This is a genomic window from Pseudomonas sp. MDV22-iso1 (genome assembly GCF_058145095.1).
In genome coordinates, this window is record NZ_JBYVMF010000004.1 from 278,172 (window position 1) to 335,842 (window position 57,671).

Consider the following 57,671-nt stretch of genomic DNA (forward strand, 5'->3'; position numbering starts at 1 on the left):
GGCACATAGGTATTAGGCATAGATGGAATCCGAGTTAGGTTTTGCGGTGCAGATGTAGGCCTGGTGGAGCGAAAAATGTCCCCTAACCGTATATGCCCCGTTGGATCCGAAAAATTCACCGGATCCCCCACGCAATACATATACGCATTCAACCCACCGCCCCCAAACGGGCTCCAACTATCGGGGCTATGAAAGCGCATCAATGTCGGGTTGTAAGCGCGATAGCCATTCCCCAGCAGATACCACCCAACCTGCCTTTCTCGTAGCGCGCCATTGAATCCGAGCCCTGTCGCCACACCCTCCTGAGCGGACAGCTGACCGTAAGCCGAGTAAGCAACAGGATTGAGCTTGCCCCCGTCGATTTCCGCGAGGACGGAGTTTTTATTGTCTGTCGCCAGCAGAAGGGTGCGTGACGTTCGAGAGGATTTGGGGGCATCTGCATGAGAGCGAGTCATAACGGGCTTCCTTGTCGAGGTCGTGGGGCTTTAAAAATACTCTGTTCGTCAGCCATCGGGTACTAGCAGATCTGATAGGTACAAACGTTCCTGTCTGAGGCTGTATTTATGTATTTTAACTATGTTGTTTCTCGACTGTTTTGCGTTTGATTAGACAATTAACGGACAGTTATTTGATCTTTTGTTTTTTGAGTGTGTGAATAATCTAGTGGGTTCAAAAAACTGATTTTAAGGTTGTTGAACCATGTCTGATTCGCAAGGAAGCCACCTGCTTGAACTTACCTCTACGGCCGTCAGTGGTATTCATTATGATCGAGTAGTAAATACCATTCCCGACGCCGTGCGTAACGCCTCATTGGCACAGTTGAAATCGCTCATTAATAGCGAAACAAAGATGCCGGGATGGTACCTGGGCGCCAGCAGCGCCGATCGCCATCACCTCAAACAATTACTCAATGATCATTGGCGGCTGCAGAGCGCCGTAGATCAGCTTTTCGAGGGGTTGCAGCAGGGTATCGATACCTTTGCCGAACCATTGCTCAAGGTCGCGTTGAAAGCACATTTCGATATTGACGAAGACCCGAAAAGCCTCACTTTGCAACTGACGGTGCCGAGCAAGATTATTTTCGGAATCGACACCGGAGCCAGTGTTATCAGGAGCTCTTCGTTGCTCGCGGCAGCGTTGCACAACTTCGAGGAGGCGGAAACCCAGGAAGGAACCTTTCGCGCAGGATCCGGTGTGTTCCGCAAAGATGCTCAAGACACCCCCGTGCGGGACACACGTATAACGGTGCAAAAATTTGCTTCGTTATGTCGCACACTGGACATCGGTGCGCAATACCAGACCCACCTTAAAGAGCAACTACTGCCAGAGGACCTCAATGCCAGGCGCACACTGGCGCAGCGCTCGATCGCCAGTGAGAAAGCAGCATTCAGGTATTCAGCGTTGGTATCGCGCCTGAAACGGGACATCAGTACGGACGCCTATGACAGCCTTCAACATATTGTCGAGGGCAAGCGAAGTGTCAAGTTGTATGGCCGCCCACTGCTCAATCATCGTTTGTCGCTGATGGGTTTCAGACTGACGGGAATTACACTGTTCAGTGCCTTGAGCGAACCCTCGGAAATAAAGAAAGCGATCGAGGAGCTCACGCCGCAAAGTTTATCTTTCTGGCTTGACTGGTCTCGCCGAATACCGGTGTTGTCGGGAAACCTGTATGAACGATACAAGTTGCTGCAGAACTTCTTTGCCAACGGACCACAAGGCGTCCTCGATGAAACTCTGCGCAACGAAGATATTTACAATCAGAGTCGCTTGAACGGTCCGGTGATCGCTTATATCCCCGACGATCCAGAGCATCCGCTGAAGGAATACGCTTCGTTGACGGATTTCATGGCAACGTTGATCGGCCGCTTGTGCACCCCGGAGTATCAGGAGTTTTTCAGCCGGTTCGTGGAGCAGAAGGACAAAGGGCGATTTTTTACTCGCGTTAACGAACGTCTCAAGACCTTTACCTTGCAACAACCTGAACCATTGGACATGGGGCCATGGTGGCGGGAAACCGCAATTGAGAACCCTAATGCAGAGCCGATCACCAACCTGATTGCAGGTGATCTGTGGGGCACACTTTTCCAGCAGCGACGGGACAAGGCAATCGCGGATGCCCGAAAAATTGCAGTGCCGACCGGCGATGAAGACGCGGCAGCCCGTTGGAAACGTCTGACCAGCATTCTGGAGATCGGCTGGAATGTGTTCAATTTCGGCGCGTTGCTGGTCCCGGGACTGGGTGAAGCGGTGCTGGGAGTGATGGTGGCGCAGATGCTCGCGGACCTGGCTGAAGGCATTGAGGACTGGAGTAACGGCGATAAGGAGGAGGCATCGGGATACATCAATGGCGCCCTCATCAACTTTGCACAGCTGGCGCTGATGGGGGCGGGGCACTTACTGCCGACAAACGTCATTGCGATCAAACCGTCTTCTTTCGTCGATCAACTCAAACCGGTGCAAATCAACGGCGCAGAAAAGCTCTGGAATCCCGATTTGACCGCCTACGAACGTCCATCGGTATTGCCTGAGTCAGCTCAGGCAAACGGGTTGGGTATCTACCAACATGAGGGTCAGCATTTTCTGCCGCTTGATGACAAGCATTTCGCGCTCGCCCAGGACGCTGAAACCGGGCAGCACCGTTTGCAGCATCCAACTCGACCGCAAGCCTATCAACCTGTGGTTGAGCATAACGGTGCGGGAGCCTGGAAGACCGAAGTCGACCAACCGTTGACCTGGAGCAAGGAGCGTTTGTTGCGGCGACTGGGCACTTCAGTGAACGACTGGTCAACTGAAAAACTTGAACAAATCTGCACTGTGGCGGGTATTTCGGAAGGCGAGCTGCGTCGGCTGCATGTCGAACTCGACCCGCCGCCAATCATGCTCAGCGATTCGATCAAACGTTTCAGGCTGTATGCCGAAGCGGGCGAAACAGGTCGGCAAATAATTGCCAATCAGGTTCCCGAGCGTTTGGCGGACAATGTCACGCGCCTCATGACCGACTTGCCCCGCTGGCCGGAAGGCAGGGCCGTAGAAATTTTTGAGAGCCCTGATTTGAACGGCCCTTCAACGATCATCGGCAACATTGATGCAACCAGTGCCCGACGGATCAAGTTGAGCCGAGCCGAACTCCGTGCAGGAAAATTGCCACAGCGCACTGTGGAAACCCTTGATGAGCGGGAAGTCCATGAACTGCTTGGGCAATCAATTTCCAGTAAAAGGGAGTTGCGCGTTCAGGCTCTGAAGGAACAGTTGGCGAGCGAGGCGACCAAAAAACACAAGCAGCTGTTTGAAGCCCTGTACAAACAACACGAGGAAGCCGGCGCGGCCCAGGTCCATCTGATAACCGATGCCTATCCGCAATTGCCGAATGCTGTGGCCGAACGCCTGTTGCAGGATGCCACTGCAGCGGACCTCAAGCACCTGTCAGATAAGCAGACCCTTCCCTTGCGCTTGCGCGAACAGGCACGCCAGGCTCAGCAACGGGTGCGCGTCAGTCGAGCCTATGAGGGGCTTTACCTTGAGGCGCTGGAGAACAACGATACGCGACGGTTGGAGCTGGCGTCGTTGGCTACATTGCCGGGTTGGTCGAACGATGTGCGTATCGAAATCCGCGAGTTTTCGTTTAACGGTAAGCTTTACGCCAGCATAGGCCCTGAAGAGGCCCCCATTCGCAAAGTGTTGATTCTTGAAGATGAGGGGGGCTATCAGGCGCGTGACGAGAGCAATCAGCATTTGCACGGGAATGATAATTTCTTTGCTTCGTTGTTGCGCGCATTGCCAGACAAAGAGCGACGGGCGCTGGGGTATGACATTTTCGAGGGGGAGCGACTCAAGCTTGACCTGCAACGCTCACCGCTTGATCGCGAGCAATTCGAATCGGTTTTAAGCGAGCACCCGGAGCGTAAACCGGCTTATGACCCTGAAACAATGCGTCTTCGTGGCGGCATGCCGGGGTATCGCGGGATCGCCGATGACCCGTTGTTGCGGCGTCGGGTCAGTACTCTTTATCCGGAGTATTCCGACGAACAGATTGCAGCCGTACTGGGACCCGTGTCCGGTGCAGCGCAAGCGCGAGTCATCGCCTTGGAGAACGAATTCAACGAGCTCAACGGTACGCTACAACGCTGGATGAACTCTCCGACCGTGTCCTTTCGCTTCAGTCCCGCCGGAGTGGCGGAATGGGAATCGCGAAACAGGCTCTATCGGGCGATCAGGCAATGTTGGCAAAGGACAGGGCCGGCGGGGGTCGATGCCCCTGGCATCGTTCGCGCGCAGCACCTTAATCTGGACGGTATGGCGATGAGCCGGCATCTTTCGAGCTTTCCCAGACTGAACGCCAATTTTGACCACGTTACGAGCCTGAGTATGCGCGAAGCCAGCATGCTCAGTAGCCAAGGAGAGTTTCTCGAGCATTTTCCCGGGCTTCGCACGCTGGATCTGGGCAGCAATACGTTAAACCGGTTGCCGCCGGTAATCGGTGACCTGCGACATTTGACCAGTTTGTGCATGGATAACAATCAAATCGTATTGACCCGTCAAGCGGTGGCGCGACTGCGAGGCTTGACCCGGTTAGAGCTTCTTTCATTGCCTGGAAATCCATTAGGACTGGTGCCTGACATCAGCCAGATGCCAAGACTGGCGGTTCTCAATCTTGAGAGCACCGGCATCAAAGAATGGCCCATCGGACTGTTCGGCAAATCCCGACCGCGTCATATTCATCTGAATCTGAAATTCAACCGATTGACAGAGATCCCCGATATTGCACCGGGTTCGTTCCGCGCGGAGCTGCTCGCCCGCACCTTCGTCAGTCGCGAACCCGAGTGGATGCCGGCTGATGTCCTGGAAAAGCTCAAACGGTATACCGAATCTGTGGGCATGGACCCGGAGCGCCCTTACCCACCCCGAGGTTTGCTGGACAGCCTTAAATGGGCGCAGGGCATGCCTGATGCGGTGTTCAGGGAAAGGTTGATTCTTTGGGACGAGCTTGAGGATGAGTCAGGGTCCGAACAATTTTTCGATGTCATACGCCGGCTGACAGAATCGGCTGATTTCAGCTCTCCTGAAACGACCTATCGCAGCGCACTGACGGCCAAGGTCTGGCGACTGCTGGAGGCCATGTACGAGGATGCTGAATTGCGTGAGACGGCGTTCTCCGAATCGATTGTCGTGACTGAGTGTTCCGATGGGGCAAGTCAATTGTTCAACGCCCTGGGCGTCAAGGTGCTGGTCAAGGAGGCTTACGCTCTGCAGAGCCCCGCCCTTGTCGAGGCCGAACTGGTGGAATTGGCCAGAGGCAAGTCCCGACTGGATGAGATCGGCGCGATTGCACGTCGGCGCATTGCCGATCGCTTGGCGAACGGAGAGACATTCAGGCGAGCAGGTCCCGACGGCACTGTTATCGGGACGATCGATGAAGTGGAAGTTCAGCTGGCCTACATGACTGATTTGGCCGAAAGCCTGGATCTGCCGTGGCAATCGCGTGGCATGCTGTTCAGGACAATGGCTGGCGTTGAGCCGGAAATGATCACCGCTGCTCGTCTCCATGTGTTGGGCCTGGAGCAGGGGGAGCTGCTTGCGGAGAGCATACTTGAGCAGCCTTTCTGGAGGTCGTACCTGGAAACAACGTATCGCAGTGATTTCGACGCGTTGAAGCTGGCCATGCAGGATGCGGATGAAATGGACCAATTTATCGCAATCAAGAACCTGGAAAAGTCCTTGACCGAGCAAGCCATCGAGCGTGCAAAGCTGCGAAGGACGGAGATACCGTTTACGGTCCAGTCTGCCAGTTGATTGATGTTTGACGGGCCCCGAATGCGATGCCGCATTCGGGGCTTTTTACGTTCAGCGTCCGTTAGAACAGGAAGTAACGTTGTGCCATGGGCAAGGTTTCAGCCGGCTCGCACCACAACAAAACCCCGTCGGCTTTCACCTGATAGGTCTGCGGGTCGACATCGATCTGTGGCAGGTAATCATTGTGGATCAGGTCGGTTTTCTGCACGTCGCGACAGCCTTTGACCACGGCGATTTTCTTCTTCAACCCCAAGGCTTCCGGTAAGCCGGCCTCCTGCGCTGCCTGGCTGATAAAGGTCAGGCTGGTGGCATGCAGCGAGCCGCCGTAACTGGCGAACATCGGACGGTAGTGCACCGGTTGCGGTGTCGGTATCGACGCGTTGGCATCGCCCATCAGGCTGGCTGCAATCGCGCCACCCTTGAGAATCAGCGAGGGTTTTACGCCAAAAAATGCCGGACGCCACAGCACCAGATCCGCCCATTTCCCCACTTCGACCGAGCCCACTTCGTGGCTGATACCGTGAGTGATCGCGGGGTTGATGGTGTACTTGGCGATGTAGCGTTTGGCGCGGAAGTTGTCGTTGCCTTCACCGTCACCCGGCAGTGGGCCGCGCTGTTTTTTCATCTTGTCGGCAGTCTGCCAGGTGCGCGTGATGACTTCACCGACGCGCCCCATGGCCTGGCTGTCGGAGCTGATCATCGAGAACGCGCCGAGGTCGTGGAGGATGTCTTCGGCGGCAATGGTTTCCCGACGGATGCGGCTTTCGGCGAATGCCACATCTTCGGCAATACTCGGGTCCAGGTGGTGGCAGACCATCAGCATGTCGAGGTGTTCGTCGATGGTGTTGCGGGTGAACGGCCGGGTCGGGTTGGTCGAACTCGGCAGCACGTTGGGGAAGCCGCAGGCTTTGATGATGTCCGGCGCGTGGCCGCCACCGGCGCCTTCGGTGTGGTAGGTGTGAATGGTGCGCCCCTTGAACGCGGCGAGGGTGGTTTCGACGAAGCCCGATTCATTAAGCGTGTCGGTGTGAATCGCCACCTGAACATCGTATTGGTCGGCAACGGTCAGGCAATTGTCGATGCTCGCCGGCGTGGTGCCCCAGTCTTCGTGCAATTTCAGGCCGATGGCACCGGCCTTGACCTGCTCGATCAGCGGCTCCGGCAGGCTCGCGTTGCCTTTGCCGGTGAGGCCGATGTTCATCGGGAAGGCATCGGCGGCCTGAAGCATGCGTGCCAGGTGCCAAGGGCCGGAGGTGCAGGTGGTGGCGTTGGTGCCGGTCGCGGGACCGGTTCCACCGCCGATCATGGTGGTGACACCGCTCATCAATGCCTCTTCGATCTGCTGTGGGCAGATGAAGTGGATGTGGGTGTCGATGCCGCCAGCGGTGAGGATCATGCCTTCACCGGCAATCACTTCGGTGCTGGCGCCGATCGCAATACTGACGTTCGGCTGCACGTCCGGGTTGCCAGCCTTGCCGATCCCGGCAATGCGCCCGTCTTTGAGGCCGACGTCGGCTTTGACCACGCCCCAATGGTCGATGATCAGTGCGTTGGTGATCACAGTGTCGACCACTTCGGCGGCGAGCAATTGGCTCTGGCCCTGGCCGTCGCGGATAACTTTGCCGCCACCGAACTTCACTTCTTCACCGTAGGTGGTGAAGTCTTTTTCCACTTCGATCCACAGTTCGGTATCGGCCAGACGGACCTTGTCGCCGACGGTGGGGCCGAACATGTCGGCGTAGGCTTGACGGGAAATCTTCATCGTAATTCCTTGCACAAATGTATTGTGGCGAGGGGATTTATCCCCGTTCGGCCGCGCAGCGGTCGTAAAACCTGGCACTCCGATCTCTCTGCAATAACGCATTCGCCAGATTGCGGGTTCTTCGCACCCGAACGGGGATAAATCCCCTCGCCACAGTCAGTCGAGGTCACCCATGATCCGCCCGGCAAACCCGAACACCCGGCGATGCCCCGCCAGGTCCACCAGCTCGACTTCGCGGCTTTGCCCCGGCTCGAAGCGCACGGCGGTACCGGCGGGGATATTCAGGCGCATGCCGCGGCTGGCGGAACGGTCAAATGTCAGGGCATCGTTGGTTTCGAAAAAGTGATAGTGCGAGCCGACCTGGATCGGTCGGTCGCCGCTGTTGGCCACTTTCAGGCTGACTGTGCGACGGCCGACATTGAGTTCGATGTCGCCGGGCTGGATCTGGTATTCACCGGGAATCATCAATGGGCTCCTTGCAGGATCTTGTAGTAGAGGGCGGTCGGTTTGTACTGGCCGCTCGGGTCGCAGGCGAAGTCGGGGATCTGGCCGGCGCGGGTGTAACCCAGGGCCTTGTAGAAGTCCTCTGCGGGTGAGCCGGCCTCTGTGTCGAGGTACAGCATGCCGCGCTTGTGCTGAAGGGCGGCGGTTTCCAGAGCGCTCATCAATTGCTGGCCCAGGCCGCGCCGACGCGCGTGTTCACGCACCAGCAGTTTTTGCACTTGCGCGCGGTTCAGCCCATTGGCTTTCTGGCACAAGCTCAGTTGCACGCTTGCTTGAACCTGTTCGTCCTTGACCACCACCCAGAGCAGCACGTTGCCTTTGTTAAGGTCCTCCTGGACGTCATCGAAATAGGCGCGTGCCTGGGTAGTGTCCAGGTCAGCCATGAAACCGACACTCGCGCCATAACCCACCGCGTCGAGCAGCAGGTCAATCAGCCCCTGACGGTAGTGCGCAAAACTGTCGACATTGACGCGACGCAGTTGGGCGGCATTCATCGGGTGTCACTCCTTGTGGGCGAGCGGTGGTGGCGCGCCAGGATTGAGGGTCAGTTGCATGAAGGTCAGGTCCAGCCAGCGACCGAACTTGGTGCCGACCTGGGGCATCTGTCCGGTCGTCACAAACCCGGCTCGTTCATGCAAACGAATGGAGGCGGCGTTACCACTCTCGATGGCGGCAACCATGATGTGCTTGTCACAGCTTTTGGCGCGTTCGATCAGCACCGTCATCAGTTGCGGTCCGAGGCCATTGCCACGCTGATCGCTGCGCACGTAGACCGAGTGTTCGACCGTGTGGCGAAAGCCATCGAACGGCCGCCAGTCGCCGAACGAAGCGTAGCCCAGTACGGTGTTATCAGCGTCGACGATTACGAGGATGGGATACCCCAGGGACTGTCGCGCGCTGAACCAGGCCTGGCGGTTGCCCAGGTCGACGGCCTGCTCGTTCCAGATGGCCGTGGTATTGAGTACGGCATCGTTGTAGATATCGCGAATCGCCGGCAGGTCGGCGTGCAAGGCATCGCGGATGCGGTAAGTCATGGCGCTTCCTCAGGCGATGGGTTGATGGACGGTCACCAGTTTGGTGCCGTCGGGAAACGTCGCTTCGACCTGGATCTCCGGGATCATTTCCGGGATGCCTTCCATCACGTGTTCACGGGTGAGCAGGGTGGTGCCGAAGTGCATCAGTTCGGCCACGGTTCGACCGTCACGGGCGCCTTCAAGCAACGCTGCGGAGATGTAGGCCATGGCCTCGGGGTAATTAAGTTTCACGCCGCGAGCCAAACGCCGCTCGGCCACGAGGCCGGCGGTGAAGATCAGCAGCTTGTCTTTTTCACGTGGGGTCAGGTCCATCGCTTGGAATCCATCTGGGCAGATAAAAAGGTATTCGGATCTGTAAACACAAAACCCTGTAGGAGTGAGCCTGCTCGCGATAGCGTCGGCACATTCAACACATAAGTTGCCTGACACACCGCTATCGCCAGCAGGCTCACTCCTACAGGGGAGCGTATTTCAGGTGCTCCATATTCTGGGTTGGACGGCTTCCCGGCCGAGCAACGCAGGGCGCAGCAACCGCCATAAATCGATCAACCAACCGCGTGCCAACAACGCTTCACTGGCCAGGCATCGTGCAACCAGCAGCCCCGGCAATTGCGTCAGATCGCCGCGCACGTCATGAGGCAGCGAGCGGCATTGCTCCAGCAAGTCACTATCGATTTCGCCCGTCACCAGCAACGTCGCAAACACCGGTTGGCCATCCAGACCTATTGGCGAATCAAGCAAACCATCAGCCCCGACAATGCGCTGACGTTCGTGCCAGAGCAACTGGCCATCGCGGCGGATGTCGAGCCGGGACTGAAAATGCCCGAGGTCGAAGCGTTCGCCGCTAGCCGGGCGACCCAGTGCCACCACGTCCCAGTAGAACAGCCGGGCATCACCTTCAAGGTCGATGGCGGTGCTGAGTTCGGCCTGTGCTGCACTGAAAATGATCGTCTCCTGGGGCAACCATTCCAGGGTTGCACCGGCGGCCACGTTCAGTTGCAGCTGCTGATAGGCAGGCCCGGCTGCGCGGTACCATTTGGCCGCGCCGGGGCTGGTGATCTGCGCCCAGGCATCGCGGCCGACACTGGCCGAGATGTCCAGGCGATCGCCCCCGGCAATTCCGCCCGGTGGGTGCACGATGATGTGCTGGCACACTTCGGGACCTTCGGCGTACAGGTGTTTCTGCACCCGTAACGGGCCTTGGTGTCGGCGCTGAACCGGGCGCGTACTGTCGCCGAAACGGGCGTAGCCCAGTTCCAGTTCGGCGTGCCAGCTGGGGGTAAAGGCGCCGGAAGCAGGAAGAGTCATGGTCAGTGCTTAGTGAGAAGTCATGAAGGCATTTGCAAAGGCTGTGCCGTCCGTTTCCCAAGCAGAAGGCGGTTGTTGTTTGTTGAGGGGCACCAACATGGCGCACATCGAGGGTCGGGGTGCGGCAAATTGGTGCTGCATGTGAGGTGAACAGCTCAGATTGTGACCAGACCTCGTACGCCCTCGGCTTCCATGTTTTCGCCGCGACCCTGCTGCACGATTTCGCCCCGGGACATCACCAGGTAGTGATCGGCCAGTTCGGCGGCGAAATCGTAGAATTGCTCCACCAGCAAAATCGCCATGTCACCACGGGCCGCGAGCTTCTTGATGACCGCGCCGATTTCCTTGATTACCGACGGCTGGATGCCTTCGGTGGGTTCATCAAGAATCAGCAGGCGCGGACGGCTGGCCAGCGCCCGGCCGATGGCAAGCTGTTGCTGCTGACCACCGGACAAGTCACCGCCGCGCCGCTGTTTCATTTGCAGCAACACCGGGAACAGTTCGTAAATGAAGGCCGGTACTTCCTTGGCCTCGGCCCCCGGGAAACGCGACAGGCCCATCAGCAGGTTTTCTTCCACGGTCAGGCGCCCGAAGATCTCGCGACCTTGCGGCACATACGCGATGCCTGCATGCACCCGTTGATGCGGCTTGAACGTAGTGATCGGCTTGCCTTCCCAATTCACCGCGCCTTCTTTGGCGGGCAGCAAACCCATCAGGCATTTGAGCAGGGTGGTCTTGCCGACGCCGTTGCGCCCGAGCAGGCAGGTAACCTCGCCCACCTTCACGTCAAACGTCAGGCCGCGCAGGATGTGGCTACCGCCGTAGTACTGGTGCAGCTTGTCGACTTGCAGCATTTCAAATTCCTTCTGTTGCACACGGCTTGCTTTCCCCACCTAAACGTTCTGTAGGAGCTGTCGAGTGAAACGAGGCTGCGATCTTTTGATCCTGGTATGGGGTGCCTGATGAAGATCAAAAGATCGCAGCCTCGTTTCACTCGACAGCTCCTACAGGGGTAAGGCGTTTTTTTGCTAGCGACCGAGATATACCTCGATCACCCGCTCGTTATCCTGCACTTGTGCAAGCGACCCTTCGGCCAGCACGCTGCCCTGGTGCAACACCGTCACGTGGTCGGCAATCGAGCCGACAAAACCCATGTCGTGCTCCACGACCATCAGTGAATGCTTGCCGGCCAGGCGTTTGAACAGTTCGGCGGTGAACTCGGTTTCGGCGTCGGTCATGCCCGCCACCGGCTCATCGAGCAGCAACAGTTGCGGGTCCTGCATCAGCAACATGCCGATCTCCAGGAACTGCTTCTGACCGTGGGACAGAAGACCTGCGGGGCGATTGACCGAGCTGGTCAGGCGAATGGTTTCCAGCACCTCGCTGATGCGATCCTTCTGTTCGCCACTCAACTTCGCCCGCAGGCTGGCCCATACCGATTTGTCGGTTTTCTGCGCCAGCTCCAGGTTTTCAAACACGCTCAGGGCTTCGAACACCGTCGGTTTCTGGAACTTGCGACCAATGCCCGCCTGAGCGATTTGCACTTCGCTCATCTGTGTCAGGTCGAGGGTCTCACCGAACCAGGCCTTGCCATGACTGGGACGCGTCTTGCCGGTAATCACGTCCATCAGGGTGGTCTTGCCCGCGCCGTTGGGGCCGATGATGCAGCGCAGTTCACCGACACCGATGTACAGGTTCAGATTGTTCAACGCCTTGAAACCATCAAAGCTGACGCTGATGTCCTCCAGGGTCAGGATGGTGCCGTGGCGAGTGTCCAGGCCAGGGCCGGCGCGTTGGCCGAGGCCGATGGCATCGCGACTGCTGCCGGCATCCTTGTTGGGCTCCACGGGAAAGAAGGCCGGTTCGAGCATGAATTCAGCCGTCGCAGTCACTCTCATTGTTCACCCCTTTTCTTCAGCAGACCGATCACGCCTTTGGGCAGGTACAGGGTCACGACGATGAACAGCGCGCCGAGGAAGAACAGCCAGTATTCCGGGAACGCGACGGTGAACCAGCTCTTCATGCCGTTGACCACACCGGCACCCAACAGGGGCCCGATCAACGTGCCGCGACCGCCCAGGGCTACCCAGACGGCGGCCTCGATGGAGTTGGTTGGCGACATTTCACTCGGGTTGATGATGCCGACTTGCGGTACGTACAAGGCGCCGGCCAAGCCGCACAACACCGCGCTCAATACCCAGACAAACAGCTTGAAACCACGCGGGTCGTAGCCACAGAACATCAGGCGATTTTCGGCGTCGCGCAACGCAGTCAACACCCGGCCGAACTTGCTTTGCGCCAGCCTCCACCCGATGAACAGGCTCGCCACCAGCAACACCACGGTGGCAAAAAACAGCACGGCGCGAGTGCCTGGCTCGGTGATGCCAAAACCCAGAATGGTGCGGAAATTGGTGAAGCCGTTGTTGCCGCCAAACCCGGTTTCATTTCGGAAAAACAGCAGCATGCCGGCGAAGGTCAGGGCCTGGGTCATGATCGAAAAATACACGCCCTTGATCCGCGAGCGGAACGCGAAGAAACCGAACACCAGCGCCAACAGTCCCGGTGCCAGCACTACCAGGCACATCGACCAGAGGAAACTGCTGGTGCCTGTCCAGTACCACGGCAATTCGGTCCAGGACAGGAACGTCATGAACGCGGGCAGGCCATCCCCCGAGGCCTGGCGCATCAGGTACATGCCCATGGCGTAGCCGCCGAGGGCGAAGAACAGACCGTGACCCAGGGACAGCAGGCCGGCGTAACCCCAAACCAGGTCCAGCGCCAAAGCGACGATGGCATAGCAAAGAATCTTGCCCACCAATGTCAGCGTGTAGGCGGAAACGTGCAGTGTGCTGTCAGCGGGCAACAGCGAAAGCAGTGGCAACGCCAGCAGCAGAACGAGAATCACCGCGCCAACGGCGATCGTTATTTTGGGGCCGGCTTTTTTTGTCGCAGTAACGAGCAGAGGCTGGTTCATCAGTCGATCACCCGTCCTTTCAGTGCAAAGAGGCCTTGCGGACGTTTCTGGATGAACAGAATGATCAGCGCGAGGATCAGGATCTTGCCGAGCACCGCACCGATCTGCGGCTCGAGAATCTTGTTGGCGATACCCAGCCCGAAAGCGGCCAGCACACTGCCGGCCAACTGACCGACACCCCCGAGCACCACCACCAGGAACGAGTCGATGATGTAGCTCTGGCCGAGGTCGGGGCCGACGTTGCCGATCTGGCTCAGGGCTACGCCACCGAGTCCGGCAATGCCTGAGCCGAGGCCGAATGCGAGCATGTCGACGCGTCCGGTGGGCACGCCGCAGCATGCGGCCATGTTGCGGTTCTGAGTGACGGCACGTACGTTCAGTCCCAAGCGTGTTTTGTTCAGCAGCAGCCAGGTCAACACCACCACGAACAGCGCAAACGCGATGATCACGATGCGGTTGTACGGCAGCACCAGGTTGGGCAGTACTTGAATGCCGCCGGAGAGCCACTCAGGGTTGGCAACTTCTACGTTCTGCGCGCCGAACAGTAATCGCACGAGTTGAATCAACATCAGGCTGATGCCCCAGGTGGCGAGCAGGGTTTCCAGCGGGCGGCCATACAAGTGACGGATGACTGTGCGTTCGAGCGCCATGCCGATGGCCGCCGTGACGAAGAACGCCACCGGCAACGCGATCAAGGGATAAAACTCGATGGCCTGTGGTGCGAAGCGCTGGAACATCAACTGCACGACGTAGGTCGAGTAAGCCCCCAGCATCAGCATCTCGCCGTGGGCCATATTGATCACCCCGAGCAGGCCGAAGGTGATCGCCAGACCGAGTGCCGCCAGCAGCAGAATTGAACCGAGGGACATGCCGCTGAAGGCTTGCCCCAGGATCTCGCCGATCAGCAGTTTGCGTTTCACCTGGGCCAGGCTGGTTTCTGCTGCCGTGCGTACCGTGGAATCGGTTTCGACGCCTGGTTCCAGCAGGCTTTCGAGGCGGGTGCGAGCCAGCGGATCGCCGGTTTCGCCGAGCAGGCGCACGGCGGCGAGACGCACCGCCGGGTCACTGTCCACCAGTTGCAGGTTGGCCAGTGCGAGACTCAAGGCCGCGTGAACACCCTCGTCCTGTTCGGCTACGAGTTGCTGATCGAGAAATTTCAGCTGCGCCGGTTTGGCACTTTTCTGCAGTTGCTGCGCGGCGGCGAGGCGAATTTTTGCGTCGGCCGCGAGCAGTTGGTGACTGGCCAGCGCGGTGTCGATCAGACCCCGCAGGCGGTTGTTCAGGCGCAGGGTTTTGACTTGTCCGTCGACGGTCAGCGCGCCTTGTTGCAGGGCGTTGATCAGTTCGATACGGGCAGGGTCGGGCTGCGCAGCCCAGGATTCGAGCAGCTTTGCCTGTTGCACGGGATTGGCGGCGACGAAGTCTTCGGCGTCGCTGGCGTGGGTGGCCAATGGCAAAAGTAAAAAGGCAAAGGCGACAAGTAGACGATATAGGGACATAGCAACGTCCTGAAAGGCGACGATGGACCCTGTGGGAGCCGAGCTTGCTCGCGATGACGGTGTGTCTGATGCACCGCTATCGCGAGCAAGCTCGGCTCCTACAGGGTTAAGGGCTTGTTCCTGCTACTTAGTTGCTCTTCACCGCGTAATCCGGCTTCTTGTCGTTGCCGACAATGAACGGGCTCCACGGTTCGGCACGGATCGGGCCTTCGGTCTGCCACACCACGTTGAACTGACCATCAGCCTGGATCTCGCCGATCATCACGGGCTTGTGCAGGTGGTGGTTGGTTTTGTCCATGGTCAGGGTGTAGCCGGACGGTGCGGCGAAGGTCTGGCCGGCGAGGGCTTCGCGAACCTTGTCGACGTCGGTGGATTTGGCTTTTTCTACCGCTTGCGCCCACATGTGGATGCCGACGTAGGTGGCTTCCATCGGGTCGTTGGTCACCGCTTTATCCGCGCCCGGCAAATTGTGTTTCTTGGCGTAGGCTTTCCAGTCGGCGACGAACCGGGTGTTCGCCGGGTTCTGGACCGACTCGAAGTAGTTCCACGCCGCCAGGTTGCCTACCAGGGGTTTGGTGTCGATGCCGCGCAGCTCTTCTTCGCCGACGGAGAACGCCACGACCGGAACATCGGTGGCTTTCAAACCCTGGTTGGCGAGTTCTTTATAGAACGGTACGTTGGAGTCGCCGTTGACCGTGGAGATGACAGCTGTCTTGCCACCGGCCGAGAATTTTTTGATGTTGGCCACAATGGTCTGGTAATCGCTGTGACCGAATGGCGTATAGACCTCTTCGATGTCTTTGTCTGCCACGCCTTTGGAATGCAGGAACGAGCGCAGGATTTTATTGGTGGTACGCGGGTAGACATAGTCGGTGCCGAGCAGGAAGTAGCGCTTGGCACTGCCGCCTTCTTCGCTCATCAGGTATTCCACGGCCGGGATCGCCTGCTGGTTCGGTGCGGCGCCGGTGTAGAACACGTTCGGCGACATCTCTTCGCCCTCATATTGCACGGGATAGAAGAGCAGGCCATTGAGCTCTTCGAACACTGGCAATACCGATTTGCGCGACACCGACGTCCAGCAGCCAAAGACCACGGCAACCTTGTCCTGAGTCAGCAGCTGCCGGCCTTTTTCGGCGAACAACGGCCAGTTCGACGCTGGGTCGACCACCACAGGCTCCAGCATCTTGCCGTTCACGCCGCCCTTGGCGTTGATCTCGTCGATGGTCATCAACGCCATGTCTTTGAGGGAGGTTTCAGAGATCGCCATGGTGCCGGACAACGAGTGCAGGATACCGACCTTGATGGTCTCGGCGGCCTGGACAGTCCAGGTCATGCCCATCGCGGCAATCGATGCCGATAGTGTGAAAGCCTTGATCAAGCTGCGACGCTTCATTGTGCGATCTCCATGAACGTTAGATATTTTTCTTGGTTGGCAGATGCGGACTACTGAAGGGTCTTTAGCAAGGGCTGTGCCTGGTCGGCGAAAGGCGGAGAAATGACGTACTAGAGCGGTTGCGCTGCCTGGCGGCGCACTATGAAGGATCGCGTCTGGCGCGCTGGTGCGAGGTGGTGCGCCAGATTGGGGCGGGCGACCGTGGGATTAGTTGCAGTGTGTAGAAACTGTGTAGGAGCTGTGTAGGAGCTGTCGAGTGTAACGAGGCTGCGATCTTTTGATCTTGCTCTTGAAAAAACAACATCAAAAGATCGCAGCCTCGGTTCCCTCGGCAGCTCCTACAGAGGGTCTCCGGCATCATCAGTGACGGGCTTCAGATCAAATCATCTCGTGCGTTTCATGATGACGATGAGGCCGATTCGGTGTGCCGATTGAAGCGCGAAAACAGCACCTTATCCAAAATCCACACCACCACGAGCGACGCACCCACAAGCGGGAACGCCACCGCCAGGGCGAACATGATAACCATCGCGGTTTTCCATTTCGGCAGGTCGTGACGCAGTGGCGGCACACCGAATTTGCCCTGCGGACGACGCTTCCACCAGATCACCACGCCACTGACGGCACTGAGCAGAATCATCAGGCAGATCAGCAGCACCATGATCTGGTTGAACACCCCAAACATTTTGCCTTCGTGCAGCATTACGCCGATTTCCGTCGCGCGGGCCACGGTACCGTAATGCTCGTAGCGCACGTCAGCGAGGACGTTGCCGGTGTATTGATCGACATGCAGGGTGGCGTCGTTTCGCGGGTCGTCGGCAAACACCGCGATAGTGAACACGCCCGTCGCGGTGGTCGGAAACGTGATGCTGTAGCCCGGCTCGACCTTGCGCTGCTGGGCGATGTTTTGCACCGCTTGCAAGCTGATGGTCGGTGCCGCAGGACCAGCTTTCGCATCGCCGTGGTTCATGTGTTCGGCGTGGTCGCCGGACATCGGCATCGGCGTGTTTTCCATCGCCCAGGGCACGGTCTGGCGCGTGGCGGTATTGAGGCTGCGAGCCTCGACGTCGGACTTGGGCATGTCATTCCACATCGCATCCGGGAAGACATTCCACACGCCCGCGTATTGTTTGCCCCAGAAGCCGGTCCAGGTCATGCCGCTGAGCAACATCACCAGCAGAAACGCGGCGCCCCAAAAGCCGGTGACGGCGTGCAGGTCGCGCCACAGCACTCGACCGCGACTGCTCAAACGCGGCCATAGAATGCCGGCTGCCTGACCGCGCGGCCACCACAGGAAGACGCCGGAGACCACCAGCACAATGCCCCAGCCGGCGGCCAGTTCGACCAGTCGATCCCCCACGGTGCCGATCATCAGCTCGCCGTGAATCGACCGCGCGATGGCCTGCAGATTCATCTTGGCGTCTTGCTCACCCAGGATATCGCCGTGATAGGGGTCGACGAACACGTTGAGCTCGGTGCCTTCGTTAACGACGACAAATTGCGCGCTGCGTTCTGCACTGATTGGCGGCAGGTATTGCTTGATCGTTGCTTGTGGATACGCCTCTTTGACCCGTTTAAGCAGGTCGTCGGCCGCCACCGTGTGGTGGCCGGCCGGAACGTTCAGCAGGCTGCCGTACATCAACGGATCGAGTTGCGGTTTGAACAGGTAAATGACGCCGGTCAACGCGAGCATCACCATGAAGGGCGCGACGAACAGACCGGCATAGAAATGCCAACGCCAGGCCAGGTTGTAGAAATTCACTTTGGGCTGTTTCATTGGTTGTGCTCCGCTTGGCGAATCAGTCGTTTGTTAAAAGATCGCAGCCTCGTTTCACTCGACAGCTCCTACACCGCTCCTACACCGCTCCTACACCGCTCCTACAGAGCGGCTACGGGAGATCCTGTTCATGCAGGAGCGGCCGCTGGCTGCGATCTTTTGACTTTTCTTGTTAGAAGCTCATGTCCACTTTGGTCCAGAGCGTGCGCCCCGGTTCTTTAATGGCCTGCGGGTCATTGGCCGGGTAGCCGAAACCCGCGTTCCCCGCCAGGTTCAGGTGCTCGGCGTAAGCCTTGCCGAACAGGTTGTCCACACCAGAACTGACCTTCCAGTTCTTGTTGATCCGGTAGGCACCATTGAGCGAGAACACCCCGAAGCCTGCCGTTTTGTCGAAGTCCTTGCCGACCACGTTGCCCTTGTTCTGGTCGATACGGTTTTGCGCGGCGACCACTCTCCACAGTGCGCCGGCGCTCCAGTTATCTTCGCTGTAGGTCAAGCCGAAACGTGCATCCAGCGGCGGCATTTGTGGCAATGCGCTGCCGTCGCTGCTGTTCTTGCCCCAGGCGTAGGCCAGGGTTGCATCAGCCTTCCAGTGGCTGGTCAGCTTGTAGGCCGCGCCGAGTTCGCCACCCATGATCCGCGCGTCGATGTTCTCGGCCTGGGAGGTCATGCCCATCATTCCGGGCGTGTAGTTGAACAGGATGTAGTCGCGTACCTGCCCGATGTAACCCGAGGCCCAGGCGTCGAGTTCTTCGGTTTTGTATTGCAGGCCGAAATCGAGCTGGGTGGTTTTTTCGGGTTTGATCGAATCGAAGGCGTTCACCGATCCGACAGGCCCGGAGTTGGGCGAGAACAGTTCCCAGTAATCCGGGAACCGCTGGGTGTGACCTAGGCCGGCATAGAGCGTGGTCGGGCTGTCCGCCAGGTCATGCTCGTAGCGGACGAAGCCGCTGGGCAGGGTGTCGGCGCGGGTGTCGTCGGCGGTCGGATTGGGGCGCGTCATCATCCCCGAGCCGGTGGTCTGTCGGAAATCCTTGGCCGAGGCGCGGTCCAGTCGCGCACCTGTGATCAGCCGGTCGCTGTCGGTGGTGTACCAGGTCAGCTCGCTGAACACGCCGTAGTTATGGAAGTCGGCGTCCTTGGTGTACGGCAGGTTCTTATAGGTATCGATGCCCATGGCGCTGCGTTGGCGGTGTTCGTTGGTCTGCGCGTCGATGCCGCTGATCAACTGCACATCGGCCCAGCGCCAGGTCGCCTTGATCCGTGCACCGAGGGTCCGGCGGTCGACGTTCGAGGCCATCGGGCCGGCCATCATCCCGGTGCCGGAAGGCGTGCGCAGGGTGTAATTGTCCATCACGTGGTCGGCGTAGTTGTAGTAGACCTGCGCTTCGACCTTATCCAGCACCTCGCCCATGTTCGACTTCTCGAAACGGAGGCCGAGGCTTTCACGCTTGAACTGTGAGCCGTCCATGCCGCGTCCAGCGTAACGCGCTTCGCCATCGCCCTTGCCGGCAGTCAACTCCAGCAGGGTATCGGCGTCCGGTGTCCAGCCCACCGCGACGTCGCCATTCCACTTGTCGTAGCGTGACGGCACGGTGTCGTTGTTGCCGTCCTTGTAGTCGTCGGCATGCGCGGTGTTGCCGATCACCCGAACATAACCCAGCGGGCCACCGGCAGCGGCATCCACTACCTTGTCGAAGCGGCCGTTGGAGCCGGCCAGCACGCTGGCGTTCACCCGGGTGCCGAGCTCGCCGAAGCGTTCAGGCTCGCGGTCGAACAGGATGGTGCCGGCCGACGCGCCGGGTCCCCATAACACGGTTTGCGGGCCTTTGATGACGGTGAGTTTGTCGTAGGTTTCTGGCGAGATGTAAGAGGTTGGTGCGTCCATCCGGCCAGGGCAGGCGCCCAGCATCATGCCGCCGTTGGTGAGGATGTTGAGCCGCGAACCGAACATGCCGCGCAACACGGGATCACCGTTGGTGCCGCCGTTGCGCACCAGGGCGAAGCCTGGAATGGTCTTCAGGTAATCGCCGCCGTCGCTGGCTGGTACCGGTTGGCGCGGGTCCTTGGGATTGGTGACGATGGTCAGCGGGGAGCTGGGCGCGATGGCAGTGATCACCGTCGGGCTCAGTTCTTCGCCATGACCTGCGTGTTCATCGGCCAGCACCATGGGTGTCAGCAAAGCGCCACAAAGAAGGGCGGTGGCGTGCCTGAAACGAACACGGGATTCATTCAGGGCAAAAGTAGCTTGGGCAGCGCTCAAGCGTGTGTCAGCAGAAAACCTGGACATGACAATTTCCATCGAACAGTCGTAAACGACACGGCCGGCAGCGTTGGGCTGTCTTCGATACCGTGTGAGATCGGATGTGGGTGTTTACGCGACGACGGGCGGGGCTCGGGTGCGAGCACCGGGGAAGAAGGTTTGCCGGGCGTGGCCCAGGCGTGGAGAGGGCGTACTGAAGGTTGTGGCTGTGGGGGTATCGAATGCGACGAAAGACTGGCCGCCGGTCAGTGCCGGGCAGTTGAACAACAGGCTGCAGTAGCCGCATTTCTCCCAAAGGGCGTGGTGATCGGGTTTTGGCGGGCAATGCTCTGCGGCGGGTTGGGCGTCGTGGTCCATGGCCGACATGTCCATGGGCATGTCCATCGACATGTTCATGGAGCCGGACAGGCTCGCGCGTTGATCCATCGGCATCGACTGAGAAATCAGTGGGCCGATAAAGATCATCAACATGGCGAACAGGCTGATCCAGCTGCCGCGGGTCAGGCTCCAAGGCTGACGACGGGAGGCGGATGACCTGGCGCTAAGCGGGCGCATGGGCGGGCTCGGTGCTGTCGGTTACTGAGTATGCTCGTGCGCTTGCATGCCATCCGGCGCCTGCTTCTGCACCGAGACTTCAACGGTCACGTCACCGGACTTCTCGAAGTGCATCGTCAGCGGGAAGTGTTTGCCATCGGCCAGCAGGCTGCGGTCTTTCAGCTCCAGCAGCATCACGTGATACGCCATCGGCGCGAAAGTGATTTCGCCACCGGCAGGGATTTCGACGCTCGGAACCTGCTGCATTTTCATCAAGTCGTTCTGTTTGATGTGTTCGTGCAACTGAGCATCGCCAGCAATCGGCGAGTCGACACTGAGCAACCGGTCAGCGGTTTTGCCTTTGTTGTGAATCACGAAATACGCCGCGACGGTCGGCGCATTGGGCGGCAGTTCCTGAGACCAGGGGTGAGCGATTTCCAGCTCGCCGGCCTTGTATTCATGGGCGGTGGCAAAGCAGGCAGGCAGCAGCAACGCAGCCAGAACGATGAGTTTGTTCAACATGGCAGTACTCCGGATGGATTCAAGACGCAGTCAATTGCGAGAGGGAATCACACCAGAGGGGACGCGCGGGGGTTCAGGCTCGGCCATTGCTGGCGCGGAGTGGGTGTGTCGAGTGCGGCGGGGGGCTGGCTTCGGTTGGCTTCGAAACGGGCGAAAAATGGTTGTGGTTCATGCCCGGGCAACGCCACAAGAGGCGAGGAACCGGAGCAACACCAGCAGTGCTGCATGTTGGAATGATCGTCGTTTTGCGGGGCTTTCTGCTCGATGTCGCCGATGGAAATTGCCACCATCTTCGTGCCGCCGGAGGTGCAGAAGCTGCCCCATAACAGTTGTTCGGCAGGCGACTTCGCCGACTGCGCCATCGCACCGGTCATCGGCATGGCGAGCATGTTGAACAGCACTGCGAAGCAGGCGATCCAGGCAATTGCGAGCCGTTGTCGGGACATGGGACAAATCCGGTGGGTGGGCGATCAGGCGCGGCTATTTAGCCTGATCAGGGCCGATAAGTAAAAACGTGGCATGCGGTGTGGTGTCGCAGCAGCACTCCTTGTTTCGCATACCGTCAGCTCCAGCGTATCGCTTGAACCTGCATGTTTACTCCGAGCGTCGCGCGAATAACCGCGAAAATTGCCGCGAGGTTATCCATGCTCGGGTTGCCCTTGGCAGACAACATTCTATGGAGACTTTTACTGGGCTTTGCCGTTTCTTTCGCCAGCGCTTCAAAACCTATAGTTGCGTTGACGAGGTCACGCAAAATGATTCGTGCCATTTCGGGTTCACCGTTAAGAAACAGCGTAGCAGCCTCATCCAATAATGCCTGGGCGAACTCGGGATCAGATTGTGCGCGCTCGGCGATGGTGTGTTTGTAACTTCGAGTGAGAGCCATGATTTATCTCCGCTGCCTTTCAGCTTTTTTCCGATCTCGAAATTCCGCTATCAAAGCTTTTGCGTGTTTGATGTCGTTTTTTTGGGTGGTCTTGTCGCCGCCACCAAACAGTATGATCAGACGTTTTCCTTCCTGGATCAGATAAATTCTGTAGCCAGGCCCCCAATTTATTCGGTATTCGCCCAGGCCTTCGAACCACTTGATGTTGGACGTATTGCCCAGTTCAAGTCTGATCAGTGCGGTAGCCACTTTATGGGCTGCCTGCACATTCAGGGTAGAAAACCAGCGTCCAAAAGGGCTTGTTTCATTGGCCTGCAAATATTCTTCGAGTTCGATCATGACTGGCTCTGAAGGTAACAAATAGGTTACTTATCATGCAAGTTATTGATCCTGCGCTATTGAAGAAATTCCGCCAACGCAGCAAGTGTTTCTTTGCACGACAGGAACTCTCGATCAACCCCCGGCAACACCGGCCGCTTCAACACCAGCACCGGCACCCCACGCTCGCGCGCCACTTCCAGCTTCGGCTCGGTGGCCGTACTGCCGCTGTTCTTGCTGATCAGCACATCGATCTGCCGACGCTCGAACAGTTCGTGCTCATCGTCGATCAGGAACGGGCCGCGGGCGCCGATGACTTCGCAGCGTTCGTTACCCGGATACGCGTCCAGCGCACGCAGCGTCCAGAATTGCTCTGGCGGAATTTCATGCAGGTGTTGCAAGGGTTCGCGACCGAGGGTGAACAACGGGCGCCTGAAGGGTTTCAGGGCTTCGATCAATTCGCTCCAGTCGCTGACTTCGCGCCAGTCATCGCCGCCCTGTGGCTGCCAGGCCGGACGTCGCAGTGCCCAGCAGGGAATGGCGCTCGCGCGAGCCGCGGTGGCAGCGTTCCGGCTGATTTGCGCGGCGTAGGGGTGGGTAGCATCCAGCAATAGCTCGACCCCTTCATCGAGAATGAATTGCGCCAACCCTTCGGCGCCGCCGTAACCGCCGACACGTACCTGACACTGCAAATCGGTGGGCACACGACCGATCCCCGCCAGGCTATAGATATGTTCCGGCCCAAGGGTGCGAGCGATGGCCAGGGCCTCGGTGACGCCGCCGAGCAACAAGATGCGTTTCATTGGAAAGCTCCCGCGTGGCCGACAACGCCGCCCTGACGATCAATGGCAAAGACTTCCACCTGAACCTGCGCCGGTACCACGCTGCGGGCGAAATTCAGGGCGTGCTGGCACACCGCATCGCCCAGCGCTATACCGGCGGCGCTAGCCATGGCTAGGGCTTGCTGACTGGTGTTGGCGTCGCGAATCGCCTGTTGCAGCGGTTCATCGGCACCTATTGCGGCGGCCCACTGCGCGAGTTGCGGCAAATCGATACTCGAATGTCGACTGTGCAGGTCCATGTGGCCGGCAGCCAGCTTGCTGATCTTGCCGAAACCTCCACACAGGCTGAGTCTGTCCACAGGCACTCTGCGCAGATGCTTGAGCACTGCGCCGACGAAGTCGCCCATTTCGATCAGGGCGATTTCCGGCAGGTCATAGACCCGGCGCATGGTGTCTTCGCTGGCATTGCCGGTGCAGGCGGCGATGTGCAGGTAGCCGTTGGTCTTCGCGACATCGATGCCTTGATGGATCGACGCAATGTAGGCTGCGCAGGAAAACGGCCGGACGATGCCGCTGGTGCCGAGAATCGACAGTCCGCCGAGAATTCCCAGGCGCGGGTTCATGGTTTTCAACGCCAGCGCCTCGCCACCTTCGACGTTGACCGTGACGTCGAAACCGCCGCGGTAGCCGAGTTCGTCTGCCAGCAGGGTCAGGTGGTCGGTGATCATTTTGCGCGGCACCGGATTGATCGCCGGTTCGCCGACGCCCAGTACCAGTCCTGGACGGGTCACGGTGCCGACGCCTTGGCCGGCGTTGAAGCGAATACCCGGTTGGGAATTCAGGCGTACCTGGGAATAGAGCAGGGCGCCATGGGTGACGTCCGGATCGTCACCTGCATCTTTGATCGTTCCTGCTTCGGCACCGTTGCCGATCAGCCGGCAGAACTCCAGGCGCATCTGTACGCGCTTGCCCTTGGGCAGGGTGATGTCCACCGCATCCGAACTCCCACCGCCGAGCAGCAATCGAGCGGCCGCCAGGCTGGTGGCGGTGGCGCAGCTACCGGTGGTCAGGCCACTGCGCAGGGGGGTGGGTTGTTCAGCAGTTTCGTCACGCATCGAAAGGTTTGACCACGTCCAGCAGTGTAATGGGCAGCGCCTGACGCCAGGTATCAAAGTCGCCCAGGGGTTGCGCTTGCGCTATATGGATGCGGGTGAGCTCCCCGCCGTGCAGCTCGCGCCAACCCGTGAGGGTCATTTCACTTTGCAAAGTCACCGCGTTGGCGATCAACCGACCGCCTGGCTTGAGTGCAGTCCAGCAGGCATCCAGCACACCCTCGCGGGTGACACCGCCGCCAATGAAAATCGCATCCGGGCGCTCAAGACCTTGCAGGGCTTGCGGCGCACTGCCGCGAATCAGCTGCAGCCCCGGCACCCCCAGTGCGTCGCGGTTGTGCTCGATCAAACGTTGTCGGCCTTCGTCGGCTTCGATGGCCAGCACGCGGCAACTCGGGTGGGCGCGCATCCATTCGATACCGATCGAGCCGCAGCCCGCGCCCACGTCCCACAGGAGTTCGCCCGGTGTCGGTGCCAGGCGCGCGAGGGTGATGGCGCGAACGTCACGTTTGGTCAGTTGACCGTCATGCTGGAAGGCGGAGTCGGGCAGGCCGGCCAGACGTGACAGACGCGGAGTGTCGGGCGCGGCAATGCAGTCGATGGCGATCAGATTGAGGTCGGCGATCAGCGGATCGTTCCAGTCATCGGCGACCCCATCGATGCGGCGCTCGTCTGCACCGCCCAAATGTTCCAGCACGCTCAGCCGACTCGGACCGAAACCGCGCTCGCGCAATTGCGCAGCGATCGCGGCGGGGCTTTGGCCGTCGTTGCTCAGTACCAGAAGGCGAACACCGCTGCCCCAATGCGCATTCAGCGCGGCAACAGGACGGGCAACCACTGACAGCGTCAGCGTGTCCTGCAACGCCCAACCCATCCGCGCGGCGGCGAGGGAGCAGGAAGACGGCGCGGGCAGGATCAGCATTTCATCCGCGGGTATTTGCCGAGCGAGGCTGGCGCCGACACCGAAGAACATCGGGTCTCCACTGGCCAGTACGCAGACGGGTTCGCCGCGACTTGCCAATACGGGTGCCAGGGAGAAGGGGCTGGGCCACAATTGCCGTTCGCCACGGATGCAGGCAGGCAACAAATCGAGTTGGCGCTGGCCACCGATAATTCGCGAAGCGCTTAGCAACGCGTGTCGGGCAGTTTTGCCCAGCCCCTTGAAGCCTTCCTCACCGATACCTACCACCGTCAGCCAGGGGGTCATGCTGTTCCTCATTAATCAAGCGAAGCCGAATCATTGCATTGCTCAGGCCTGAGTAGTCCTGTGCGGTTGCGCATCATAGCGCGGTGTTAAGGGTATTCGCGTGTCGATAGCGGTTGAATGGGGTCACTGATGGAGATTGTCAAAGCGATGGGTACGGGGGCGGGTTCTTATTGTTTGTTTTTTCGCAGATCAAACTTCTTCATTTTTATCTCCCGTACTTTCCTCTCAATGATTGCTCTATTGCTTTCAAGTTTCTTTTTATCCAGTTTGAGATACGCCCGTTGCTGAATGATGGCGGCGGCGTGTCCTTCCCAATCCCAGAACAGGAAACTGCTTTTTTTCGTATAAGCCACCAGTTCCAGATTGAACACTGCGATGGTAAGGACGCCCTTTTCATCGTACCGCGCAGGGATGGCCTGAAAGCGCTGTCCCATCAGACTTTGCTCGTCGAGAGAGAACAGCGCGGGCTCGTTGTATTTAAGCGCGTCGAGCGTGTCGATCATGGCGTTCCCTTGTCGGGTGTCCGGCATGGCTTGAGCACTTTGAACGAGGAAATCCGCAACGCTCCTCGAGAGCCCGGAACGCTTGCGTGTAACGATGGAATCCTGAAAGACAGACCAGCCCAGGAAATGCAGCGTGGAGACATATTCGTCCAGCCATTCTGTCGAGTCGAGAAAGCGGCTGTAGACCATGTCGGCGGATCGGGTGGCGATCTGGGTGCTGTCAGTCAAATCATCGTGATCTTGCAGTGAGAGGTCACCAATGCACGAAACCAGACTGTGCCCGGTCAGCAAACCAGGGGGTTTTTCATTATTCATGTGCGATTCCTGTTCATTAATCAAACTTCCGTTTTAAGTGTTGATTGAAAGTACAAGAGCAGGCACAGGGTTAAAACAAGAGAGGCTTAGGGAATTAATACTGGCTGTTAAGTGTTGGTCACGACAGAGCACCAAGAGCGCTTCAGAATTCAAGTGCCTGAGGAACGGCGCGTTTCGTCGTCTATGTGCTTGAGCTTTTCATCCGGCCCGGCAAAGCAGGCATAATGCCGCCCTTGATCCCGTTAACGGCCATCCCGTGAAATCACGTCCGACCTCCAGTCCCTTGCGCCCTTCGGCTTGCCCCGGATTGTTGCGTGTCGTCCAGGCGCTGGACGGCGGGATCTGCCGGATCAAACTCGACGGTGGCTCGATCCGCACCGATCAAGCCCTGGCAGTGGCTGATGCCGCCGAGCGATATGCCGGTGGCGTGATAGAGGCCACCAATCGGGCCAACCTGCAAATTCGCGGTATTGGTGAACAGGCAACAGCGCTGATCGATCATTTGCTGGCCGCCGAATTGGGCCCCACCACCGTTGCAGGCGACGATGTTCGCAACTTGATGCTGAGCCCTGCTGCCGGCATTGACCCCCAAATGCTGATCGACAGTCGTCCCCTGGCCCGACAGGTTCTGGACAGCCTGCAAATCCATCCGCGCTTCCATGAGTTATCGGCCAAGTTTGCCGTGCAACTGGATGGTGGTGAGGCGCTGGCAATGCTCGAACATCCGCACGATCTCTGGCTGAGCGCGACGCAGAGAAACGGCGAGCTGCTGTTTGCTTTCGGTTTCGCGGGATGCCCCACTGACACGCCCATCGCGGCGGTACGTCTAAAGGACGGGCATGCTCTGGTGGTGGCCGTCCTGGAGTTGTTTCTTGAGCTCGCGCGACCGGACCAGACCCGCATGCGGCACCTGTTAGCGGAGCGTTCTGCCGATTCACTGCTACATCTGTTGGCCGGTCGCGTGTCACTGATCTCCCTTGATCAGTGGCGTCGAACGGTGACAGGTCCGGGCTTGCCGGTAGGTACCTACCCGCAGCTTCAGGAAGGCCTCGTGTATGTGGGCGTCATGCCGCCGCTGGGGCGTCTGGATCCTTCGATGCTCAGAGGCGCGGCTTACCTGGCTGCAGAATTCGCCGATGCAAGCCTGCGCCTGACCCCTTGGCAGAGTCTGCTGCTGCCCAACATTCGCCAGGCGGATGCATCGCTGGTCAGCCGGCGCTTGCAGGCGTTGGGATATCTGGTCGACACCCATCAGCCGCTGACTCATCTCGTTGCTTGCACCGGATCTGCCGGTTGCGGCAAAGGACTCTCCGACACCAAGGGTGATGCGCAACGGCTGTCCGTATTGCGACAAGGTCGACACGCACAGGAGCAGGTCCACCTGTCGGGCTGCCCGCGATCCTGTGCTTGCGCACACACCGCCCCCGTCACATTGCTGGCGACCCGTCAGGGTCACTACGACCTCTATTTTCGCGATGCAGCGCTGCCGGGTTTCGGCGCGCTGCAAGCACGCAATCTCACTATTGAAGCGGCGGGCGCATTGCTTGATGCCCGTCCACGGAGCCCCCTTGATGCTTGATTACATCCGCGACGGTCAGGAGATCTATCGCAACTCCTTCGCGATCATTCGTGCCGAGGCCAACCTTGAGCGAATCCCGGCCGATCTGGAAAAACTCGCGGTACGAGTGATCCACGCCTGCGGCATGGTCGATGCCATTGACGGCCTGCAGTTTTCCGAAGGCGCCGGCAAGGCCGGGCGCGATGCACTCGCCGCCGGCGCTCCGATCCTGTGTGATGCACGGATGGTGTCCGAGGGCGTTACCCGCACCCGGCTGCCGGCCAACAACTCGGTTATCTGCACGCTGCGTGACGACAGCGTGCCGGACCTCGCCCGTGAACTGGGCAACACCCGGTCCGCCGCAGCGCTGGAATTGTGGCGCCCGCACCTGGAAGGCAGCGTGGTGGTCATCGGTAACGCACCGACGGCATTGTTTTATTTGCTGGAAATGCTCGATGCCGGCGCCCCGAAACCGGCGCTGATTCTTGGTTTTCCCGTGGGCTTTGTGGGCGCCGCCGAATCCAAGGCAGCGCTCGCGGCTGACAGTCGCGGCGTGCCGTTTGTAATCATGCAAGGCCGCCTCGGTGGAAGCGCCATGGCCGCAGCCGCCGTCAATGCCCTCGCCACGGAGATCGAATGATGCAGCAACGTGGACGCTTGATCGGTCTGGGGGTCGGGCCCGGTGATCCGGAACTGATTACCGTCAAGGCATTGCGCCTGTTGCGCGAGTCGCCGGTGGTGGCGTACTTCGTCGCCAAAGGCAAAAAGGGCAATGCGTTCGGCATCATCGAGGCTCATTTGCAGGATGCGCAGACGTTGTTGCCGCTGGTGTATCCGGTGACCACCGAGGCGTTGCCGGCGCCGCTGTCGTATGAACAAGTGATCAGCGACTTCTACGACGCGGCAGGCGAAGAGCTTGCCGCGCATCTGGATGCCGGTCGCGATGTGGCGGTGATCTGCGAAGGCGATCCGTTCTTCTATGGCTCCTACATGTACCTGCACGATCGTCTGGCCGAGCGCTATGAAGCGCAGGTCGTACCGGGTGTCTGTTCGATGCTTGGAGGGGCTTCGGTACTGGGCGCGCCGCTGGTTTATCGCAATCAGAGCCTGTCGGTGTTATCAGGTGTCCTGCCCCATGAGGATCTCAAACGTCGCCTTGCCGACGCCGATGCAGCAGTGATCATGAAGCTGGGGCGCAACTTCCCCAAGGTTCGACAGGTCCTGGAAGAGCTCGGGTTGGCAGAGCGTGCGCTGTACGTCGAGCGCGCAACCATGGCCAATCAGAAAATCGTGCCGCTGGATCAGGTTGAACCGATGTCTTCGCCGTATTTCTCGTTGATCATCGTTCCAGGTGAAAGGTGGCAGGGCTGATGACTCATCCAGTTCCGGCGATCGTCATTCTCGGCGATGGCAGCCTCGCGACCGCACGTGACATTCAACGACTGCTGCCAGGCGCACTGATCCACGGCTTGTCTGGACGGGTCGAAGACGTGGATGTCATCTATCACGAGTTCGGCTCCACCCTGCGCGAGCTCTATCAACAAAACACGCCCATCATTGCGCTGTGTGCAGCCGGGATCGTGATCCGCACGCTGGCGCCACTGCTCCTGGAAAAAGGCGCAGAACCGCCGGTACTGGCCGTTGCAGAAGACGGCAGCGCGGTGGTGCCGTTGTTGGGTGGGCTGGGCGGTGTGAACGTGTTGGCCCGCGACATTGCTCAAGGGCTGGGCGTGGCAGCCGCCATTACCACCAGTGGCGAATTGCGGTTTGGTACCTGTTTGCTGAACCCGCCGAAGGGCTACGCGTTGGGCGACCTTGAACTCGGCAAGCGATTCGTTTCCGATTTGCTCGGTGGCGAGCCTGTTCGTATCGAGGGTGATGCGCCCTGGCTGGCGCAAGCGCAGTTGCTGCAGGATCAACAGGCGCATCTGGCCATTCATATTGGTAGCGCCGAGCGTGAGGCTGTCGCGAATGAGCTGCTGATTTACCCGAAAAGTGTTCTGGTGTTGGTCAGCGCCGAGACCGCGGACCTGGCCGATGCAGTTCGCCAGGCCCTGCAGCAGGCAAAAATTGCCGTGCAATCGTTGGTCTGTCTGTTGGCCAGTGATCAGCAGATGGCCAGTCAGGCGCTGCGTGATGCGGCTGATGAACTCGGTGTGCCGTTGCGGTTTTCTGCGGCTGGCAGTGTCAGCGATACGATCAGTGGGGCGATTGGGGCGGCGACTGTTCACAGCCATAACGGCATCACTGTCGCGGTCGCCGAGCATCCGCTGGATCCGTTGCTGATCGGTCGTCCTCGCGGGCGCCTGGCCGTTATCGGTCTGGGGCCGGGCGCTGCCGATTTGATGGTGCCGGCGGTCAAAGCGGAATTGGCTCGTGCCAACGATGTGCTCGGTTACGAAACCTACGTGCGCATGGCAGGGCCTTTTCGCGCTGATCAAATTCTGCATTGCACCGACAATCGCGAAGAGATGCAGCGTGCGCGTCATGCTTTCGAACTGGCGGCGCAAGGCCGTTGCGTCGTCGTGGTTTCCTCCGGAGATCCGGGCGTTTTTGCCATGGCGGCGGCGGTGCTTGAAGCGCTGCATGGATCCAGTGACCCGGCGTGGCACAACGTCGACCTGGAGATTCTGCCTGGCGTCTCGGCATCGCTTGCGACCGCTGCCCAGGCAGGCGCACCCTTGGGGCATGACTTCTGTGTGCTGTCGCTGTCTGACAACCTCAAGCCCTGGGCGATCATCGAGAAGCGTCTGGATCTGGCCGCTCAAGCCGATCTGGCCATGGCGTTCTATAACCCGATCTCGCGCTCCCGTCCGTGGCAATTAGGCCGGGCGCTCGAGATAGTCGCGCAGCACCGTACACCTGAAACGCCCGTGGTATTGGGGCGTGATATCGGGCGTCCGGGGCAAACGTTGCGGGTCACCACACTGGGGCAATTGACCCCCGATCAGGTGGACATGCGAACGATGGTGTTGATCGGTTCGTCCACGACGCGTGTTTTCCCTCGCGCGGAAGGTCTGCCCTGGGTATACACCCCTCGAAGTTACGGCGATCAATTGCTCGATATAGCCAAGCCAATGATTGATTAAATCAACAGCGGAATGTCCGGGCTTCAGGCTCGGAACACTCTGGCGGTTACTGCGCATCCTGCTCTCACATAAAAGGACATTTAATGGTGTTTGAAGAGCGGGATTCAGTGCGATAGGTTTATCGCGTGCACAGTCGCACTAAACGAAACTAACAAGGATTGTTGGAATGGAAGATCTGGAAGGTAAAGTCAGTGTTGAAGTCAGTCGGGCTTTAGTGGCGTGGCGTATTGCCAGACGTCAATTAATAATTCCCAATGTGGGGCGCGCAAGATCTTTAGTTGCGCCGGACAGTTCTAGCCCTACCAAAGAACTGGATGCCGTTGTTCTGGGTAATACGCTGGTCGGTTATGGCGATAACGTCTCGCTTGAAAATATGACCATCATTGAAAACATCATCAAGTTCTCGAAGATGGAAGCAACGCTGGAAGTGCCGGGGGATAAAAAGCCCAGGGAGTGGCATCGTGCGTTCTTGAGCTGCATGGAAGATTTGGGCTGCTATGTTCCCGACAGTGGAACGATAGAGCACACGCGCAGCGCTTTGAATCTGACGATGTCCAATATTGTCGCTGATATTATCAAAGCGGGCGTCGAGGCGGCCAAAGCCGCCATACCTGGCGCAACCGTATTAGGGGCTATCGCAGATTCCACATTGGAGTCGATAAAGAAAGAGCCTGACATCGTCAAAGTATTTAATTACGAGGTCACTAAGACAAAAGGCGTGAAACTGGCGATCTTGCCCTGCGAGCAGCTGAAAAACGGTCTTATCATGATCATGTTGTCGTCCATCGACAGTAACGCTGACAAGGACGATGCCGGGCTGCTCTTTTTTGATTTGAAAACAACGAGCCTCGAGGTGTTTCGTGCGGCGTCGTTCATTACCTTTAATCCACTGCGTTATGCGCAAGTGAAAGACGATATCGAACAGGTGCTCAATCAGCAGCAGGCCACACAGCTGAATAAAAGATTTAAGCGCCATCAGCGCATTCGATAACAATTACCCACCGAAGGAAAGTGCCTTGTTTATCAAGGCACCAGATACCCCTTCACGCCGGTAAAGATGATTTGTGCCGCCAGTGCGCACACAAACAATCCCATCAAACGGCTGACAATCTGCAAGCCCTGGTCACCCAGAATTCGTTCGATGCGGTTTGACAGATAAAGCACCACGCCAACGGTGAAGCTGGCCAGGGCGATGCTGAGGATGGCGGTCAATTTGTCGTCCCAATGGGGCTGGCTCACACCCATCACCAGCAAGGCGCCGATAGTGCCGGGGCCTACCGTCAAAGGAATAGTCAGCGGGACGATGGTCACGTCCTGCTGAACGTTGTCAGTTTGCACCACCGATTTGCCTTGGGCCATGCCGAGCGCAGAGATAAACAATACGCTGCCGGCGCCGATGCGGAACGCGTCCACCGTGATGCCGAAAACATCGAAAATCACTCGACCGAACAGATACAACAGGACGCTTGAGACCAGGGTCGCGATCGCCACTTTCCAGGCCAGTCGACGTTGTTCCTTGCGCGAGTAGCCGCGGGTCAGGCTGATAAAGCAGGACAGGACGAAGAAGGGGCTGTAGAGCACCAGCATCTTCAAGTAAACGCTGAACAACACGTGGAGCATGGGGTGAGCTCACTGGCGATGGAAGTCGGGGGAGAGTCTATCAGGCGCTGTCGAGGCTGTCGGCTCAGGACGTTTGGGTCGCCGTCTGGTTCAGCAGATCACGCTGGGCAACCCAATGTTCAATCAACTCGCGCAGCTGCGAAAGCTCGACCGGTTTGGCCATGTGCCCATCCATGCCAGCCTGCCGCGCACGTTCCTTATGCTCGGCGAGGATGTGCGCGGTCAATGCCACCACGGGGGTACGGATTCGCTTGTTGCCCACTTCCCAAGCACGCAATTGCTGGGTTGCCGAAAAACCGTCAAGTATCGGCATTTCGCAGTCCATCAGGACCAGGTCATAACGTTGGGCTTTCATGGCCTGCAGGGCTTCTTCGCCATTGCTGGCAGTGTCCGGTTGCAAGTTGAGTTTGCCCAGCATGCCGCGAATAACTTTCGTTGAGATGCTGTTGTCTTCCGCCACCAGGATGCGGAAATCGCCGGGAACCTTGATCGGTAGTGTCGGCCCGGTGGGCGGGCGGTGTGGTACGGCCACGCCTTTATTGCGCTGATTCAGTTCGTCGGCCAGGGTGGTCTTGAGTGTGTAACCAGCCACCGGTTTGGCCAGGATGCGCTTGATCCCGGAATTGCGCGCGATGATCTTGCTCGGCGCGTTGCTGATTCCCGTCAGCATGATCAGCAAAATGTCATGGTTGAGGCTTGGGTCTTCCTTGATCTTGGCCGCCAGTTGCATGCCGGTCATGCCAGGCATGTTCTGGTCCAGCAGGACCACGTCGAAATAATCACGCAGGTGCGCTTTGGTGCGCAGCAGCGCCAGTGCTTCTTTGCCCGAAGGGGCGGCACTGACATTCAAGCCCCAGGCCGTGCATTGTTGCACCAGCACTTTGCGACACGTGTCGTTGTCATCGACTACCAGTACCCGTGCACCTTGCAGGGGGCCGTCCAGGTCGGAGGTCGGGTGCTCGAGACGGTCGGGGTCAAGCGGCAAGGTCAGCCACAACGTGCTGCCCTGGTTGGCACCGCTCTTGATCCCGAATTCGCCTTGCATCAGGCGAATCAATTGACGGGCGATGACCAGCCCGAGATTCCCGCCGAGACGGCTGGCCGAAAGGAAATTTTTACTGTGGAGTTCGGCATGCATCAGCGCGTCGCGCTCTTCGGCGTCCATCGGCTCGCCGCTGTCCTGGACGGCGATGCGCAACCGCGGCTTGGCGCTGCGCTCGTCGAGGGCAACGACGATCAGGATTTCGCCTTCGTCGGTTTTCTTCAGGGCGTTTTCCAGCAAGCTCAGCAGGGTTTGACGCAGGCGTGTCGGATCGCCGCTGATGACCCGTGGTACTTGCGGCTGGATAAAGCTGATCAACTCGACGTTTTGTTGTTCCGCTTTGGCGCGGAAGATGCTCAGGCAGTCTTCGATCAGCGCATTGAGATCGAACTGCACATCGTCCAGTTCGATCTGCCCGGACTCGAGCTTGGAGATGTCGAGAATCTCGTTGATCAGTGTCAGCAGCTCATTGCCGGCGCTGTGGATGGTTTGTACGTAGTCGCGCTGCTTGACCGAAAGTGGTGTGCCCAGCAGCAGCTCGGTCATGCCGAGGACACCATTCATCGGCGTGCGGATTTCATGGCTGATCTTGGCCAGAAACTCGGCCTTGGCGTTGATTTCGGCGTTGCTGGCGGCCAGGTCGCGGCTGACGCTGAACCGGTCTTCGGTGATGCTGCGCTGGCGTTCGCTCAGGGCGATGCTCATCAGCAGACCGCTGACGCAGATGAATGCCAGGAGTGTCGTGATCAATCCCTGGGGTTCCACCAGGGTCAGCCCCAGCAAGGCGGGCAGGATAATCAATGTGCCGAGATTGAACACCACCATGGCGGCCACGAACAGGCGCGCCGGACGATAGCCTTTTTGCCAGTGCCAGGCGCCCACGAACAGCATGCTGAGACCGGCGAGGGCGACCATTGCGTAGGTAATGATATTCAGCGGCAGCGTGTTGACGAATAGCAGTAGCAGGCCGCAAGCAATGATGAACAGGATGTCGCCCATCAGCAGCTTGTTCAGCGGGTGAGGGCCGAGCGGAGCGAAGAAGCGGTACGCAAACATGAGACCGCACGGAGCGGTCATCAGCAAGGCCACGTAAGCTCCCGGCGTCTGTAGCGCCTGCCAATTGGGCAGCCAGGGCCCCGCCAGATTCAGCAGCATCGCCAGGCTGAGCATCAGCAAGGCCTCACAACCTGCCAGCCATAAACTGCTGCGGGATCGGGTATAGGCATAGCGGATGAGGTTGTGCAGGATCAGCATCCCGATGCAGCCGAATAGCAGGCCATAGATCAGGGTCTGGGTCTGATTGGCAGCGGTGGTGACCGCCGATTGCAGCGTGATGTAAGGCCGCATCTGGTGATCGGAAACCAGGCGCACGTAAACGTCGAGAGGCTTGTCGCTTTGGGGCAGTGGCAGCATGAAATCGCTGCTGGGCAATGGGTGCTCGGCCTTGGGCTCATCCGTCCCGGAATTGGTTTGCTCGATGAGCTTGTCGCCCTCCAGCACGTAGAGGTTGAGGTGCGACAGGTCGGGTGCGAACACTTTCAGCACTTGCTCGTGCTTGCCGGGCGCAAGCCTGAAACGCAGCCATAAAGCGCCATCGGGCTCGGCCGCGGTGAGACGTTCGAGTTCGATGGGACTGAATTGATTGGTGTAGCGAACGGAACGGATGTCGCTCAGCTGCAGGTTGCCCTGTTCGTCGAGCAATACACTCCAGCCACTGCCTTGCGCGGTGTGGGCCGCAGGCATGCAGAGCAAGGTCAACAGAGTGACAGTGAGGCTTATGGCAATCCTGAGCCAGCGCACGGCGAAATCCCTTCGTAGGTTGATGCCAGATTATAACTATGCGCGGCGCCGGAATAGTCCGGCAAGAGCCTGTGGCCCTTGCCCGACCGAATGAATCGTTTATTCCTGATTTTCGCCACGCTCGCGGGCAATGGCGCGGTAGCCAATATCCTTGCGATAGAAACAGCCTTCCCAGTCTATTTTGGCCGCCAGCTTGTAAGCCTGCTGCTGAGCCGCATCGACACTGACGCCCATTGCGGTTGCGCACAGTACACGACCACCGGCGGTCACTACCTGACCGTCTTTCAGCGCGGTACCTGCGTGGAAGACTTTACCTTCCAGTGCCGCCGCCGCATCCAGACCGTTGATGGCAACACCTTTGGCGTAATCGCCCGGGTAGCCGCCGGCGGCGAGCACAATGCCGACGCTCGGACGTGGATCCCACTGTGCTTCGACTTTATCCAGCGCTTGCGCGAGTGCTGCTTCGACCAGCAATACCAGGCTCGACTGCAAACGCAGCATGACCGGTTGGGTCTCAGGGTCACCGAAACGGCAGTTGAACTCGATGACTTTTGGGTTACCAGCTTTGTCGATCATCAAACCGGCATAGAGGAAACCGGTGTAGACGTTGCCTTCTTCGGCCATGCCGCGAACGGTCGGCCAGATCACCAGGTCCATCACGCGTTTGTGCACTTCGCTGGTGACCACCGGGGCAGGGGAGTAAGCACCCATGCCGCCCGTGTTGGGACCGGTGTCGCCGTCGCCGACGCGTTTGTGATCCTGGCTGGTGGCCATCGGCAGCACGTTCTTGCCGTCGACCATGACAATGAAGCTGGCTTCTTCGCCGTCCAGAAACTCTTCGATGACCACGCGGGAACCGGCCTCACCGAAGGCATTACCGGCCAGCATGTCGCGTACGGCGTCTTCGGCCTCGATCAGTGTCATGGCAACGATCACGCCTTTGCCGGCGGCCAGGCCGTCGGCCTTGATCACGATCGGTGCGCCTTTTTCACGCAGATAGGCCAGGGCTGGCTCGATCTCGGTGAAGTTCTGGTAGTCGGCGGTCGGGATCTTGTGGCGAGCCAGGAAGTCCTTGGTGAACGCTTTCGAGCCTTCCAGCTGGGCCGCGCCAGCCGTTGGGCCGAAGCAATCCAGGCCGCGGGTGCGGAACAGGTCGACAACGCCCGCCACCAGCGGTACTTCCGGACCAACGATGGTCAGCGATACGTTTTTCTCGGCGAAGTCAGCCAGCTGCTCAAGCGCCAGCACGTCGATGGCGACGTTTTCGCACTTGGCTTCAATGGCGGTGCCGGCGTTGCCTGGCGCGACGAAAACTTTCTGCACACGCGGATCCTGAGCCACTTTCCAGGCCAGTGCGTGTTCACGGCCACCGCTGCCAATGATCAAAACATTCATTTCAAAAACCTCGGATGACGCTAATTCTGTGGAGCACCGCAGAGATGCTTTTCTGTAGGAGTGAGCCTTCTCGCGATTGCGGTCTTTCAGTCACTGCTGCTTTGACTGATCAATAGCTATCGCGAGCAGGCTCACTCCTACAGTGGATCGTGTACTTAGTGACGGAAGTGGCGCATGCCGGTGAAGACCATGGCGATGCCGGCCTCATCAGCCGCAGCAATCACTTCCGCATCGCGCATCGAGCCACCTGGCTGGATCACTGCGGTGATACCCACCTTGGCTGCGTTGTCCAGGCCATCGCGGAACGGAAAGAACGCGTCGGAAGCCATTACCGAGCCTGCTACCTGCAAGCCAGCGTGTTCCGCCTTGATCGCGGCAATCCGTGCGGAGTTCACACGGCTCATCTGGCCAGCGCCGACACCGATGGTCTGACGGTTCTTGGCGTAGACGATGGCGTTGGATTTAACGTACTTGGCGACTTTCCAGGCGAAGATCAGGTCGTTGATTTCCTGTTCGGTCGGGGCGCGTTTGGTCACGACTTTCAGGTCTTCGCTGCCGATCATGCCGATGTCGCGGCTCTGTACCAGCAGGCCACCGTTGACGCGCTTGTAGTCCCACGCCGCAGCGCGATCAGCCGACCACTCGCCGCACGCCAGCAGGCGAACGTTGGCTTTCGCGGCCACGATGGCGCGGGCTTCTTCACTGACGCTTGGGGCGATGATCACTTCGACGAACTGACGCTCGACGATAGCCTTGGCAGTTTCAGCATCCAGTTCGCGGTTGAAAGCGATGATGCCGCCGAATGCGGATTCGGTATCAGTGGCGTAGGCCAGTTCGTAAGCCTGGCGGATGCCGCCTTCGGCGTCCGGGCTCACGGCGACGCCGCATGGGTTGGCGTGCTTGACGATCACGCAGGCAGGCTTGACGAAGCTCTTCACGCATTCCAGCGCGGCGTCGGTGTCGGCCACATTGTTATACGACAACTCTTTGCCTTGCAGCTGGGTCGCGGTGGCGATGCCGACTTCGGCCGGCTTGGCTTCCACGTAGAACGCCGCGCTCTGGTGCGGGTTCTCGCCGTAGCGCATTTCCTGAGCCTTGACGAACTGGCTGTTGAAGGTGCGCGGGAATTCGCTGCGACCTTCAGTGCTGAGAGTGTCAGCGGCCTGGTTCACGGTGCCCATGTAGTTGGCGATCATGCCGTCGTAGGCAGCGGTGTGTTCGAAGGCCTTGAGCATCAGGTCGAAACGCTGGGCGTAGGTCAGGCCGCCGGCCTTGAGGCCTTCCAGTACATTGGCGTAGTCGCTGGCGTTCACCACGATGGTCACGTCTTTGTGGTTCTTGGCTGCAGAGCGAACCATGGTCGGGCCGCCGATATCGATGTTTTCGATAGCGGTCGGCAGGTCGCAGCCAGGTTTGTTGATGGTGGCTTCGAACGGGTACAGGTTGACCGCTACCAGGTCGATCGGCTTGATGCCGTGCTCGTTCATGATGGCGTCGTCGATACCGCGACGACCGAGGATCCCACCGTGGATTTTCGGGTGCAGGGTCTTGACCCGACCGTCCATCATTTCTGCAAAACCGGTGTAATCCGCGACTTCCACTGCGGCAACGCCATTGTCGCGCAGCAGCTTGAACGTTCCGCCGGTGGAGAGGATCTCGACGCCCAGGGCTTCAAGCTCCTTGGCGAACTCGAGGATCCCGGTCTTGTCGGAAACGCTGATCAAGGCGCGGCGGATCGGCAGGCGGGTAGTCTGGTCGGTCATTTCAATTTCCATCAAAAGCAAAGGAGTCAGCAAAAAAGGCGACCGTTTTTACGCGGGCGCCTTTCTGGTTTGATTGAATGCTTACAGCAAATCGTACTGCTTGAGTTTCTTGCGCAGCGTGCCCCGGTTGAGTCCGAGCAGCTCGCTGGCCTTGGTCTGGTTGCCCTTGACGTAGTTCATCACGCACTCGAGCAGGGGAGCCTCGACTTCGGAGAGCACCAGGTTGTACACATCCGTGACGGCAGCGCCCTCAAGGTGGGCGAAATAATTGTGCAGCGCCTTCTCGACACTCCCGCGAAGGGTCTGACCTTCTTCGCTCGGCGTATTGAGGTGCTGTTTCAAATTCACGTTGTCGCTCACGGGTGTTGTTCCACTCACTAAAGTCTCGGTCATCATCGTCATGCGGCCACCCCTTCTCCGTCCCCTGTCAGGCTCTTATAACGTTCGGCGAAGAAGCCCTGAACGTTGGCGCATTGTGCTTCCGTATCTTCCAAACGATTGAAGTGGGCGCGAAATTCCCTGGCGCCCGGCAAGGTTGCGAGATACCAGCCCACATGCTTGCGAGCAATGCGCACGCCCATGACATCTCCATAGAAGAGGTGCAGCGCGGCCAAATGCTCTAGCAGTATGCGTTCCACCTCGATCAGTTCCAGCGCCGGAAGTTTTTCGCCGGTACGCAGGTAATGATCGATCTCGCGAAAAATCCATGGCCGCCCCTGGGCAGCACGGCCAACCAGCAGGCCATCGGCACCGGTCGCGTCAAGCACGTACCGGGCCTTTTCCGGCGAATCGATATCGCCGTTGGCAAAGACCGGAATCGACACCGCCTGCTTGATCGCGGCAATGGTGTCGTACTCGGCTTCACCGGTGTACAGATCGGCACGGGTGCGGCCATGGACCGCCAACGCCGTTATGCCTGCCTGCTCGGCGATCTTCGCCACCGTCAGGCCGTTCTTGTTGTCCCGGTCCCAACCGGTCCGGATCTTCAGGGTGACCGGCACATCGACTGCGGCCACGACGGCCTGCAGGATCTCGGTTACCAATGCTTCGTCCTTCAACAGCGCAGATCCGGCGGCCTTGTTACAGACCTTCTTCGCCGGGCAACCCATGTTGATGTCAATAATCTGTGCGCCCAGCTCGACGTTGGCCCGAGCCGCATCCGCCAGCATCTGTGCATCCCCACCGGCGATCTGTACCGAGCGTGGCTCGGGATCACCTTCATGGATCATGCGCATGCGCGATTTGCGGGTGTTCCACAAACTCATGTCGCTGGTCACCATTTCCGAGACTACAAGTCCTGCGCCCAATCGCTTGCACAGCTGACGAAAGGGCTGGTCGGTGACGCCCGCCATGGGGGCGAGAATCAAGCCGTTGTGCAATGTATATGGACCGATGCGTACCGCCGACATAGGACTTCCCTGTTGTGGGGCCGGATCATGAGAGTTCGAAAAAGGGTTGGCATGATACCCGCTCTCGATGACTGGATAAAGGCTGAATTGAACAAAATCTGAACAACTATTCTGTTATCGCCAGCGGTTTGGTCCACGCAGGCAAAGTCAGAAATCCGTCGCCAATCCGGGATCAGTGAACCGTTTCACTCGGGAGAGTGGAAACTCAAGCTGTAGTTCACCGCTTTGGAGCCTGGATCCAGAATGTCCAGCGCGATGTGAATCGGTGTTTGTGGTGGCATTTCTGCCATGCCTTCGAGGTCGCCGCTCAGGTACTCGCCAGGTTTGAATCGACGGCTGGCAATCAGGTGACCGTTAAGGTCGGCAAAGCGCAACTCCAGCAGCGGAAACGGCTGGGAGAATGCGGCCCGGTTATAGATGATCGCATCGACCACCAGTGCGCCGCTGAAGTCCGGATGGCTGCGAACCACCAGGTTGCTGCTCTTGATTTTGGCAATGTCGACTTTGGATGGCACGGTGCAACCAATCTGCGGGCACAGTTGCTGGAACCAGGGACGGTACTGGTCCTGACGCGCGAGTTCTTCAAAATGGTAAGCCACGTACTGGCCGGCGAGGGCGCCGGCAGCGAGCACGATCAACAGCAGCCAGAAAAACCGTCGACCCCAGGGGGAGCGACGTTTTTGCCAGTCCAGTTGCAGCGGATCGTCGGTCAGATCCTGCAGGGCTTCGGCGCGGCCGTTCGGTTCGCTGCGCTTTTTGCGCAAGGGCTCTATCGAGGGCAGGTCGTCGTCAATGTCATCGACGTCGGCGGTTGCGGACAAGCGTTCGCGCGGTGGTGGCGAGTCGAGCGCCAGGTCCTGACGCACGAAGGGCGGACGAGGTTCATCGTCGAGTTCCACCAGTTCCAGCGTCAACGACGGTTCGGTGCGTGCCGGTTTGAGCAGGACAGTCGGCGGTTTCGTATCTTCCTCAACGTCGTCAGCCCGGACGCGATCGGCTGCTGACTCACTGAACAGGCTGTCGGCCCACGGCGCTTCATCGTGCTCGGTGGTGTCGCGACGAGCGCTCAACGTGTCTTCACGATGGCGGCCAAACTCGGTGGTCGGCTGTATTTCCCGTTGCTCAAGTCGGGCGAGTTCTTCGTCCAGGTCCAGGCTGTCGAGATCCAGCTCGGCGGCGGTCCACTGCTTCAGGCTGATTGCCCGTTGCTCTGGCGGCTCGACGGTGGCGGGAACCGCAGACGCCGCTTCCTGGCCAAGACTCTGCTCCAGCAGCTGCTTGGCGGCATTGAATACTTGCAGGCACGAGCCGCAACGAACCACACCCCGTGCCACGCTCAACTGAGCATGGCTGACGCGGAAGCTGGTTTGGCAATGCGGGCACTGAGTGACGAAGCTGTCGGTCATGCGGCGATCCGGATTATGCAGGCGCTCATTCTAGCGCCGACGGCCAGTGATGCGCACCCAGCCATCGCGATTGGCGATCGGGTCCAGATCGAAGTCCTGGGCGTAGGCTTTGGCGACGTCTTCACCCTGTTCGGCAAGGATGCCGGACAGTGCCAGGCGGCCACCTGGTTTGACCAGGCTGGACAGCTGCGGCGCCAGGGACACCAGCGGGCCGGCGAGAATGTTGGCAACCAGCACGTCAGCCTGAACCTGTGGCAGGTCTTCTGGCAGGTAAAGCGGGAAGAGCGCTTCAGCGATGTTGTTACGCCCGGCATTGTCGCGCGACGCTTCCAGCGCCTGCACGTCGATGTCGGTACCGACCGCTTCCTTGGCACCCAGCAACAGGGCGGCAATTGCCAGAATCCCCGAGCCACAACCGAAATCCAGCACATTGCAGTCTTTCAGGTCCTGGCCGTCCAGCCATTCCAGGCACAGTGCGGTGGTTGGGTGAGTACCGGTGCCAAACGCCAGGCCCGGATCCAGCAGCAGGTTTACGGCGTCCGGTTCCGGGGCGGCGTGCCAGCTTGGCACGATCCACAGGCGCTGGCCGAAACGCATCGGCTGGAAACCGTCCATCCAGCTGCGTTCCCAATCCTGGTCTTCAATGATTTCGCTGTGATGCTCGGGCAGCGGGCTGCCGGTCAGCAATTCAAGGTGGGCCAGCACACTGGCGGCTTCGGTGCCATCTTCGAACAGCGCCAGCAGGTGCGTGTGCGACCAGAGAGGCGTGGTGTTGAGCTCTGGCTCGAAGATCGGCTGATCTTCAGCGTCCATGAACGTTACCGACACGGCGCCCACTTCAAGGAAAGCGTCTTCGTAGGTTTCGGCTTGTTCTGGGCTGATGGCGAGACGGACTTGCAGCCAAGGCATGGCGGGCACCTTTGAAAAATATTGATTGCAGCCTAGCGGGCTGCGAGAAGCGCGCAAGTTTACGCGAGCGCGGGGCGTTTGTGGGAGCGGACAGCGCAGAACGCCGCTCAGTTGAACCGTGACACCCCCGTAGCAGCTGGCGAAGCCTGCGTTCGACTGCGCCGTGGCGAGGGGATTTAGCGAAACGTCGCACCGCCCCGTAGGGTCGCGCAGCGGCCCCAATTCTTCACGACTGCTGCGCAGCCGAACGCAGGCTTCGCCAGCTGCTACACGGGTGTGTTGCAGGTCGGAAGAGGGGTCCCAGAAACAACAAAGCCGCCCGAAGGCGGCTTTGTTGATCAGGCTTAAGCTTAGTGCTTGTCGCCAGCCAGCTTGTGTTCCAGGTAGTGGATGTTGATACCACCTTTGCAGAAGCCTTCATCGCGGACCAGGTCGCGGTGCAGCGGGATGTTGGTCTTGATCCCGTCGACCACGATTTCGTCCAGCGCATTGCGCATGCGCGCCAGCGCTTCGTCACGGGTTGCGCCGTAGGTGATCAGCTTGCCGATCAACGAATCGTAGTTCGGCGGAACGGCATAGCCACTGTACAGGTGCGAGTCGACGCGAACGCCGTTGCCGCCTGGAGCGTGGAAATGCTTGACCGTGCCCGGGCTTGGCATGAAGGTTTTCGGGTCTTCGGCGTTGATCCGGCATTCCAGCGCGTGACCGCGGATGACGACGTCATCCTGGGTGTACGACAGCTTGTTGCCAGCGGCGATGCTGAGCATCTCCTTGACGATGTCGATGCCGGTGACCATTTCAGTGACCGGGTGCTCAACTTGAACGCGGGTGTTCATTTCGATGAAATAGAACGCCCCGTTCTCGTACAGGAACTCGAAAGTGCCCGCGCCACGGTAATTGATGTCGATGCACGCCTTGACGCAGCGAGCGAGCACTTCCTGGCGAGCCTTCTCGTCGATGCCCGGTGCCGGCGCTTCTTCGAGAACCTTCTGGTGACGACGTTGCAGCGAGCAATCGCGGTCGCCCAGATGGATGGCGTGGCCCTGGCCGTCGGAAAGAACCTGGACTTCCACGTGACGTGGGTTGGTCAGGAATTTTTCCAGATAGACCATCGGGTTGCCGAACGCCGCGCCAGCTTCGGAGCGGGTCAGTTTTGCCGAGGAGATCAGGTCTTCTTCTTTATGCACAACGCGCATGCCGCGACCACCACCGCCGCCAGCGGCTTTGATGATCACCGGATAACCGACTTCGCGACCAATGCGCAGAGCGGTTTCTTCGTCTTCAGGCAGCGGGCCGTCGGAACCCGGAACGGTTGGAACGCCAGCAGCGATCATGGCGTGCTTGGCCGATACCTTGTCGCCCATCAGGCGAATGGTGTCGGCTTTCGGGCCAATGAACGCGAAGCCGGAGTTCTCGACCTGTTCAGCAAAATCAGCGTTTTCCGCAAGGAAACCGTAGCCTGGGTGAATGGCGGTAGCGCCGGTCACTTCAGCAGCGGCGATGATTGCCGGAATGTGCAGGTAAGAGTGTGCGGCCGATGCCGGACCGATGCAAACGGATTCGTCTGCCAGGCCCAGGTGCATCAGCTCTTTGTCAGCCTTGGAGTAAACAGCGACAGTCTTGATGCCCATCTCTTTGCAGGCACGCAGAATCCGCAGGGCAATCTCACCGCGGTTGGCGATCAGAACTTTTTCCAACTTCGCAGTCATCAAAGTTTCTCCGCGGTTCAAACGATGGTGAACAGCGGTTGGTCGTACTCAACCGGCTGGCCGTCTTCGACGAGGATGGATTCGATCACACCGCTGGTTTCAGCTTCGATGTGGTTCATCATCTTCATCGCTTCAACGATGCACAGGGTGTCGCCTTTCTTCACGGTCTGGCCAACTTCAACGAAGGACGGCGAGCTTGGCGAAGATTTGCGATAGAAGGTGCCGACCATAGGCGAACGGGCAACAGTGCCGTTCAGAACTGGCGCGGCCGGAGCAGCAGGCGCGGCAGCGGCAACCGGAGCAGCAGCAACTGGCGCAGGCGCCGGAGCATGCATGGGAGCAGGTGCGTAGTACTGCTGAGCTGGAGTCTTGCTGTGGCGGCTGATACGTACGGACTCTTCGCCTTCTTTGATCTCGAGCTCGTCGATGCCGGACTCTTCCAGCAATTCGATCAGTTTCTTAACTTTACGGATATCCATGAATCATCAACTCCCAAGGGTCGGTCAGGGGCGTATAGCTTGTTGTTCAAGCTGCTCTAGGGCGGCCTCCAGGGCCAGTCGATAACCGCTGGCGCCAAGGCCGCAGATCACTCCCACCGCTACGTCGGAGAAGTAAGAGTGATGGCGGAAAGGTTCGCGTTTGTGCACGTTAGACAAATGCACTTCGATGAATGGGATGCTCACCGCCAGCAGCGCGTCACGTAATGCGACGCTTGTGTGTGTAAAAGCTGCTGGGTTGATCAGAATGAAGTCCACACCTTCGCCTTTCGCGGCGTGGATGCGGTCGATCAATTCGTACTCGGCGTTGCTTTGCAGGTAGAGCAGATGGTGACCGGCTTCACGGGCACGGCGTTCCAGATCCTGGTTGATCTGCGCCAGCGTCGTGGCGCCATAGGTGCCCGGTTCGCGGGTGCCGAGCAAGTTCAGGTTGGGTCCGTGCAGAACCAGTAAGGTTGCCATCTGCTGTTCCTTGTTATCTGTGAGCAATTGTCAGAACTCGGCGACTATGCCGCAAAGCCTTTGTGACTGTCCAGTTCTATGCAATAGCCAGCACGATGGCCGATGTTTGCGCGAAATATATGACTGAGTGATTAAATCCGGTCATTCGCCTTCTGAACACGTTCGGCGAAGTCTCGCGGGTTGATCTCGCCGATGATAGCGGTCTATCAGACGCGGAAGGCCTGAACCGCCGTGTGCAACCGTCCACCGAGCACCAACAGATGCTCCCCTTGCTCACGTCCTTCGCCAATCCGCAGCAGGTTATCCCCACCCAATTGATGAATTCGCTCACTGTGATCGCGGATCTCACTGACAGCGCCACTTTGCTGAGCGGTGACATCGGCGATGCGCACTGCCGTGTCGGAAATGGTTTGAATCGCACCGACGATTTTATCCAGCGCACCGTCGGCTGCCTGGGCCTGGTGAGCGGTGGCTTCGGCGTGTTCGACCTGAGCGCGCATGCCCTCCACCGATTGACGCGCCGCGGTTTGCAGACCAGCAATCAGTGTCTGAATCTCTGCTGTAGCGCCCGCCGTGCGTTGCGCCAACGAGCGGACTTCCTCGGCCACCACCGCAAACCCCCGACCCATTTCCCCTGCGCGAGCTGCTTCGATGGCGGCGTTCAGGGCCAGGAGATTGGTCTGGTCGGCAATCGAGCGGATCACGGTCAGGACACCGCCGATGGTGGCGGACTCCTCGGCCAGGTGTTCGATCATCTGCGCGTTGCCTTGCACTTCCCCAACAAGCGAATGCAGCCCGGTGAGGCTCAAGCCGATGACTTTCTGCCCGTGCGCCACCGCCAATCCGGCATGGCGGCTGGCGTCGGCAGCCTGGCTGGCATCGCCGGCGACTTGTTGGATGGTCGCTTCCAGTTCCCCCAGCGAATCGCGGATCAGCGCCGTGTCACCTGCCTGATGTTCAGCGCCACTGTGCAAATCATTGCTTAACTCGGCCAAGGTTCGACTGCTGCCGGCGACTTGTTCGGCGTTGAGGCGGATGGTTCCCACCAAGTCAACCAGGTAGGCGCGCAAGCGGTTGAGCGACAATTGAATGTCATGCAGTTCGCGGTTGGTGTTGCCCAGCTCGATGTCCCGGCTGAAGTCGCCTTCGGCCCAGGTCGACAGGGCTGGTGCCAGATTGGTCAGCGTACGCGCCAGGCGGCGCTGCAGCGTATCGATGAGCAAGGCAATCAACAGGATCAGCCCGATCATCACCCCTTGCATCAGCCGCACTTCACTCTGGATTTGCCCATGTTGTGCGCGCACCACGGGTTCCAGGCCGGCAATGGCGTGTTGTACGTCCGTGATCTTCTGGTGCGTGGCCGCGCCGAGTTCGCTGCGTTTTTGAATCTGTTCGCGGGTGCGCTCAAGCTCCGACGGATAACGGCTCAGCAAGCTGTTGAGTTCGCGTTTGAGCCCGACACCCGCATCTTCAGCCACGGCTTTCTCGGTGTTCTCCAGCCCCATCAATGCGGCGAAATCATCGGTGTTCGACTCGCTGCTGCTGGTCACGCCCAACAGTGGCAAGGCATCCAGCCGTTCAGCCTGAGTGCGGATGTTGGCGACTTCGCGTTCGACGTCGGCGGCCAGTTCACTGCGGCCGCTGCTCACCAGTTTTTCCCGTGCCAGCGACAGCTTGCCCAGGTGTTGAGAGGCGGCGAGTAGCGGCGTCAGGTAGGCCGCATTCGTGCTGGCGTACTGGCTGAGCTGGTCGAGACTGGCCCCCAGTTCGCGTTCGGCTTGCAATAGCAAGGCCTGTGGGTCGCCCGCGAGTTTTCCGGCGGCGAGCAAGTCGGTTTTGCTGAATGCTTCGAGGTTCGACAGGCTTGGACGCAAGGTATCGGCCAACGCCGGGGGTAACTCACCGAGTTCTTTATTCAGGTCGTCGATCGCCTGGCTGGCGCTGCTGAGGCGCAGGGCATCGCCGCTGGCGAGGTAATCCTCAACGTTACGCACAACGCCATTCTGAAATTGCTGGGACAGGCCCAGGTAACGCTCCATTAATAGATAAGGGCGTTCGAGGGCTTTTTGCGACCACCACAGCGTAGCGCCAAGGGCCAGGCACACGGCGACTAAAAGGAGGGTGTTGAGATTGGTCAGCAGCTTCAGGCGCATCGCGGGACTACCAACGGCAGAATGGTAAGCGCCTGAAGTTATTGCGTTTCTGTTACAGGGTTATGACCAGTTCGCTGGATTCCGATGAAAAGATGGCACTTTGCTTTGATGCCCGCGCGGACTGCACGCGGTTGCGCCCGGCATGCTTGGCCCGGTACAGCGCCTCATCTGCCTGACTCGCCATCATCAGGCTGTCGCAGTCATCATCAAGGTCCACAACCCCGGCGCTGAACGTGCACCAAAGATCCTGCGGCTGGGCTGGGTAGTGAATCTCGGCAAAACGCTGGCGAATTTCATCGAGCACTTTATGGGCCGACTCAAGATCGGTGTCCGGCATCACGATAGCGAACTCTTCACCGCCGTAACGGCCAATGAAGTCTGTCTTGCGCAAGCGCTGCTTCAAGAACAACGCCAGGCTTTTGATCACCCGGTCGCCCATGGGGTGGCCATGGCTGTCGTTGACCCGTTTGAAATGGTCGATGTCGAGCATTGCAAAGCTCAATGGCTTGTTCTCGCGACGGGCGCGGAAGCTGCAGTCTTCGAGCAATTGCAGGATGTGTGTGTGGTTATACAGACCGGTCAGGCTGTCGCGGACCATCCGTGCTTTCAAATTGCGCGCCCGTGCTGCGCGGTTGCGCACGGTGGTGATCAGATGGCGCGGTTTGATCGGTTTGGTCAGGAAGTCGTCGCCGCCTTCGCTCATGGCGTCGAGTTGCTTGTCCAGGTCGTCTTCGGCCGAGAGGTAAATGATGGGCACGCTGACATAACGGTCGTTGTGGCGAATCACTTTGGCCAATTCGGTGCCGGTGCAGGCGGGCATGTACATGTCGAGGATGATGAGGTCTGGCTGGAAATCCGCCAGTTCGGCCATGGCCTGAATCGGTTCGATCAGGGTGCGCGTGACGATCCCGGCGCTGTTGAGCAGGCGCTCGGTGTGCAACGCCTGGGCGCGTGAATCGTCGATGATCAGCACTTTAAAGGGTTCGTACTGGGCGACGCAGGTCAGGACTTCGATCTTCTCCAGCAGGCTCGAGGCTTCGAGGGTGCCGGTCAGAAACTCCTGGCCACCGGCACGCACGGCGGCGAGGCGGGTAGGGGTGTCGGTTTCGTTCAGGCTGAAAAACAACAACGGCAACTGATGGTCCAGGCCTTCCTGGGCCTCGGCCGCGAGTTTCAAACCGATACCGGCTCCGCAGAAATCCACGTCCATGACAATCGCCGCAGGCAATCGCTCGACCATTGAAGAGCGAAACGCCGCCACACTGTCGAGGGATTGGGCGCTGAGGCCGAAGAACTCGAGCTGTTTGGCCAGGCGCTCGGCGCGCTCATGATCCTGCAGCAGCACATAGATCGGTTTGCGCAACGGAGGCAGGAACGTTTGGTCGAGTTGATCGCCATGCCGCAAGCCGGTGCGCGACAGGCGCTGCATCAAGCGATTGAGGTCGGTGATCAAGCCGCTGCTCAGGCGTCCACGGTTGGCGTCGACAGCGTCCAGCGCCTGGCCGATGTGGCGCGCCAGATGAGTGTGTTCCGGTTGTTCGAAACGCTCGGCGAACCGTAGCAGGCGCAAGTTGGCTTCGCTCAATTCCGAGAGGTCGGTCGTGGACCACTCGCTGCGTTGCAGGCGCTGCCATATCTCAAGAATTTGACGTGCCTGATGAATTACCCGCTGGGCAAAGTGGTGCTTGAGGCGCTCACGGCTGGGGTCTTCTGGCTCGGTCATATCCTGACTACTAGTTAGGGTGCATGCTGAGATCGACTGGTGGCTCTATGCTAGCACCTCTTTTCATTTGGATGAGTGTCGTGCATCAATAATCTGGAAAGTGGCTCCATTCAGTTTATGACTGGTTGGTCGGATGCAATCGGGGCAGGCGTAATACCTGTAGCAGCTGGCGAAGCCTGCGTCCGGTTGCGGCGTGGCGAGGGGATTTATCCCCGTTGGGTCGCGCAGCGGCCCCAAATCTTTACGACTGCTGCGCAGCCGAACGGGGATAAATCCCCTCACCACCGGCTTCGCCAGCTGCTACAGGGTGGTATGGTTTGGATGCGCGTGTACGAGGCGTATGCTTCGCTTGCTCCAACAAGGTGTGCGCTTCATTTATAGTGGCGGCTCGATCAGATTCTGCGCGGCAAACGAGGCACGATGGCGTAGGGTTGTGGTCGAACCGATGAACTCAAGTGATTGAAAGGATATCGCCATGCTGGACTGGAAGAACCGCGCGGGCAGTGCGCCTGAACGTGCCGCTGAACCTAAATCGGCTGCCCGCAGCTATATCGGTGGCCTGCTGTTCAGCCGGGCGCTGGCCACTCTGATCGCCATCTACCTGATTGTGACGATTGCCCTTGGCTGGTACTGGAGCCAGGAGCCGGCACTGTTTCCGGTTCAACAAAATGCCCAGGTCGCTGCCGAGAAAGAAGGCAAGCAGATGGTGATCGGCTACACCACGGTCGAAACCCTCAAAACCGTTGCCGGGACCCTGCTAAACAAACCGGGCGGCTACATTTCCAACGACCGTTTCCCGCCAGGCTTGTGGATGGACAACACGCCAAGCTGGGAATATGGCGTGCTGGTACAGGTCCGCGATCTGACGCGCGCCTTGCGTAAAGACTTCGCCCGTTCGCAATCGCAGTCGGCGGAAGACTCTGATCTGGCCAAGGCCGAGCCGCGTTTCAACTTTGACAATAAAAGCTGGGTGCTGCCCTCCAGTGAATCCGAGTATCAGGAAGGCATCAATTCCCTGAGCCGTTACCAGGCTCGCCTGTCCGATCCTTCGCAGAAAAACGCACTGTTCTACGCCCGTGCCGACAACCTGAACAACTGGTTGGGCGATGTGGGCACCCGCCTGGGTTCGCTGTCGCAACGCCTGTCGGCCAGCGTTGGCCGGGTCAAGCTGAACACGGCGTTGAAAACTGAAGTCGTTGCGCCGGGTCAGGTGCCGCAGGTCGACGAAGAAATCGTCGAAACCCCGTGGATGCAGATCGACAACGTGTTCTACGAAGCTCGCGGCCAGGCATGGGCCTTGTCTCACCTGTTGCGCGCTATCGAAGTCGACTTCGCTGACGTACTGGCCAAGAAGAACGCCACCGTGAGCGTGCGTCAGATCATTCGTGAACTGGAAGCGTCGCAAGAACCGGTCTGGAGCCCGATGATCCTCAACGGTAGCGGCTTCGGTGTGCTGGCCAACCACTCGCTGGTCATGGCCAACTACATTTCCCGAGCCAACGCTGCGGTGATCGATTTGCGTCAATTGCTCAATCAGGGCTGAGTCATGTCCGACAGCGACAAAGAGGCCGCCCACCGCGTGGCCTCGGATGCCGAACAGATCGCCTGGGTCGACGAGCAGGATAATCTGCTCGGCGCCCTGGTCCGTTCCGATTTGCGCGAACGCGAGCTGATTGGACGCGGCACCTACATCATGCTGTTCAACTCCGCCGGTGAACTCTGCGTGCACCGGCGCACCCTGAGCAAAGCGATCTACCCGGGTTATTGGGACGTCGCGGCGGGGGGCATGGTGCTCGCCACTGAAACCTACGCCGAGTCGGCGGCCCGTGAGCTGGAAGAAGAGTTGGGCGTAAGCGGCGTGGAGCTGGTCGCTCACGATCACTTTTTCTTCGAAGACACGGGGAATCGCCTCTGGTGTTCAGCGTTTTCGGCGGTGTGGGATGGCCCATTGATCCTGCAACCGGAGGAAGTGCTCGAAGCGCGCTTTATCCCTGTCGATCAGGTCATGCTCGAAATACAGCAAAAGCCTTATTGCCCGGACTCTCTGGCTGCATTGAAGCGCTATCTGAGAGCCCGCGGCGATGACGTCGCATAAGAGGCATAAATTGGCGCCGATTGGCTCTTAGCAAGCCGGCTTTTTGTCGTTACACTGCGCGACCTTTTGCAGGAGCGAGCCTGCTCGCGAAAAACGCAAGGACGACGTGTGCTGCCTGATGCCGCGCGTTATCGTTGACGTCCATCGCGAGCCGGCTCGCTCCTACAGCGAAATGCTTGTTTTACCGTTTCAGTAGCGCTGCCCCTGCCTGAGTGGGGCTTCGCGGTCGATGGCACCCAAGTGCCGCGGCCAGTCTTTGTCCTCCCAAGAGGATTGCCGGTGGCCAAAAAAGCCGCATCCTTCGCCGCCCTTGGTGGCCTGGTATTTTCCACCGACGCAGGTCGTCATTGCCCGGATTGCAGTAAACCGGTGGATGCCTGCATCTGCAAACAGACCGTTATCCCGGCTGGCGACGGCATTGCTCGCGTGCGCCGCGAAAGCAAGGGCCGTGGCGGCAAGACGGTGACGACCATCACCGGCGTGCCATTGGCTGAAGATGCGCTCAAGGACCTTGCCACTGCGTTGAAGAAACGTTGCGGCACGGGTGGAGCGTTGAAAGACGGGATCATCGAAATCCAGGGCGATCATGTCGAGCTACTCTTGGCCGAGCTGATCAAACTCGGTTTCAAAGCGAAGAAGTCCGGCGGCTAGCAGCCTCTGTGAAAACCACCCTCGGCTTGAACCGGTCCTCACAGCAGGTCTGGTGTCGCCCACATGGTTTTCACAGAGCCTGTTCTGACCGGTTTCTAAACTCACTGCGGTCAGCGAGGTCTATCCCTCGTTGACGAACCGTCATTTTCATTCTTTAGACTGCGCCGGCCTGAACCCAGGCGACGCTCTATGACTTCTTTATAGGGGACTTCAATGTCCGTACGACGCACACGCAAAGACGATGGCAGCCAATGGACAGTTGCGGACAGCCGCAGTGTTTACGGGATTCGCCATTGGGGGGCCGGGTATTTCGCGATCAATGACGCCGGTCGCGTCGAAGTTCGTCCGAACGGTCCGACCAGTTCGCCTATCGACCTGTTCGAGCAAGTCGACCAGCTGCGCAAGAGCGGCTTGTCCTTGCCATTGCTCGTACGTTTCCCGGATATCCTGCAAGACCGCGTGCGTCAGCTGACCGGCGCATTCGATGCGAACATCGAGCGTCTGGAATACCAGAGCAAGTACACCGCGCTGTACCCGATCAAGGTTAACCAGCAGGAAGCGGTGATCGAGAACATCATCGCAACCCAGGACGTGTCCATAGGCCTGGAAGCAGGCTCCAAGCCTGAGCTGCTGGCCGTGCTGGCGTTGGCACCGAAGGGCGGCACCATCGTCTGCAACGGTTACAAGGACCGTGAGTTCATTCGCCTGGCGCTGATGGGCCAAAAGCTCGGTCACAACGTGTTCATCGTGATCGAGAAAGAATCCGAAGTTGAACTGGTGATCGAAGAGGCCGCCTCGCTGAAGGTCAAGCCTCAGGTCGGTCTGCGCGTGCGCCTGTCGTCCCTGGCATCGAGCAAATGGGCTGACACCGGTGGCGAGAAATCCAAATTCGGTCTGTCGGCGGCGCAGCTGCTGTCGGTGGTCGAGCGTTTCCGTGCCGCTGGCCTGGACCAGGGCATTCGCCTGCTGCACTTCCACATGGGTTCGCAAATCGCCAACCTGGCGGACTACCAGCACGGTTTCAAGGAAGCGATCCGTTACTACGGCGAGCTGCGTAACCTGGGCCTGCCGGTCGATCACATCGACGTCGGTGGCGGTTTGGGTGTCGACTACGACGGTACCCACTCGCGCAACGCCAGTTCGATCAACTACGACATGGACGATTACGCCGGTGTTGTGGTCGGGATGCTCAAGGAATTCTGTGACGCGCAGAGCCTGCCGCACCCGAACATCTTCTCCGAGAGCGGCCGTTCCCTGACCGCTCACCACGCCATGCTGGTGGTGCAGGTCACCGACGTCGAGAAGCACAACGACGACGTGCCACAGATCGAGAACAAGGAAGCGCTGCCGGAAACCGTGCAGTGGCTGGTTGACCTGCTGGGTCCGACCGACATCGAGATGGTCACCGAAACCTACTGGCGCGCGACGCACTACATGAGCGACGTGGCCACCCAGTACGCCGATGGCAAGCTGACCCTGGCCGAGAAAGCCCTGGCCGAGCAATGCTACTTCGCCGTGTGCCGTCGCCTGCACAACTCGTTGAAAGCCCGTCAGCGCTCGCACCGTCAGGTGCTCGACGAACTCAACGACAAGCTGGCCGACAAGTACATCTGCAACTTCTCGGTGTTCCAGAGCCTGCCGGATACGTGGGCCATCGGCCAGGTTCTGCCGATCCTGCCGCTGCACCGCCTCGACGAAGAGCCGCTGCGCCGTGCGGTATTGCAGGACCTGACCTGCGACTCCGATGGCAAGATCAAGCAATACGTCGACGAGCAGAGCATCGAGACCAGCCTGCCAGTGCACGCGCTGAACGAAGGTGAAGACTACTTGCTGGGGATCTTCCTGGTGGGTGCCTACCAGGAAATTCTCGGTGACATGCACAACCTGTTCGGTGACACCGACTCGGTGAACATCTACCAGAATGCCGACGGCAGCGTGTACCACGCGGGTATCGAAACCCACGACACCATCGAAGACATGCTGCGCTATGTGCACCTGTCGCCCGAAGAGCTGATGACCCACTACCGCGACAAATGCGCCAGTGCGCGCATCACTGCGGCAGAGCGTACCCAGTTCCTCGATGCACTGCGTCTGGGCCTGACCCGCTCCTCTTACCTGTCTTCTTGAGGTAAGTCTGCGTTTCACTTGGCTGTCTGAAAATTTCCCGCGTACTGCGGGAAACTTCAGACCGCCTGGTGCGACGTTTCTTTTTTACCTGCTGAAAAATCCTGCTTTGTAGCGATTAAAACCCTATCGTCCTCTTTTCGCGTAGGTCATTTCCTAAGTTGTAATTCGGTACTCTACTCGGCCATGTCTCTCAGCGAGAATCCTCGGCCGCCCCCTCTTGTAGAGAATCGCCGATGTTCAATCCAGTCAACGAACGTTCATTTCGTCTGGATGTAGCAGGCCTGCACCACCCCCTTGAAGTCCTGTCTTTTACCGGTCGAGAAGCCATCAGCGAGCCGTTTGTGTTCGACGTGGAGCTGCGGGTAGATGACCCGGCGCTGGACCTTGCCAGCCTCCTGTACCGCTCGGTTTTTTTGAATTTTGGTTTAGCGGGAAACGGTATTCATGGACAACTGCATGAACTGGTTCGGCAGGAACATGGCTCCACGCCCTGGCGCTGTCGGGTGCGTCTGGGGCCGCGGCTCGGTTGTTTGTCCCAGCGCTACAGCCAGCGAGTGTTCAGTGCCAGTTCGGTACCGCAAATCCTTAGCCAGGTGCTTCGCGAGCACGGTATTGCCGACGAGGATCGGCGTTTCGAGTTGAGTGGTGATTATCCGTTGCGTGATTTTTGTACGCAGTACGAGGAGTCGGACCTGCAGTTTCTTCAGCGACTCTGCGCCGAAGCGGGACTTCACTATTTCTTCGAGCATCGCCCGCGTGGGCACTGCCTGGTTTTTGGTGATGCTCAGGGCCGCTTTCCACTGGGTGGGCGTGAAATGTTCCAGGCGGCGGGCGAGCAACCGGCGGTGCGCCAGTTCGGACGTGAAGAGGGCCAGGCCCTTCAGTCTGATGCCTACGGTCGTACGGACGTGATGACGTTGCGCAGTGGCCAATTGATGCAGCTGTGCGGTCACCCGATCCCGCAGTGGAATCAACTCTGGCTGTTGACCTGTGTTGAACATCAATGGAGTCGTGAGCGGATGACTCCCTACAGCAACCAGATCCACGCCGTTGACTGCGAGCAGACCCTCGTCTTGGCCAAACCGACCGTGAAGCCACGGATGCACAGCCTCCAGCGGGCCTGGGTAGTCGATGTCGATGAGGTGCAGCCCGATGCATCCCGGTCAGTGGCCGTGCAGTTTGACTGGCTGTATGAGGGCGAAGGTGCGATGCCCAGTCACTGCTGGCTGCCCTTGGCCGAGGACCTGTGTTCCTCATCGGCAGCGCTGTTGCCCGAAGGGGCCGAAGTGGTGGTGAGCTTTATCGAGGGTGATCCGGATCAGCCGGTCATCGCGGGGTTTCTCCAGGCGCCTGCGCCCGCGGAGCAAGCGCTTGAGCCCGAACAGGAAGCCGGAACGGTCGAAGATTTAGCGTCGCGGCTGGCCTCGGGAGAGCCTTTGATTCTGCTGTGCCTGCTGCCCGGCGGCGGCAGTTTCCATCATTGTGCGCAGACCCTGTGCACCTGTCGGGTCGTAATGGGGTCAGGCCGGGGCAGCGCCGCATGAGTGGCGCATTGGCGCGATGGCTGTTGTTCGACGGAACCGGTGCACCGCAGATGAGTGCAACGCTGCACAGCTCATTCGCCCATGTGCGGCGTGTCTGGTTATTCGAAGGCACGGAACTGCATGCGTTGCGTGAGCAGGGCCCCGTCCTGATTGACCTCGCTGACTGTCCCCGGCTGGCTGAGTCATGCCACAGCGAAAAGCACCTATGGCCAGGCTTGTTGCTGTTCAGTGAGGCTTCGGCTGCGCAGTTGCTCGCTCATCTGCGTCGGATGCTCACGGTGTCGATCGGTCTGCACCATCGAGCCCTGTTGAGTTACTACAACCCGTACACCGCGAGTTATTTTTTCGATGCCTGCGATGCCCGTGAGTTGAGTTGCTGGCTGGGACCGGTTCGCCAGTTGCGCTGGTTTGGCGGGACGTGGGCCGACCGGGCGATAGGCAGTCAGGGCTGGCAACAACTGAGCAATCCCGGGCTGGTCGTCAGCCCGCTGGGCAATCAGGAAAACCTCAGCCCGCGCCAGCTGGAGAAGCTGCAAACCTGTTTGCTGGAGCAGCACACCTGGCACTGGTGTCAATCAACGGGCACCGATTATCACCACCTGTGGTCCCATGTTGAGGAAGGCCTTGCGCTGGGTTTCAGCGAGCGCCCGGTACTCGATGACTGGTTGTGGCTACGCTTGCAATACCCGCACGCTTTACTGGCACAGCCGCTGCCGGGACTGACCCCGCAGGAGCGTCTCGAATGCCTGCGTTACCTGTGGCAGAACGACAAACTCTGAACCCGAGGTTCACCTTGATGGCCAGCAAGATTCGACGATTGTTCAACCTGGCCATCGGTGCAATGTTACTGGTGGGGGCGACCGCCTGTTCACCGCTGAAGATGCTCAATGCACTGACTCCTGACGGTACCTTCGACAAGACCGAAGGCATTGCCTATGGCAGTGATCCCCGGCAAAAACTCGACGTGTATGTGCCACGCCACCCCATGGAAAACGCGCCGGTGGTGGTGTTTTTCTATGGCGGCAGCTGGAACAGCGGTTCACGGGCCGATTACAGTTTCGTCGGGGAAGCCCTGGCATCGCGGGGGATTGTGGCCGTGCTGGCGGATTATCGCCTGTACCCGCAGGTGCGCTATCCGGCCTTTCTCGAAGATGGCGCGAAGGCCGTCGCCTGGACGCATGAACACATCCGGGAATATTCCGGCAATCCGCAGCGGTTGTACTTGATGGGCCACAGTTCTGGCGCCTACAACGTATCGATGCTGGCGCTGGACCCGACGTTGCTGGAGGCGGTGGGATTGTCGCCGCACAACATCAGCGGCTGGATTGGTCTGGCGGGGCCGTACGATTTTCTTCCCATCGAAAATCCTGACGTGAGCCCGGTGTTCTTTTGGCCGAACTCGCCACCCCAATCACAACCCATCAATCACGTCAGCCGCGGCGCGCCGCCAGCCTTGCTGATGGCTTCACGCGACGACGAGCTGGTCAACCCGACCCGCAACACCGGCGGCCTGGCTTTGAAATTACGTGAAGCCGGGGTCCCCGTTCAGGACCTGTATTTTGCGCGCACCGGTCATGCCACGCTGGTGGCGACCCTGTCACGACCGATGCGTGGACTGGCGCCGGTGCTGGATGAGGTCACAGGCTTTATCAGAGCGACGCCGACTCAGTGAGTTTTACCCGCGAACCAGCCATCGTCCTTGCGTAAATACCAGGCAAACGCGGCAAGCGTCAGGCTGCGCAGCAACATGAACAACAGGAACGTTATCCACAGGCCATGGTTGCCCAAGCCTTGCAGCGCCCAGGCGAATGGCAGCAGCAACGCGACCGTCAACAGCATCCCGTTGCGCATTTCCCGGGCGCGCGTAGCCCCGATGAATAACCCGTCGAGCAAGTAGCTCCACACGGCAATCAAGGGCAACGCGGCCAGATAGGGCAGGTAGATGAACGCTGTGTCGCGCACGCTTTGAATATCGGTCTGCATCTCGATGAACAAATGCCCGGCGAACAGGAACAGCACGGCAAAGCCCAGACTCGCCAGCAACGACCAGCCGCAGGCCACCACCAAGGAGCGGCGCAACGCATCCCGATCCCGAGCACCAATGGCATGCCCGCACAGGGCTTCCACAGCGTGCGCCAAGCCATCGAGCGCGTGGGCCGTCAACAGCAAGCCATTGAGCAGCAGCGCGTTGGCAGCCACCGTGGCATCGCCCAATCGAGCGCCCTGCACGGTG

Annotated in this window: 50 protein-coding genes (1 of these 50 only partly in view); 13 read left to right on the forward strand and 37 right to left on the reverse strand. The window is 59.2% G+C overall.

Annotated elements, in window-relative coordinates:
* Positions 1-455, reverse strand: a 455-nt coding sequence (locus AC3ZVB_RS07565) for an RHS repeat-associated core domain-containing protein (protein ID WP_490146203.1), incomplete at its 3' end; no start/stop codon positions are given.
* Between the two features lie 244 nt (positions 456-699).
* On the opposite strand from AC3ZVB_RS07565, the gene AC3ZVB_RS07570 reads away from it, so the two are divergent.
* Positions 700-5,793: an NEL-type E3 ubiquitin ligase domain-containing protein gene (locus AC3ZVB_RS07570; RefSeq protein ID WP_490146204.1), complete on the forward strand. Its 5,094-nt coding sequence runs from the start codon at positions 700-702 to the stop codon at positions 5,791-5,793.
* A 61-nt stretch (positions 5,794-5,854) separates the two neighbouring features.
* On the opposite strand, the gene ureC is transcribed toward AC3ZVB_RS07570, so the two are convergent.
* The 22 genes from ureC to AC3ZVB_RS07680 all read right to left on the reverse strand — a co-directional run bounded on the left by ureC (position 5,855) and on the right by AC3ZVB_RS07680 (position 26,486).
* The gene (gene ureC, locus AC3ZVB_RS07575; RefSeq protein ID WP_162439160.1) at positions 5,855-7,555 is read right to left on the reverse strand and encodes an urease subunit alpha; all 1,701 of its coding nucleotides are present in this window, start codon (positions 7,553-7,555) and stop codon (positions 5,855-5,857) included.
* Positions 7,556-7,711: 156 nt separating this feature from the next.
* Entirely contained in the window at positions 7,712-8,020 is a 309-nt protein-coding gene (locus tag AC3ZVB_RS07580; protein WP_490146205.1) for an urease subunit beta, read from the reverse strand.
* Positions 8,020-8,553, reverse strand: coding sequence for a GNAT family N-acetyltransferase (locus AC3ZVB_RS07585; RefSeq protein WP_162439159.1), 534 nt, complete (start codon positions 8,551-8,553; stop codon positions 8,020-8,022). The genes AC3ZVB_RS07580 and AC3ZVB_RS07585 overlap by 1 nt, the downstream gene beginning before the upstream one ends.
* A gap of 6 nt (positions 8,554-8,559) precedes the next feature.
* A complete protein-coding gene (locus tag AC3ZVB_RS07590; RefSeq protein WP_490146206.1) occupies positions 8,560-9,093 on the reverse strand; it encodes a GNAT family N-acetyltransferase in 534 nt (177 codons plus the stop codon).
* Between the two features lie 9 nt (positions 9,094-9,102).
* Positions 9,103-9,405 (reverse strand): urease subunit gamma, encoded by a 303-nt coding sequence (gene ureA / locus AC3ZVB_RS07595; protein WP_162439157.1) that lies wholly within the window; start codon positions 9,403-9,405, stop codon positions 9,103-9,105.
* A gap of 159 nt (positions 9,406-9,564) precedes the next feature.
* Positions 9,565-10,401, reverse strand: a complete 837-nt coding sequence (locus AC3ZVB_RS07600; protein ID WP_194691545.1) for an urease accessory protein UreD — start codon at positions 10,399-10,401, stop codon at positions 9,565-9,567.
* A gap of 155 nt (positions 10,402-10,556) precedes the next feature.
* Positions 10,557-11,255, reverse strand: a complete 699-nt coding sequence (gene urtE, locus AC3ZVB_RS07605) for an urea ABC transporter ATP-binding subunit UrtE (RefSeq protein ID WP_162439155.1) — start codon at positions 11,253-11,255, stop codon at positions 10,557-10,559.
* A gap of 174 nt (positions 11,256-11,429) precedes the next feature.
* Positions 11,430-12,299: an urea ABC transporter ATP-binding protein UrtD gene (gene urtD / locus AC3ZVB_RS07610; RefSeq protein ID WP_194691544.1), complete on the reverse strand. Its 870-nt coding sequence runs from the start codon at positions 12,297-12,299 to the stop codon at positions 11,430-11,432.
* Positions 12,296-13,375 carry an urea ABC transporter permease subunit UrtC gene (gene urtC, locus AC3ZVB_RS07615; RefSeq protein ID WP_490146207.1) on the reverse strand — a complete coding sequence of 360 codons (1,080 nt, stop codon included), beginning with the start codon at positions 13,373-13,375 and terminating at the stop codon, positions 12,296-12,298. The genes urtD and urtC overlap by 4 nt, the downstream gene beginning before the upstream one ends.
* Complete coding sequence (gene urtB, locus AC3ZVB_RS07620; protein ID WP_490146208.1) at positions 13,375-14,874, reverse strand: urea ABC transporter permease subunit UrtB; 1,500 nt, start codon at positions 14,872-14,874, stop codon at positions 13,375-13,377. The genes urtC and urtB overlap by 1 nt, the downstream gene beginning before the upstream one ends.
* Before the next feature lie 127 nt (positions 14,875-15,001).
* Entirely contained in the window at positions 15,002-16,267 is a 1,266-nt protein-coding gene (gene urtA / locus AC3ZVB_RS07625; RefSeq protein ID WP_162439151.1) for an urea ABC transporter substrate-binding protein, read from the reverse strand.
* Between the two features lie 397 nt (positions 16,268-16,664).
* Positions 16,665-18,044 carry a PepSY-associated TM helix domain-containing protein gene (locus tag AC3ZVB_RS07630; RefSeq protein ID WP_490146209.1) on the reverse strand — a complete coding sequence of 460 codons (1,380 nt, stop codon included), beginning with the start codon at positions 18,042-18,044 and terminating at the stop codon, positions 16,665-16,667.
* Positions 18,045-18,216: 172 nt separating this feature from the next.
* Positions 18,217-20,334, reverse strand: coding sequence for a TonB-dependent copper receptor (locus AC3ZVB_RS07635; RefSeq protein ID WP_490146210.1), 2,118 nt, complete (start codon positions 20,332-20,334; stop codon positions 18,217-18,219).
* Positions 20,335-20,418: 84 nt separating this feature from the next.
* Positions 20,419-20,862, reverse strand: coding sequence for a DUF2946 domain-containing protein (locus AC3ZVB_RS07640; protein WP_490146211.1), 444 nt, complete (start codon positions 20,860-20,862; stop codon positions 20,419-20,421).
* 21 nt (positions 20,863-20,883) lie between these two features.
* Entirely contained in the window at positions 20,884-21,363 is a 480-nt protein-coding gene (locus tag AC3ZVB_RS07645) for a copper chaperone PCu(A)C (RefSeq protein WP_490146212.1), read from the reverse strand.
* Positions 21,364-21,410: 47 nt separating this feature from the next.
* A complete protein-coding gene (locus tag AC3ZVB_RS07650; RefSeq protein ID WP_162439146.1) occupies positions 21,411-21,809 on the reverse strand; it encodes a DUF2946 domain-containing protein in 399 nt (132 codons plus the stop codon).
* A 116-nt stretch (positions 21,810-21,925) separates the two neighbouring features.
* Entirely contained in the window at positions 21,926-22,249 is a 324-nt protein-coding gene (locus AC3ZVB_RS07655; protein WP_490146213.1) for a helix-turn-helix domain-containing transcriptional regulator, read from the reverse strand.
* 3 nt (positions 22,250-22,252) lie between these two features.
* Positions 22,253-22,588, reverse strand: a complete 336-nt coding sequence (locus tag AC3ZVB_RS07660) for a type II toxin-antitoxin system RelE/ParE family toxin (protein ID WP_490146214.1) — start codon at positions 22,586-22,588, stop codon at positions 22,253-22,255.
* A 56-nt stretch (positions 22,589-22,644) separates the two neighbouring features.
* Complete coding sequence (locus AC3ZVB_RS07665) at positions 22,645-23,370, reverse strand: cobalt-precorrin-6A reductase (RefSeq protein WP_490146215.1); 726 nt, start codon at positions 23,368-23,370, stop codon at positions 22,645-22,647.
* Entirely contained in the window at positions 23,367-24,464 is a 1,098-nt protein-coding gene (locus tag AC3ZVB_RS07670) for a cobalt-precorrin-5B (C(1))-methyltransferase (protein WP_490146216.1), read from the reverse strand. Before AC3ZVB_RS07670 ends, AC3ZVB_RS07665 begins: the two co-directional genes overlap by 4 nt.
* A complete protein-coding gene (gene cbiE, locus AC3ZVB_RS07675; protein ID WP_490146217.1) occupies positions 24,457-25,668 on the reverse strand; it encodes a precorrin-6y C5,15-methyltransferase (decarboxylating) subunit CbiE in 1,212 nt (403 codons plus the stop codon). The genes AC3ZVB_RS07670 and cbiE overlap by 8 nt, the downstream gene beginning before the upstream one ends.
* 167 nt (positions 25,669-25,835) lie before the next feature.
* Entirely contained in the window at positions 25,836-26,486 is a 651-nt protein-coding gene (locus AC3ZVB_RS07680; protein ID WP_490146218.1) for a hypothetical protein, read from the reverse strand.
* Positions 26,487-26,742: 256 nt separating this feature from the next.
* Between AC3ZVB_RS07680 and cobG the strand changes: the two genes are divergently transcribed.
* The 5 genes from cobG (at position 26,743) to AC3ZVB_RS07705 (ending at position 32,124) form a co-directional block, all read left to right on the forward strand.
* Positions 26,743-28,065, forward strand: coding sequence for a precorrin-3B synthase (gene cobG, locus AC3ZVB_RS07685; RefSeq protein WP_490146219.1), 1,323 nt, complete (start codon positions 26,743-26,745; stop codon positions 28,063-28,065).
* Positions 28,058-28,684: a precorrin-8X methylmutase gene (locus AC3ZVB_RS07690; RefSeq protein ID WP_162439138.1), complete on the forward strand. Its 627-nt coding sequence runs from the start codon at positions 28,058-28,060 to the stop codon at positions 28,682-28,684. The genes cobG and AC3ZVB_RS07690 overlap by 8 nt, the downstream gene beginning before the upstream one ends.
* The gene (locus AC3ZVB_RS07695; protein ID WP_162439170.1) at positions 28,684-29,415 is read left to right on the forward strand and encodes a precorrin-2 C(20)-methyltransferase; all 732 of its coding nucleotides are present in this window, start codon (positions 28,684-28,686) and stop codon (positions 29,413-29,415) included. The genes AC3ZVB_RS07690 and AC3ZVB_RS07695 overlap by 1 nt, the downstream gene beginning before the upstream one ends.
* A complete protein-coding gene (gene cobJ / locus AC3ZVB_RS07700) occupies positions 29,415-31,133 on the forward strand; it encodes a precorrin-3B C(17)-methyltransferase (RefSeq protein WP_490146220.1) in 1,719 nt (572 codons plus the stop codon). Before AC3ZVB_RS07695 ends, cobJ begins: the two co-directional genes overlap by 1 nt.
* Positions 31,134-31,299: 166 nt before the next feature.
* Positions 31,300-32,124: a hypothetical protein gene (locus tag AC3ZVB_RS07705; protein ID WP_490146221.1), complete on the forward strand. Its 825-nt coding sequence runs from the start codon at positions 31,300-31,302 to the stop codon at positions 32,122-32,124.
* A gap of 32 nt (positions 32,125-32,156) precedes the next feature.
* On the opposite strand, the gene AC3ZVB_RS07710 is transcribed toward AC3ZVB_RS07705, so the two are convergent.
* The 13 genes from AC3ZVB_RS07710 to AC3ZVB_RS07770 form a co-directional block, all read right to left on the reverse strand.
* On the reverse strand, positions 32,157-32,753 hold the full coding sequence (locus AC3ZVB_RS07710) for a MarC family protein (RefSeq protein WP_019582263.1): 597 nt from the start codon (positions 32,751-32,753) through the stop codon (positions 32,157-32,159).
* Between the two features lie 64 nt (positions 32,754-32,817).
* Complete coding sequence (locus AC3ZVB_RS07715) at positions 32,818-35,595, reverse strand: hybrid sensor histidine kinase/response regulator (protein WP_490146222.1); 2,778 nt, start codon at positions 35,593-35,595, stop codon at positions 32,818-32,820.
* 99 nt (positions 35,596-35,694) lie between these two features.
* Positions 35,695-36,990 (reverse strand): phosphoribosylamine--glycine ligase, encoded by a 1,296-nt coding sequence (purD, locus tag AC3ZVB_RS07720; protein WP_490146223.1) that lies wholly within the window; start codon positions 36,988-36,990, stop codon positions 35,695-35,697.
* 155 nt (positions 36,991-37,145) lie between these two features.
* The gene (gene purH, locus AC3ZVB_RS07725; RefSeq protein WP_490146224.1) at positions 37,146-38,753 is read right to left on the reverse strand and encodes a bifunctional phosphoribosylaminoimidazolecarboxamide formyltransferase/IMP cyclohydrolase; all 1,608 of its coding nucleotides are present in this window, start codon (positions 38,751-38,753) and stop codon (positions 37,146-37,148) included.
* Positions 38,754-38,834: 81 nt separating this feature from the next.
* Positions 38,835-39,155, reverse strand: coding sequence for a DNA-binding transcriptional regulator Fis (gene fis / locus AC3ZVB_RS07730; RefSeq protein WP_007907419.1), 321 nt, complete (start codon positions 39,153-39,155; stop codon positions 38,835-38,837).
* Positions 39,152-40,162, reverse strand: a complete 1,011-nt coding sequence (gene dusB / locus AC3ZVB_RS07735; protein WP_490146225.1) for a tRNA dihydrouridine synthase DusB — start codon at positions 40,160-40,162, stop codon at positions 39,152-39,154. The genes fis and dusB overlap by 4 nt, the downstream gene beginning before the upstream one ends.
* 185 nt (positions 40,163-40,347) lie before the next feature.
* Positions 40,348-41,568 (reverse strand): DUF3426 domain-containing protein, encoded by a 1,221-nt coding sequence (locus AC3ZVB_RS07740; protein ID WP_490146226.1) that lies wholly within the window; start codon positions 41,566-41,568, stop codon positions 40,348-40,350.
* A 30-nt stretch (positions 41,569-41,598) separates the two neighbouring features.
* The gene (gene prmA, locus AC3ZVB_RS07745; protein WP_462040048.1) at positions 41,599-42,477 is read right to left on the reverse strand and encodes a 50S ribosomal protein L11 methyltransferase; all 879 of its coding nucleotides are present in this window, start codon (positions 42,475-42,477) and stop codon (positions 41,599-41,601) included.
* A gap of 350 nt (positions 42,478-42,827) precedes the next feature.
* Positions 42,828-44,186: an acetyl-CoA carboxylase biotin carboxylase subunit gene (accC, locus tag AC3ZVB_RS07750; protein WP_162439129.1), complete on the reverse strand. Its 1,359-nt coding sequence runs from the start codon at positions 44,184-44,186 to the stop codon at positions 42,828-42,830.
* Between the two features lie 17 nt (positions 44,187-44,203).
* Positions 44,204-44,665: an acetyl-CoA carboxylase biotin carboxyl carrier protein gene (accB, locus tag AC3ZVB_RS07755; RefSeq protein WP_054044024.1), complete on the reverse strand. Its 462-nt coding sequence runs from the start codon at positions 44,663-44,665 to the stop codon at positions 44,204-44,206.
* A gap of 24 nt (positions 44,666-44,689) precedes the next feature.
* Positions 44,690-45,145: a type II 3-dehydroquinate dehydratase gene (gene aroQ / locus AC3ZVB_RS07760; protein ID WP_010463880.1), complete on the reverse strand. Its 456-nt coding sequence runs from the start codon at positions 45,143-45,145 to the stop codon at positions 44,690-44,692.
* Positions 45,146-45,351: 206 nt separating this feature from the next.
* Positions 45,352-47,298 (reverse strand): methyl-accepting chemotaxis protein, encoded by a 1,947-nt coding sequence (locus tag AC3ZVB_RS07765; RefSeq protein ID WP_490146227.1) that lies wholly within the window; start codon positions 47,296-47,298, stop codon positions 45,352-45,354.
* A gap of 52 nt (positions 47,299-47,350) precedes the next feature.
* A complete protein-coding gene (locus tag AC3ZVB_RS07770) occupies positions 47,351-49,021 on the reverse strand; it encodes a GGDEF domain-containing response regulator (protein ID WP_162439126.1) in 1,671 nt (556 codons plus the stop codon).
* Between the two features lie 475 nt (positions 49,022-49,496).
* Between AC3ZVB_RS07770 and AC3ZVB_RS07775 the strand changes: the two genes are divergently transcribed.
* The 7 genes from AC3ZVB_RS07775 (at position 49,497) to AC3ZVB_RS07805 (ending at position 57,110) form a co-directional block, all read left to right on the forward strand.
* Complete coding sequence (locus tag AC3ZVB_RS07775; RefSeq protein WP_162439125.1) at positions 49,497-50,564, forward strand: DUF2333 family protein; 1,068 nt, start codon at positions 49,497-49,499, stop codon at positions 50,562-50,564.
* Between the two features lie 3 nt (positions 50,565-50,567).
* The gene (locus tag AC3ZVB_RS07780) at positions 50,568-51,116 is read left to right on the forward strand and encodes an NUDIX hydrolase (protein WP_490146228.1); all 549 of its coding nucleotides are present in this window, start codon (positions 50,568-50,570) and stop codon (positions 51,114-51,116) included.
* Between the two features lie 279 nt (positions 51,117-51,395).
* Positions 51,396-51,767 (forward strand): translation initiation factor Sui1, encoded by a 372-nt coding sequence (locus AC3ZVB_RS07785; RefSeq protein WP_162439123.1) that lies wholly within the window; start codon positions 51,396-51,398, stop codon positions 51,765-51,767.
* Between the two features lie 213 nt (positions 51,768-51,980).
* Positions 51,981-53,894, forward strand: coding sequence for an arginine decarboxylase (gene speA, locus AC3ZVB_RS07790; RefSeq protein ID WP_059405726.1), 1,914 nt, complete (start codon positions 51,981-51,983; stop codon positions 53,892-53,894).
* A gap of 233 nt (positions 53,895-54,127) precedes the next feature.
* Complete coding sequence (locus AC3ZVB_RS07795) at positions 54,128-55,438, forward strand: type VI secretion system Vgr family protein (protein ID WP_490146229.1); 1,311 nt, start codon at positions 54,128-54,130, stop codon at positions 55,436-55,438.
* A complete protein-coding gene (locus tag AC3ZVB_RS07800; protein WP_490146230.1) occupies positions 55,435-56,217 on the forward strand; it encodes a DUF4123 domain-containing protein in 783 nt (260 codons plus the stop codon). The genes AC3ZVB_RS07795 and AC3ZVB_RS07800 overlap by 4 nt, the downstream gene beginning before the upstream one ends.
* A gap of 62 nt (positions 56,218-56,279) precedes the next feature.
* The gene (locus tag AC3ZVB_RS07805) at positions 56,280-57,110 is read left to right on the forward strand and encodes an alpha/beta hydrolase (protein WP_490146244.1); all 831 of its coding nucleotides are present in this window, start codon (positions 56,280-56,282) and stop codon (positions 57,108-57,110) included.
* Here the strand turns inward: AC3ZVB_RS07805 and AC3ZVB_RS07810 are convergent.
* Positions 57,104-57,671: the 3' end of an MATE family efflux transporter gene (locus AC3ZVB_RS07810; protein WP_490146231.1), read on the reverse strand. Its footprint extends 782 nt past the window's final position; only the last 568 of its 1,350 coding nucleotides appear in the window; its start codon lies beyond the right edge, outside the window; the stop codon is at positions 57,104-57,106. The genes AC3ZVB_RS07805 and AC3ZVB_RS07810 overlap by 7 nt on opposite strands.

Coding starts and splice junctions, on each gene's coding strand:
- AC3ZVB_RS07570 (WP_490146204.1), top strand. CDS start 700: ATGTCTGATTCGCAAGGAAGCCACCTGCTTGAACTTACCTCTACGGCC.
- ureC (WP_162439160.1), bottom strand. CDS start 7,555: ATGAAGATTTCCCGTCAAGCCTACGCCGACATGTTCGGCCCCACCGTC.
- AC3ZVB_RS07580 (WP_490146205.1), bottom strand. CDS start 8,020: ATGATTCCCGGTGAATACCAGATCCAGCCCGGCGACATCGAACTCAAT.
- AC3ZVB_RS07585 (WP_162439159.1), bottom strand. CDS start 8,553: ATGAATGCCGCCCAACTGCGTCGCGTCAATGTCGACAGTTTTGCGCAC.
- AC3ZVB_RS07590 (WP_490146206.1), bottom strand. CDS start 9,093: ATGACTTACCGCATCCGCGATGCCTTGCACGCCGACCTGCCGGCGATT.
- ureA (WP_162439157.1), bottom strand. CDS start 9,405: ATGGACCTGACCCCACGTGAAAAAGACAAGCTGCTGATCTTCACCGCC.
- AC3ZVB_RS07600 (WP_194691545.1), bottom strand. CDS start 10,401: ATGACTCTTCCTGCTTCCGGCGCCTTTACCCCCAGCTGGCACGCCGAA.
- urtE (WP_162439155.1), bottom strand. CDS start 11,255: ATGCTGCAAGTCGACAAGCTGCACCAGTACTACGGCGGTAGCCACATC.
- urtD (WP_194691544.1), bottom strand. CDS start 12,299: ATGAGAGTGACTGCGACGGCTGAATTCATGCTCGAACCGGCCTTCTTT.
- urtC (WP_490146207.1), bottom strand. CDS start 13,375: ATGAACCAGCCTCTGCTCGTTACTGCGACAAAAAAAGCCGGCCCCAAA.
- urtB (WP_490146208.1), bottom strand. CDS start 14,874: ATGTCCCTATATCGTCTACTTGTCGCCTTTGCCTTTTTACTTTTGCCA.
- urtA (WP_162439151.1), bottom strand. CDS start 16,267: ATGAAGCGTCGCAGCTTGATCAAGGCTTTCACACTATCGGCATCGATT.
- AC3ZVB_RS07630 (WP_490146209.1), bottom strand. CDS start 18,044: ATGAAACAGCCCAAAGTGAATTTCTACAACCTGGCCTGGCGTTGGCAT.
- AC3ZVB_RS07635 (WP_490146210.1), bottom strand. CDS start 20,334: ATGTCCAGGTTTTCTGCTGACACACGCTTGAGCGCTGCCCAAGCTACT.
- AC3ZVB_RS07640 (WP_490146211.1), bottom strand. CDS start 20,862: ATGCGCCCGCTTAGCGCCAGGTCATCCGCCTCCCGTCGTCAGCCTTGG.
- AC3ZVB_RS07645 (WP_490146212.1), bottom strand. CDS start 21,363: ATGTTGAACAAACTCATCGTTCTGGCTGCGTTGCTGCTGCCTGCCTGC.
- AC3ZVB_RS07650 (WP_162439146.1), bottom strand. CDS start 21,809: ATGTCCCGACAACGGCTCGCAATTGCCTGGATCGCCTGCTTCGCAGTG.
- AC3ZVB_RS07655 (WP_490146213.1), bottom strand. CDS start 22,249: ATGGCTCTCACTCGAAGTTACAAACACACCATCGCCGAGCGCGCACAA.
- AC3ZVB_RS07660 (WP_490146214.1), bottom strand. CDS start 22,588: ATGATCGAACTCGAAGAATATTTGCAGGCCAATGAAACAAGCCCTTTT.
- AC3ZVB_RS07665 (WP_490146215.1), bottom strand. CDS start 23,370: ATGAAACGCATCTTGTTGCTCGGCGGCGTCACCGAGGCCCTGGCCATC.
- AC3ZVB_RS07670 (WP_490146216.1), bottom strand. CDS start 24,464: ATGCGTGACGAAACTGCTGAACAACCCACCCCCCTGCGCAGTGGCCTG.
- cbiE (WP_490146217.1), bottom strand. CDS start 25,668: ATGACCCCCTGGCTGACGGTGGTAGGTATCGGTGAGGAAGGCTTCAAG.
- AC3ZVB_RS07680 (WP_490146218.1), bottom strand. CDS start 26,486: ATGAATAATGAAAAACCCCCTGGTTTGCTGACCGGGCACAGTCTGGTT.
- AC3ZVB_RS07690 (WP_162439138.1), top strand. CDS start 28,058: ATGCTTGATTACATCCGCGACGGTCAGGAGATCTATCGCAACTCCTTC.
- AC3ZVB_RS07695 (WP_162439170.1), top strand. CDS start 28,684: ATGCAGCAACGTGGACGCTTGATCGGTCTGGGGGTCGGGCCCGGTGAT.
- cobJ (WP_490146220.1), top strand. CDS start 29,415: ATGACTCATCCAGTTCCGGCGATCGTCATTCTCGGCGATGGCAGCCTC.
- AC3ZVB_RS07705 (WP_490146221.1), top strand. CDS start 31,300: ATGGAAGATCTGGAAGGTAAAGTCAGTGTTGAAGTCAGTCGGGCTTTA.
- AC3ZVB_RS07710 (WP_019582263.1), bottom strand. CDS start 32,753: ATGCTCCACGTGTTGTTCAGCGTTTACTTGAAGATGCTGGTGCTCTAC.
- purD (WP_490146223.1), bottom strand. CDS start 36,990: ATGAATGTTTTGATCATTGGCAGCGGTGGCCGTGAACACGCACTGGCC.
- purH (WP_490146224.1), bottom strand. CDS start 38,753: ATGACCGACCAGACTACCCGCCTGCCGATCCGCCGCGCCTTGATCAGC.
- fis (WP_007907419.1), bottom strand. CDS start 39,155: ATGACGATGATGACCGAGACTTTAGTGAGTGGAACAACACCCGTGAGC.
- dusB (WP_490146225.1), bottom strand. CDS start 40,162: ATGTCGGCGGTACGCATCGGTCCATATACATTGCACAACGGCTTGATT.
- AC3ZVB_RS07740 (WP_490146226.1), bottom strand. CDS start 41,568: ATGACCGACAGCTTCGTCACTCAGTGCCCGCATTGCCAAACCAGCTTC.
- prmA (WP_462040048.1), bottom strand. CDS start 42,477: ATGCCTTGGCTGCAAGTCCGTCTCGCCATCAGCCCAGAACAAGCCGAA.
- accC (WP_162439129.1), bottom strand. CDS start 44,186: ATGACTGCGAAGTTGGAAAAAGTTCTGATCGCCAACCGCGGTGAGATT.
- accB (WP_054044024.1), bottom strand. CDS start 44,665: ATGGATATCCGTAAAGTTAAGAAACTGATCGAATTGCTGGAAGAGTCC.
- aroQ (WP_010463880.1), bottom strand. CDS start 45,145: ATGGCAACCTTACTGGTTCTGCACGGACCCAACCTGAACTTGCTCGGC.
- AC3ZVB_RS07765 (WP_490146227.1), bottom strand. CDS start 47,298: ATGCGCCTGAAGCTGCTGACCAATCTCAACACCCTCCTTTTAGTCGCC.
- AC3ZVB_RS07770 (WP_162439126.1), bottom strand. CDS start 49,021: ATGACCGAGCCAGAAGACCCCAGCCGTGAGCGCCTCAAGCACCACTTT.
- AC3ZVB_RS07775 (WP_162439125.1), top strand. CDS start 49,497: ATGCTGGACTGGAAGAACCGCGCGGGCAGTGCGCCTGAACGTGCCGCT.
- AC3ZVB_RS07780 (WP_490146228.1), top strand. CDS start 50,568: ATGTCCGACAGCGACAAAGAGGCCGCCCACCGCGTGGCCTCGGATGCC.
- speA (WP_059405726.1), top strand. CDS start 51,981: ATGTCCGTACGACGCACACGCAAAGACGATGGCAGCCAATGGACAGTT.
- AC3ZVB_RS07795 (WP_490146229.1), top strand. CDS start 54,128: ATGTTCAATCCAGTCAACGAACGTTCATTTCGTCTGGATGTAGCAGGC.
- AC3ZVB_RS07800 (WP_490146230.1), top strand. CDS start 55,435: ATGAGTGGCGCATTGGCGCGATGGCTGTTGTTCGACGGAACCGGTGCA.
- AC3ZVB_RS07805 (WP_490146244.1), top strand. CDS start 56,280: ATGTTACTGGTGGGGGCGACCGCCTGTTCACCGCTGAAGATGCTCAAT.